At 47.3% G+C, this 52,943-nt stretch carries 48 protein-coding genes, 2 pseudogenes and 1 riboswitch; of the genes and pseudogenes, 28 read left to right on the forward strand and 22 right to left on the reverse strand.

Translation table 11 applies throughout. The annotated features are described in order from the left end of the window. Positions 1 to 3,139, forward strand: a 3,139-nt coding sequence (locus IID12_00230; protein MCH8287518.1) for a PD40 domain-containing protein, incomplete at its 5' end; no start/stop codon positions are given. Between the two features lie 288 nt (positions 3,140 to 3,427). Here IID12_00230 and IID12_00235 read toward each other — a convergent pair. The 6 genes from IID12_00235 to IID12_00260 form a co-directional block, all read right to left on the reverse strand. Continuing rightward, the gene (locus tag IID12_00235; GenBank protein ID MCH8287519.1) at positions 3,428 to 6,151 is read right to left on the reverse strand and encodes a pyruvate, phosphate dikinase; all 2,724 of its coding nucleotides are present in this window, start codon (positions 6,149 to 6,151) and stop codon (positions 3,428 to 3,430) included. A 92-nt stretch (positions 6,152 to 6,243) separates the two neighbouring features. After that, positions 6,244 to 7,656 carry a sodium:solute symporter family protein gene (locus tag IID12_00240; protein ID MCH8287520.1) on the reverse strand — a complete coding sequence of 471 codons (1,413 nt, stop codon included), beginning with the start codon at positions 7,654 to 7,656 and terminating at the stop codon, positions 6,244 to 6,246. Continuing rightward, complete coding sequence (locus IID12_00245) at positions 7,649 to 8,305, reverse strand: thiamine diphosphokinase (GenBank protein ID MCH8287521.1); 657 nt, start codon at positions 8,303 to 8,305, stop codon at positions 7,649 to 7,651. Before IID12_00245 ends, IID12_00240 begins: the two co-directional genes overlap by 8 nt. Then, complete coding sequence (locus IID12_00250) at positions 8,302 to 10,734, reverse strand: TonB-dependent receptor (protein MCH8287522.1); 2,433 nt, start codon at positions 10,732 to 10,734, stop codon at positions 8,302 to 8,304. Before IID12_00250 ends, IID12_00245 begins: the two co-directional genes overlap by 4 nt. Then, positions 10,724 to 10,823: riboswitch (TPP riboswitch) on the reverse strand. It overlaps the preceding gene by 11 nt. Before the next feature lie 356 nt (positions 10,824 to 11,179). Then, positions 11,180 to 11,533 carry a hypothetical protein gene (locus tag IID12_00255; protein MCH8287523.1) on the reverse strand — a complete coding sequence of 118 codons (354 nt, stop codon included), beginning with the start codon at positions 11,531 to 11,533 and terminating at the stop codon, positions 11,180 to 11,182. A gap of 322 nt (positions 11,534 to 11,855) precedes the next feature. Further along, complete coding sequence (locus tag IID12_00260) at positions 11,856 to 12,767, reverse strand: LD-carboxypeptidase (protein ID MCH8287524.1); 912 nt, start codon at positions 12,765 to 12,767, stop codon at positions 11,856 to 11,858. 148 nt (positions 12,768 to 12,915) lie between these two features. Here IID12_00260 and IID12_00265 point away from each other — a divergent pair. From IID12_00265 to IID12_00280, 4 genes and pseudogenes are all read left to right on the forward strand, one after another. Next, a pseudogene (locus IID12_00265) lies at positions 12,916 to 14,103 on the forward strand (spore maturation protein). Positions 14,104 to 14,124: 21 nt separating this feature from the next. Then, positions 14,125 to 14,274, forward strand: a pseudogene (locus IID12_00270) (zinc ribbon domain-containing protein). Positions 14,275 to 14,382: 108 nt separating this feature from the next. Continuing rightward, positions 14,383 to 14,679, forward strand: coding sequence for an NUDIX domain-containing protein (locus tag IID12_00275; GenBank protein MCH8287525.1), 297 nt, complete (start codon positions 14,383 to 14,385; stop codon positions 14,677 to 14,679). Between the two features lie 23 nt (positions 14,680 to 14,702). Continuing rightward, on the forward strand, positions 14,703 to 15,092 hold the full coding sequence (locus IID12_00280; protein ID MCH8287526.1) for a DUF302 domain-containing protein: 390 nt from the start codon (positions 14,703 to 14,705) through the stop codon (positions 15,090 to 15,092). Positions 15,093 to 15,098: 6 nt separating this feature from the next. Here the strand turns inward: IID12_00280 and IID12_00285 are convergent, their stop codons facing one another. The 8 genes from IID12_00285 to IID12_00320 form a co-directional block, all read right to left on the reverse strand. Then, on the reverse strand, positions 15,099 to 16,922 hold the full coding sequence (locus IID12_00285) for a S8 family peptidase (GenBank protein ID MCH8287527.1): 1,824 nt from the start codon (positions 16,920 to 16,922) through the stop codon (positions 15,099 to 15,101). A gap of 11 nt (positions 16,923 to 16,933) precedes the next feature. Then, on the reverse strand, positions 16,934 to 18,310 hold the full coding sequence (locus IID12_00290; protein MCH8287528.1) for a tryptophanase: 1,377 nt from the start codon (positions 18,308 to 18,310) through the stop codon (positions 16,934 to 16,936). Between the two features lie 102 nt (positions 18,311 to 18,412). After that, the gene (gene mdh / locus IID12_00295) at positions 18,413 to 19,336 is read right to left on the reverse strand and encodes a malate dehydrogenase (protein ID MCH8287529.1); all 924 of its coding nucleotides are present in this window, start codon (positions 19,334 to 19,336) and stop codon (positions 18,413 to 18,415) included. Between the two features lie 154 nt (positions 19,337 to 19,490). Further along, positions 19,491 to 19,745 carry a 50S ribosomal protein L27 gene (gene rpmA, locus IID12_00300; protein MCH8287530.1) on the reverse strand — a complete coding sequence of 85 codons (255 nt, stop codon included), beginning with the start codon at positions 19,743 to 19,745 and terminating at the stop codon, positions 19,491 to 19,493. Positions 19,746 to 19,762: 17 nt separating this feature from the next. Beyond that, positions 19,763 to 20,113 (reverse strand): 50S ribosomal protein L21, encoded by a 351-nt coding sequence (gene rplU, locus IID12_00305; protein ID MCH8287531.1) that lies wholly within the window; start codon positions 20,111 to 20,113, stop codon positions 19,763 to 19,765. A 75-nt stretch (positions 20,114 to 20,188) separates the two neighbouring features. Further along, positions 20,189 to 21,802 carry an Rne/Rng family ribonuclease gene (locus tag IID12_00310; GenBank protein MCH8287532.1) on the reverse strand — a complete coding sequence of 538 codons (1,614 nt, stop codon included), beginning with the start codon at positions 21,800 to 21,802 and terminating at the stop codon, positions 20,189 to 20,191. 797 nt (positions 21,803 to 22,599) lie between these two features. Next, a complete protein-coding gene (locus tag IID12_00315) occupies positions 22,600 to 23,328 on the reverse strand; it encodes a hypothetical protein (protein MCH8287533.1) in 729 nt (242 codons plus the stop codon). Further along, positions 23,325 to 24,143 (reverse strand): hypothetical protein, encoded by an 819-nt coding sequence (locus tag IID12_00320; protein ID MCH8287534.1) that lies wholly within the window; start codon positions 24,141 to 24,143, stop codon positions 23,325 to 23,327. Before IID12_00320 ends, IID12_00315 begins: the two co-directional genes overlap by 4 nt. Positions 24,144 to 24,397: 254 nt before the next feature. Between IID12_00320 and IID12_00325 the strand changes: the two genes are divergently transcribed. After that, a complete protein-coding gene (locus tag IID12_00325; protein ID MCH8287535.1) occupies positions 24,398 to 24,949 on the forward strand; it encodes a 3D domain-containing protein in 552 nt (183 codons plus the stop codon). A gap of 195 nt (positions 24,950 to 25,144) precedes the next feature. Next, the gene (locus tag IID12_00330; GenBank protein MCH8287536.1) at positions 25,145 to 26,653 is read left to right on the forward strand and encodes a T9SS type A sorting domain-containing protein; all 1,509 of its coding nucleotides are present in this window, start codon (positions 25,145 to 25,147) and stop codon (positions 26,651 to 26,653) included. Positions 26,654 to 26,843: 190 nt separating this feature from the next. On the opposite strand, the gene IID12_00335 is transcribed toward IID12_00330, so the two are convergent. Then, a complete protein-coding gene (locus IID12_00335; GenBank protein MCH8287537.1) occupies positions 26,844 to 27,209 on the reverse strand; it encodes a hypothetical protein in 366 nt (121 codons plus the stop codon). A gap of 377 nt (positions 27,210 to 27,586) precedes the next feature. Between IID12_00335 and IID12_00340 the strand changes: the two genes are divergently transcribed. The 15 genes from IID12_00340 to rseP all read left to right on the forward strand — a co-directional run bounded on the left by IID12_00340 (position 27,587) and on the right by rseP (position 41,238). After that, positions 27,587 to 28,048, forward strand: a complete 462-nt coding sequence (locus IID12_00340; GenBank protein MCH8287538.1) for an Rrf2 family transcriptional regulator — start codon at positions 27,587 to 27,589, stop codon at positions 28,046 to 28,048. A 32-nt stretch (positions 28,049 to 28,080) separates the two neighbouring features. Further along, positions 28,081 to 29,160, forward strand: coding sequence for an Mrp/NBP35 family ATP-binding protein (locus IID12_00345; GenBank protein ID MCH8287539.1), 1,080 nt, complete (start codon positions 28,081 to 28,083; stop codon positions 29,158 to 29,160). 21 nt (positions 29,161 to 29,181) lie between these two features. Beyond that, positions 29,182 to 29,478 carry a DUF59 domain-containing protein gene (locus IID12_00350; protein ID MCH8287540.1) on the forward strand — a complete coding sequence of 99 codons (297 nt, stop codon included), beginning with the start codon at positions 29,182 to 29,184 and terminating at the stop codon, positions 29,476 to 29,478. Positions 29,479 to 29,588: 110 nt separating this feature from the next. Beyond that, entirely contained in the window at positions 29,589 to 29,843 is a 255-nt protein-coding gene (locus IID12_00355) for a sulfurtransferase TusA family protein (protein ID MCH8287541.1), read from the forward strand. 104 nt (positions 29,844 to 29,947) lie between these two features. After that, entirely contained in the window at positions 29,948 to 30,742 is a 795-nt protein-coding gene (locus tag IID12_00360; protein ID MCH8287542.1) for an isoprenyl transferase, read from the forward strand. A gap of 52 nt (positions 30,743 to 30,794) precedes the next feature. After that, positions 30,795 to 33,161 (forward strand): outer membrane protein assembly factor BamA, encoded by a 2,367-nt coding sequence (bamA, locus tag IID12_00365; protein MCH8287543.1) that lies wholly within the window; start codon positions 30,795 to 30,797, stop codon positions 33,159 to 33,161. 27 nt (positions 33,162 to 33,188) lie between these two features. Then, positions 33,189 to 33,698 (forward strand): OmpH family outer membrane protein, encoded by a 510-nt coding sequence (locus IID12_00370; GenBank protein MCH8287544.1) that lies wholly within the window; start codon positions 33,189 to 33,191, stop codon positions 33,696 to 33,698. Positions 33,699 to 33,708: 10 nt separating this feature from the next. Further along, complete coding sequence (locus IID12_00375; protein ID MCH8287545.1) at positions 33,709 to 34,254, forward strand: OmpH family outer membrane protein; 546 nt, start codon at positions 33,709 to 33,711, stop codon at positions 34,252 to 34,254. A 2-nt stretch (positions 34,255 to 34,256) separates the two neighbouring features. After that, positions 34,257 to 35,279, forward strand: coding sequence for a UDP-3-O-(3-hydroxymyristoyl)glucosamine N-acyltransferase (lpxD, locus tag IID12_00380; protein ID MCH8287546.1), 1,023 nt, complete (start codon positions 34,257 to 34,259; stop codon positions 35,277 to 35,279). A gap of 7 nt (positions 35,280 to 35,286) precedes the next feature. Continuing rightward, positions 35,287 to 36,690, forward strand: coding sequence for a bifunctional UDP-3-O-[3-hydroxymyristoyl] N-acetylglucosamine deacetylase/3-hydroxyacyl-ACP dehydratase (locus IID12_00385; GenBank protein ID MCH8287547.1), 1,404 nt, complete (start codon positions 35,287 to 35,289; stop codon positions 36,688 to 36,690). Then, complete coding sequence (gene lpxA, locus IID12_00390) at positions 36,690 to 37,472, forward strand: acyl-ACP--UDP-N-acetylglucosamine O-acyltransferase (protein ID MCH8287548.1); 783 nt, start codon at positions 36,690 to 36,692, stop codon at positions 37,470 to 37,472. The genes IID12_00385 and lpxA overlap by 1 nt, the downstream gene beginning before the upstream one ends. Continuing rightward, entirely contained in the window at positions 37,435 to 38,271 is an 837-nt protein-coding gene (locus IID12_00395) for a lipoate--protein ligase family protein (GenBank protein MCH8287549.1), read from the forward strand. The genes lpxA and IID12_00395 overlap by 38 nt, the downstream gene beginning before the upstream one ends. Further along, entirely contained in the window at positions 38,268 to 39,011 is a 744-nt protein-coding gene (locus IID12_00400; GenBank protein ID MCH8287550.1) for a hypothetical protein, read from the forward strand. Before IID12_00395 ends, IID12_00400 begins: the two co-directional genes overlap by 4 nt. Position 39,012: 1 nt before the next feature. Continuing rightward, the gene (locus tag IID12_00405; protein MCH8287551.1) at positions 39,013 to 40,161 is read left to right on the forward strand and encodes a 1-deoxy-D-xylulose-5-phosphate reductoisomerase; all 1,149 of its coding nucleotides are present in this window, start codon (positions 39,013 to 39,015) and stop codon (positions 40,159 to 40,161) included. A gap of 18 nt (positions 40,162 to 40,179) precedes the next feature. Continuing rightward, positions 40,180 to 41,238, forward strand: a complete 1,059-nt coding sequence (gene rseP, locus IID12_00410) for an RIP metalloprotease RseP (GenBank protein MCH8287552.1) — start codon at positions 40,180 to 40,182, stop codon at positions 41,236 to 41,238. Between the two features lie 315 nt (positions 41,239 to 41,553). On the opposite strand, the gene IID12_00415 is transcribed toward rseP, so the two are convergent. Next, positions 41,554 to 41,976 (reverse strand): MarR family transcriptional regulator, encoded by a 423-nt coding sequence (locus tag IID12_00415; GenBank protein ID MCH8287553.1) that lies wholly within the window; start codon positions 41,974 to 41,976, stop codon positions 41,554 to 41,556. Between the two features lie 671 nt (positions 41,977 to 42,647). Between IID12_00415 and IID12_00420 the strand changes: the two genes are divergently transcribed. From IID12_00420 to IID12_00445, 6 genes are all read left to right on the forward strand, one after another. Then, on the forward strand, positions 42,648 to 43,067 hold the full coding sequence (locus IID12_00420; GenBank protein ID MCH8287554.1) for a YjbQ family protein: 420 nt from the start codon (positions 42,648 to 42,650) through the stop codon (positions 43,065 to 43,067). A gap of 6 nt (positions 43,068 to 43,073) precedes the next feature. After that, positions 43,074 to 43,544, forward strand: coding sequence for a phosphohistidine phosphatase SixA (sixA, locus tag IID12_00425; protein MCH8287555.1), 471 nt, complete (start codon positions 43,074 to 43,076; stop codon positions 43,542 to 43,544). A 165-nt stretch (positions 43,545 to 43,709) separates the two neighbouring features. After that, positions 43,710 to 45,269 carry an NAD(P)/FAD-dependent oxidoreductase gene (locus IID12_00430; protein ID MCH8287556.1) on the forward strand — a complete coding sequence of 520 codons (1,560 nt, stop codon included), beginning with the start codon at positions 43,710 to 43,712 and terminating at the stop codon, positions 45,267 to 45,269. Positions 45,270 to 45,296: 27 nt separating this feature from the next. Then, positions 45,297 to 46,220: a 1,4-dihydroxy-2-naphthoate octaprenyltransferase gene (gene menA / locus IID12_00435; GenBank protein ID MCH8287557.1), complete on the forward strand. Its 924-nt coding sequence runs from the start codon at positions 45,297 to 45,299 to the stop codon at positions 46,218 to 46,220. Between the two features lie 80 nt (positions 46,221 to 46,300). Further along, positions 46,301 to 46,885: a phosphatase PAP2 family protein gene (locus IID12_00440; GenBank protein ID MCH8287558.1), complete on the forward strand. Its 585-nt coding sequence runs from the start codon at positions 46,301 to 46,303 to the stop codon at positions 46,883 to 46,885. Positions 46,886 to 47,015: 130 nt separating this feature from the next. After that, positions 47,016 to 47,192, forward strand: coding sequence for a hypothetical protein (locus IID12_00445; protein ID MCH8287559.1), 177 nt, complete (start codon positions 47,016 to 47,018; stop codon positions 47,190 to 47,192). 82 nt (positions 47,193 to 47,274) lie between these two features. Here the strand turns inward: IID12_00445 and IID12_00450 are convergent, their stop codons facing one another. From IID12_00450 to IID12_00475, 6 genes are all read right to left on the reverse strand, one after another. Further along, complete coding sequence (locus tag IID12_00450; protein ID MCH8287560.1) at positions 47,275 to 48,279, reverse strand: aldehyde dehydrogenase; 1,005 nt, start codon at positions 48,277 to 48,279, stop codon at positions 47,275 to 47,277. A 61-nt stretch (positions 48,280 to 48,340) separates the two neighbouring features. Further along, positions 48,341 to 48,664, reverse strand: a complete 324-nt coding sequence (locus IID12_00455) for a DUF3467 domain-containing protein (protein MCH8287561.1) — start codon at positions 48,662 to 48,664, stop codon at positions 48,341 to 48,343. Between the two features lie 138 nt (positions 48,665 to 48,802). Further along, positions 48,803 to 49,654 carry a pantoate--beta-alanine ligase gene (locus tag IID12_00460; protein ID MCH8287562.1) on the reverse strand — a complete coding sequence of 284 codons (852 nt, stop codon included), beginning with the start codon at positions 49,652 to 49,654 and terminating at the stop codon, positions 48,803 to 48,805. Then, complete coding sequence (panB, locus tag IID12_00465) at positions 49,651 to 50,460, reverse strand: 3-methyl-2-oxobutanoate hydroxymethyltransferase (protein ID MCH8287563.1); 810 nt, start codon at positions 50,458 to 50,460, stop codon at positions 49,651 to 49,653. The genes IID12_00460 and panB overlap by 4 nt, the downstream gene beginning before the upstream one ends. Positions 50,461 to 50,463: 3 nt before the next feature. Further along, on the reverse strand, positions 50,464 to 51,561 hold the full coding sequence (gene mnmA / locus IID12_00470; GenBank protein MCH8287564.1) for a tRNA 2-thiouridine(34) synthase MnmA: 1,098 nt from the start codon (positions 51,559 to 51,561) through the stop codon (positions 50,464 to 50,466). Further along, positions 51,558 to 52,724 carry a cysteine desulfurase gene (locus IID12_00475; protein ID MCH8287565.1) on the reverse strand — a complete coding sequence of 389 codons (1,167 nt, stop codon included), beginning with the start codon at positions 52,722 to 52,724 and terminating at the stop codon, positions 51,558 to 51,560. Before IID12_00475 ends, mnmA begins: the two co-directional genes overlap by 4 nt. Between the last annotated feature and the right edge of the window lie 219 nt (positions 52,725 to 52,943).

The following is a 52,943-nucleotide window of genomic DNA, read 5'->3' on the forward strand; positions in this document are numbered from 1 at the left end:
CGACTGGCGGATACGCCTAATAAACGCCGACGGTACGGGCGGGCGGCTACTCATCGAAAAATATTTCAATACTAATGAGCGGATCGACCGTGACCCAGTCTGGTCCCCAGACGGCACGCGCATCGCTTTTGTCTCCCGTAGAGACGGGAACGACGACATTTACGTGGCGAATGCCGATGGCTCAGAACCGAGAGCTGTTACGAAGGAAAAGGATTACAACTTCGGTTCTCCCTCATGGTTACCGGCGGGGGATTATGTAATAGCTCGTAAATATGGTGAATATCCTTATAACAGCTATCTGAGAAAGAGTCTGCTCTGGATGTACCACAAAGACGGTGGAAAAGGAATAGTCGTGTCCAAAGATAAAACTGAAACCCACAACAGCGGCGCATCTTTTTCTCCTGACGGCAGATACGCTTATTTTTCTTCACACGCCGGCGGATTTAAGTACAATGCCACTACCGGAAGGTTTCAGGTGAGGAAAGTGGATTTAATAACCGGTGAACGGCAGACGATAACATCGGTATACGGCGGAGCGATTCGTCCGGAGATCTCTCCTGACGGAAAGTGGATGGCTTATGCCACGCGGTATGATTTTCACACCGGACTCATGCTTCAAAATCTCGAGACGCGGGAAGAACACTGGCTGGCTTATCCCACTCAGAGAGACGATCAGGAAGGATTCGCCGTCAACGACGTATTGCCGGGTTACAGTTTCACTCCGGACGGAAGATACATTGTGATCAGCTACGGCGGTAAGATACACAAAATATCGGTGGATGGAAGGAGCGACAGCGTAATTCCTTTTAATGCGCACGTAAATCAGGGACTTGGACCGCTTGTTTATTTTAAAGATAAGATCACCGAGGCTGACATCGAGGTGAGGCAGGTCAGATGGCCCTCGGTTTCTCCTGACGGAAGAAAGATAGTGTTCAGCGCTGTGGGGAAGCTTTACGTCATGGAGACGAAAAACGGCAGAATTAAAAGACTTACCAAAGACAAACGATTAGAATATATGCCGGTCTTCTCTCCCAACGGCAAAGACGTGATCTACGTATCCTGGTCGGATAAAGTTGGCGGTCATCTGATGAAGGTATCTGCAAAAGGGGGGAAACCCAAACAGCTCACAAAACGTGACGGCTTCTATTCTTATCCTTCTTTTTCGCGGGACGGAAAAAAAATATTATTCGTTGCCGGAAGTTCGAAAGCGTGGCTCGCCGAGGAATTCGGTGAAGTCAAAGACCTGGTGTGGATGTCCTCGAAGGGTGGAAAATTAAACAGAATAATGCGCTCCCCCGGCAGTCTATCAAGGACGTTTTTCAACAGGGACGCATCAAGAGTATATTTCACCGACAGTTTGCCCTCAGAATCACCGGAAGAACCGGGAAAGACTGCGTTCAAATCGATCAGAACCGACGGCATAGATGAACAAACGCACCTGATATTTACCGGACCTACCCAAATTGTACCCTCCCCGGACGAAAAATGGATATTTTTTACGAGTTATAACAACGCATTTTTATCCGCCTTTCCACGACTCGGCAAAGATGAGATAAAGATGTCGACGAGCGACTCTCCTGTACCCCTTAAGCAGATAACCAAAGAAGGAGCGTTTTATATCAATTGGACAAATTCGGGAAAAGATATAACGTGGGGATACGCAAAGAAGTTTTTCACCCTTTCTCTTGATTCGGTAAGAGCAAAATTTATCGAGAAACCGGAGGATGATGACGAAAAAGACTCGGAAAACGGCGATGACGAAGAAGAGGGGGAAGAATCCGATTCAACCGACAGTGAAGAGGAAGACGAGGAGGAAGAAGAGAAACCGGAATTCAATCCAACGACGTTTGAAATCAAGTTGACAGTTAAGCGGGATGTTCCTTCGGGTAAAGTAGCGCTGACTAACGCCCGGATAATCACGATGAACGGTTATGAAGTAATAGAGAATGGGGACATTATTGTCGAAGGAAACAGGATAACGGCAATAGGAAATTCCGGGAGTCTCACTATCCCGGCGGGGGCGGAAAAGATAGACCTGAGCGGCAAAACGGTTATTCCCGGCTTTGTGGATATCCACGCTCATCTTGGACCGCAGCCGGATATCTTCCCGGACAGGGTTGCATCGTATGCCGCTAATCTTGCTTACGGAGTAACGACAACTCGCGATCCCTCCAATTCCAACAAGCAGGTATTTGCCGCTGCGGAGATGGTCGAGCACGGAGATATACTCGGACCGAGGATCTACAGTACGGGTGACGTCATGTTTCCGGGTCTCGTTAAGATTCCCGATAAAAAGGCAGCCATGCACCACGTCCGAAGGTACAAGGAGATAGGCGCTGACTTTCTCAAGCAGTATATGCAGTCACGCCGAATACAACGGCAATGGGTCATTATGGAAGCAATGAAGAACGAGTTGAATACGACTGCGGAAGGAGGCGGTGACCTGAAGACCGATCTATCTATGGTACTTGACGGGTATACCGGTTTCGAGCACAGCCTTCCCATCGTACCCCTCTACAGAGACGTTACCGAGCTGATAGCGCGGGCAAAGACGTATTATACGCCCACGCTGATAGTATCCTACGGCGGTCAATTCGGACAGAATTACTGGCGCGGAAAATATGACATCCACGCCGATGAAAAATTGCGTAAATTTACTTCTCATGGAGAAATCGACCGAGAAGGCAGGCGCCGGACGCTTTTGCTCGATGACGATTACCATTTCAAAGAAATAGCAAAAGGAGCAAAAGATATCGTAGAGGCGGGGGGATATGTCGGACTCGGCTCGCATGGCGAACAGCAGGGACTCGGCGCTCACTGGGAGCTCTGGATGATGGCATCCGGCGGTATGTCCAACCACGACGTGTTGAAGAGCGCAACCATGACCGGGGCTTATTCGGGTGGATTACAGGACGACCTCGGTTCGCTGGAGAAGGGCAAGATCGCCGACCTGATAGTTCTTAATTCAAATCCGTTGGACAATATAATGAACACAGTTGATATCCTGTACGTAATGAAAAACGGCGAGCTCTTTGACGCCGATAATTTGAATAAACTTACGGGGGACAAAGAGAAGTTCGAGCCGTTTTTCTGGACTGAGGAAGATGCTAAAGTTCAGACGATGCTGAACGGAGATTAATCGGCTCGTCGATCTATTCGAGGGAGGGGATTTACTCCGAGAAGAAACACACCCCGTCTTTTTTCCGTATTCACGAAAAAAATCCACCCCTCTCAAGAGGGGAATTATTAGTGTTTCTCCGATTAACGATGTGGCGCAGTCACCCTGAGCGCCAGCCCGCCTGTCTGACCGCTTGCCGGGCAGGACTGATGTCTGGCGGGAAGTCGAAGAGGGGTGCCTGCGTTAATTTGCCACGCTGTGAAGTCAATTATACGGGGACAGAGAGTGACCTGCCCCTGCAAAAGTTATTTAATCAGCGTTTTCTTTAAGCACCGCCTGCGCGGCGGCGAGGCGGGCGATAGGCACGCGGTAGGGTGAGCAGGAAACGTAATCGAGACCCAAGTTGTGACAGAATTCCACCGAGAGCGGGTCACCGCCGTGTTCGCCGCATATACCGATCTTGAGGTCTGGTCGTGTTGAGCGGCCCTTTTCCACACCGATCCTTATGAGCTCGCCCACACCGTCAAAATCTATCGTCTGGAAGACATCGCGCTCGTAAATTTTTTTCTCTTCGTACTCGCCGAGGAATTTTCCTGCGTCATCGCGGCTGAATCCGAAAGTCGTCTGCGTCAGGTCGTTCGTTCCAAACGAGAAAAAATCAGCCTCTTTGGCTATCTGGTCAGCCGTTAGGGAAGCACGGGGGAGTTCTATCATCGTGCCTATCAGATATTCGATTTTTACGTCTGTTTTCGAGAGTATTTCGTCCGCGACTGCCGTCACTACAGCCTTTTGATCCCGTAGTTCCTTCCAGTGTCCGACGAGAGGGATCATAATCTCCGGCTTAACGTCTGTCCCTGATTTTTTGACTTCAACAGCGGCTTCGATGATGGCGCGAGCCTGCATCGCTGTGATCTCCGGATAGGTAAGTCCGAGTCTGCATCCCCTGTGGCCGAGCATCGGGTTGACCTCGTGAAGCGAGTTGACCTTAGCCTGAAGTTTCTCGAAGGTTACGCCCATCTTATCGGCGAGATTTCGGATATCATCCTCATCGTGCGGGAGGAACTCATGAAGGGGAGGGTCGAGAGTTCTGATCGTTACGGGAAGTCCGTTCATCGCTTTGTAAATTCCGATAAAATCTTCGCGCTGCATCGGCAGAAGTTTATCGAGCGCTTTTTGCCTGCCCTCTTTATCATCGGCAAGTATCATCTCCCGGACCGCGTCGATTCGATCACCTTCAAAGAACATATGTTCAGTGCGGCAGAGTCCGATACCTTCCGCGCCGAATGACAGAGCTACTTCAGAGTCGTGCGGAGTGTCGGCATTCGCCCGAACATTCAGTCTTCTCTTTTCATCAGCCCATGTCATCAGTTTCTCGAACTTCTGATACAATTCCGAATCTTCAGCTTTCATACTTTTAGTGGCAACAACCTGAACTATCTCCGACGGACTGGTGCCGACCACCCCCAATATCACGTCGCCCGTGTTGCCGTTGATGGATATTTCGTCCCCTTCTTTTACGACCTTACCGTCGACCGTGAATTGTTTCGAAGCGTAGTCGATTTCGAGCGCACCGCAGCCGGCGACACAGCATTTGCCCATACCGCGTGCGACTATAGCGGCGTGCGAGGTCATGCCGCCCCGTGCGGTCAGGATACCCTCTGCGGCATTCATCCCGGCGATATCCTCCGGCGATGTCTCAATCCTCGTCAATATGACTTTATCGCCCCGCTCTTTCAACCTGACGGCTTCGTCGGCGGTGAAAACTACTTTACCGGTAGCGGCTCCGGGTCCGGCGTTCAGTCCGCGCGCTAAAAAGCGACCGTCAGATTTTGCTTTATCGAGGTCGTTAAAATCGAATATCGGAAAAAGAAGCTGGTTCAGCTGCTCAGGATCAACTCTCAAAAGCGCCTCATCGGTTGAGATAAGCCCTTCTTCCACCATATCAACGGCTATATTCAGGGCGGCGTGAGCGGTACGCTTTCCGGCACGGGTTTGAAGCATCCAGAGCTTGCCTTCCTGGATCGTAAATTCTATATCCTGCGTGTCCCGGTAGTGATTTTCTAATTTGTTCCTGATGTCGTTAAGCTCGTTATAAAGTTCCGGCATGATGCTTTCAAGCGTGATCTGTGAATCTTCCGATTTAGTGGCATCGTTAAGCGGCTGCGGCGTCCTTATGCCCGCAACGACGTCCTCCCCCTGGGCATTCACAAGATATTCGCCGTAGAAAATATTTTTTCCGGTTGCCGGATCACGAGTAAAAGCCACTCCGGTTGCGGAAGCCTCGCCCATGTTGCCGAAGACCATCGACTGGACGTTGACAGCGGTTCCCCAGTGGTCGGGCAGGTGGTGTATTCGTCTATATTCAACTGCGCGCCCTATGTTCCAGGATTTGAATACTGCAAGAATCCCTCCCCAGAGCTGCTCAAGGGGATCATCGGGGAACGGATTCCCCGTTCCCGCCTCGACCAGATTCTTATACTTATCGGTAAGCGTTTTCAAGTCTTCTACGCTAAGATCAGAGTCAGAATCAACTCCGCGGTCTTTTTTCATTTCCTCGATAAGAGCTTCAAACTTCGAGGAATCAACTCCGAGTACAACGTTCCCATACATATAAATGAACCTGCGGAACGAGTCCCAGGCGGCGCGTTCGTTACCGCTCTTTTTAATAAAACCCTCTAATGTCTTATCGTTCAGACCGAGATTCAATACGGAATCCATCATTCCGGGCATCGATTGTCTCGCACCGGAACGCACAGAAAATAAGAGAGGATTTTCAGGGTCGCCATAGACGAGTCCGAGAGAATTTTCCACTTTATTCAGATGCTCTGCAACTTCGTCTTCGAGTCCGTCGGGTAAAGTCTGATCGTGTTCCATGAAATAGACGCATGCTTCGGTAGTCAGAGTAAATCCGGGCGGTACGGGGATACCGATATTGCTCATTTCCGCTAAGTTAGCGCCTTTACCGCCAAGAAGGTTTTTCATGTCGGCGGCGCCTTCAGCTTCTCCGCCGCCGAAAGAATAAACATATTTCATCTGATAATTCCTGATTTAATAGGTGTCAAATTTCATCCCGCATTTAGGGGTGCGAAATTTAGCGAAAGTTACTCCTAAATGCAATCCGAGTGTTAAGTGTTAAGCCGAGACCGAATTGTCATCCACCGGAAGATAAAAAAAAGCATGAACGACACAGCAAGCCCGGGGAATATCGGCTCTACCCCAAAAAGATAAAGCGGTTCAAGTTGGGAACCATTGTAGAAACCGATCATTAGCAAAACCGAAGATATGGTGAATGCGGAAAGCATTAACCAGAGTGTGTGATTCCCCAGTAAGCGATAGCGGGGGAAATATGTCGATACGACAGGAATCAGCAGTGCCGGTATAAGCACGCTCCCGAACGAGTACCATATCCCGATTACGGAGGGAATCAGGTATGAAATCACAATCGCTGTGATCAGCGTTATTATAATACCTATCTTTGTATTTGATACGCTGTCGTCCGCTCTATTTTTTCTGAGTCTCCAGATCAGATCTCTTCCGATGGTAGCTCCGGATATCAGCGTAAGACTGTCCACAGTCGACATAATTGTTGACAGCATTCCGATAAAAAACAGACCCTTGGCGACGGGCGGTAGTAATGCCTCAGCCAAAAGCGGGTATGCCTGAACGGGACTTATTCCGGGCAGCAATGCTCTGGCATAAAGTCCGGCGCTGATGGTCATAAAGTCAAATAATACCCAGAAACCAATGGCGATGAATATCCCTTTGCGGGCTACGGATGGATTTTTCGCGGCTGCGCAGCGCTGGTGGAATGATGGATCCACAAGCGTCCACAGGGCTATAAAGAACCAGACGATTATGTATTCTATACTAATACTACCTTGCCATGTGAGATGAAGATTGGGGACGGATGAAGAAATATAACCTATTCCGCCGAGCTCACTGACGGCAAAAAACAGCAGCATAACGAACCCGGAGTACATCAAAACGAATTGCAATTTATCCGTTTGAGCCACGGCGCTGAATCCGCCGGAATAAATATATACTACCGAAAGCAGAGCCCCTATCACTATTGAGAGACCGAAGCTCCACCCGAATATAAGCTGAAGCAGAACTCCGAGCATCAAGACATAAGGCGCCGGTGAAGAAATGAGGAATATCAACAGGCTGCCGAATATGCCTGTGGCTTTCCCGAAACTTTCATACAATCTGTCGGGCATTGTAAGAGATTCTCCCTCTCGAATTTTACCCGCAAGCAAGACAGCGAAGAGAGCTGAAAAAATATAAAAGGGAAAACCGAGAACAATCCAGGTGGAAACCCCGTGTTGATAAGAAAATTCGCCTATCCCCAATATGCCCCCGTAAAAAGTGACAACAAGCGTAGCCACGAATCCGGGTACCGTCAGGCGTCTTCCAGCCAAAAGAAAGTTCTCGGGATCGTTGTTTTTCTTCCTTCCTGCCCGAAATCCCATGAATACGACTGTCGAAAAATACAGGAATATCAGGATCATGTCGATTCCGCTGAAGGTGATTTTATCCAACTATCGGTGTACCATCGCTTTTTTCGAATAGTTTGAACAGAAATAATCCGTCTCCGAATACCTTGACAGTGACAGATGGTTCCGAGACTTGATTGCTGACTCCGAAGGGACCGAACGATTGCAGTTCCCCGTCAAGCTCCCACTTTAATCCTTTTGTGGTAACCCAGGATGAACCACCGAGAACCATGAGTGAAATTTTTCTTCCTATTTCCGCCTCAAAAGTCAGGTCCTTCAGCACGAATACAGTTTCCGCGAAGTCGTCAAGGATAGTGAGACGGGCAAGTTGATCGTACCGCTTCAGCAAGCTCAGATTCGCGAGCGAATGGTCGATCTTTTTTCCTGTCGCGCCGAGGAGAACTATCTCATCCATACCCTGAGATATTTCATACTCGATCGCCTTCATACTGTCGGTCGTGTTCTCATCGGTATCTTCGATAATTTCTGTTTTATTGAATTTCTTAACGGTCGCCGGAAGAATAGAATCCATATCTCCGATAATAAGAACGGGTGAGTAACCGGTGTCAGTCAGGTGATTAGCTCCCCCGTCCGCGCAGACTATTCTTTCGGAGGAATCGAGCAGAGCCTTAATTCTATCATTGAGAATGAAGTCTCCGTTTCCAATAACAACCGACTTTTGTATGTCGGTCAAAACTTGAGCGTGACAGTTATATATGCGTTTCTTAAGGCGGCGGGAATATATTCGGGAATAAATCCCTGATAGTAGTACACGTAGCCGCTGGTCTCATATTTCGTATCAAGAATATTATTGACGTTAAGCTGGATTCGGATAGGAATAGCGTTTCCGGCGTTGTTATAGTCATAACTCAGGAAGAAATTAACAATCCTATGTGCGTTTATCGATAAATCAGCTGTTCCGGAATTGTCAAGAAACTGCCCACCCACAAACCGTGTATAAAGGAACGATGAGATTGTACTTCCTCTGTACCCTACCTTAATTCCCGCGAGGTAATCGGGAAAGCCGGAAATTTTATTGCCGGAACGGTCTATCGGAAACAGCTTCCCTTCGATGTCATATCCCGGTTCATTGTAACTGACAAAGTAATTATCGTTGAGACTAAAATTTCCGGAGATATACGCCCCGTTCGTTAAAGACCAGGAAGCATCAGCCTCAATTCCCCGGTGAATAGACTTCACGGCGTTGTAGTACAGTCTTAATCCGATATCGTCCACCTGTCCGGTCGGAACTATCTCATCCCTGAAGTCCATATAGAATAAATTAAGTTTCAAAAATGCATTTGAGTTCCGCCATGCGCCTCCGAGTTCGTAATCATAGAGGGTTTCTTGTCCTATAAGCGGTTTGCTGAAGTTCGGTGTGCCGTCCGGGTTTAATTCAAAACGAGGTACGGCATAAGGGTCGTCGGCGTCATAAATGTCCGCGTCTCTCGGCTCGCGATTGGCAACGGAGAAATTGACAAATGCCGTTATGCTGCTGTTCAGCCTGCGATTAATACCCATTCGGGGTGTGAGAAAGTTATAGTTCACACTGTATTCATAATCGTTTTTGAAGGCGCCTATCGGGTTCTGATCGAAATCATAGCCGATATGCTGATATTGAACGTCGAACATCAGGTCTGTATTTTCGTCTATACCGTATACTACGTGAGTGTAAATAGTGGAGGATTGTTTACCGGTTTCGTACCCGTAATATTTGTTGTTAGGCGGCGTTTGATTGTTCTCTTTTACCCAAATAACTTCACCCCAGTGCTTTGCGTTATAGAAGCTGAACTCTGCTCCCAATGCCAGCGACCAGCCGGCTTTCGTGAAAGTAAATCTGGGGAGCCATCCCCATTGTGATTTATCAACGTTCTTCTTTCGCACGAGGTCAGTGGTTTCAACACCAACGAGGTTATACTCGACAGGATTTCTGTCAGATTTATAATCCTGAAAGAAACCGTCGCCCTTTACATGGAAGAAGGTGTTCTCGAATCTGATTTGTTCATTTATTCTCCAGTCGTTGATTAACTGATAGTGGCTTTGTAAAAAATCGTCCACCTGCTCGTCGAAGAATTCATTTTCTTCGCTTGGCGAATAAAAATTTGAGCGGCGCAGATCGTCATCATCTAAGAGATCCTTACCGATACCGAACCATGCGAATTTTGCCACCAATGGTCCACCGAATACGTTAAACGTGGTCGTCATATCACGGTCATAGCGGCTGCCGGATAAAAAATACGACCATGAATCGACGCCGGAGTCTGTCCGGTATCCGTCCGTTCGTAATTTGGAAAATCTTCCGTAGGCGGAATACTTGTTTTCAATGTAGCCGGTTCCAAAAGAAAAATTTAATCTTCGCGTATTGTAACTACCGGACGTTCCTGAAAGAGTAATTCCCGGTTCTGTGCCGGCGCCTTTCGTCAGTATATTAATCGAACCTCCGATAGCGGCAGTCCCATATAGTGAGTTACCGACGCCTCTTTGAACCTGAACGTCTTGTATATTGGCGGAGAGGTCTGCTATATCATAAAAATAAGTCACGTGGTCTTCCGGGTCGTTCAGCGGAACGCCATTCAGGGTTACGGCAACTCTTGTGGCGTCAAAACCCCTGATTTTTATCTCCGTGTAACCCATTCCGCTTCCGGTCATGGAATAGGAGTAGAGGCTCGGGATTTCGTCGAGGAGCATCGGGAGTTCCTGAGAGGAATATTTTTCGGTCAGCGTCCTTGAATCCACATTACTGAATGCTACCGGGGTTTTCCCGCTGATCGCCCGGGTTGCGCTCACCACAACGTTTTCTCCTTCGAGTATCCTCGGATAAAGAGAAAAGAGCACAGAAAGAGCGGTCTGTCCGACCGTTATCTTTTGTTTCCGGACATCGTACCCGATCACACCCGCGCTTATGGTGAATTCTCCGGCCGGCACGCCGCGAATAATGAATTGACCGCTTTCATTTGTGGCGGCGCCGAACGTAGTGCCTTCTATGAGTACGTTAGCTCCAAAAATAGGCTTGTTATCTATGGCGTTTCTTACGCTGCCTGATATTTCACTGCTGATTTGAGCGTTGGAGAATATTGGAACGAGTGTAATAATTACTCCGGTGATGATATTCAGATAATTCATTTTGCCTCCCTCCGCTGGTATTATCCAGATCAGGTTGTAAGGGTATGTTCTCAGGCGGTATGGAGGAACCGCCACCCCTGTTGTTTCTCTGATAACTTAAGTTTTTAAATGCAAAGAAGCAATACTCTGTTTTGTGCGGTCGGGACTTGCCCTCTTTTCAAAGGAGGGGATACGAAACCTCCTCCCTCGAGGGAGGTGTCCCGAAGCTTCGGGACGGACCTGCCCGACTAATGTCAGGCGGGGGGTGTGATTCTGATGTTTTCTTCAAAAATATCGTCACCGAACGATTACACCCCTCGTCCCGGCAGCTGCCGGGACACTCCCCTCAAGGGGAGAGAATCTGAGGTGCAGTCGGGGGTTAACGATATGACAAAAACCTCTTAAAAACCGTTTTAAGAGTTAACACGTGCTGCCTGTACTCAGATGAGTAGAGGGAAAAAGTTAATCAGCGATTATAGACAAACGTAACGACTTCAGGGAGGAGCTTAAAAGCGATTATCAATCCGTAAGAACTCCAGAGCACTGCCTTGCGCCAGTTACGTCGTTCAACGGATCTGCCCTCATCGGAAATTTTGACGGAGGAAGAGGCAGTTCCGTTTTTTCCATATTCCATGTAGTAGGCTGCACCGAGCAGTAGGATTGTAGCGGTTACATTATAAATTCTGTTCTCGGCAAACCACGGACCGACGTTGAGTCCCCCGAGCCCGATCAGGTTCAAAGTAGCGGGACCTACGCAGCAGAGCGTGGACATGAATCCCGTGACTATCGCCGCCGTCGATGCAAACAAACTCCAGATCATTTCAAATTTTCCATCTTACACTTTCTGTGCGAGTCAGGGCTTGCCCGACTTTACAAAGGAGGGGAAACGAAACCTCCTCCCTCGAGGGAGGTGTCCCGTCCCGAAGTTTCGGGATCGGGACGGACCTGCCCGACTAATGTCAGGCGGGGGGTGTGATTTTGATGTTTTCTTCAAAAATATCGTCACCGAACGATTACACCCCTCGTCCGGCTGAGCCGGACACTCCCCTCAAGGGGAGAGAATCTGAGGTGCGGGTCGGGACAAACCCTGACTGCCACATGAGGATCAACTTGTATTTTCCATTAATGAAGCTAACAAGCTACTATACCAGACTGAATTGAGGCGGGTCAGTAGTTAAATTCGCGCGGGCGCCTATCGGCAGCGTTACTCTTGTATCTATGTGACCATATGCGAAATTCATGACAACAGGGAAATTATACCCTTTAAGCGCCGAATCGAGGATAGGTTTGAACTCTTCAAACTGGTCGGCATCATCGGGGAAACAATCTTTGAACTCTCCGAGAACCAAGCCGGATATTTTATCAAAAACACCCTGATACCTGAGATGATGAAAGTGCCTGTCGAGCCTTCCCGGGTTCTCTCCTAAATCTTCCAACACTAATATCGCTCCTTCCAAGTTCGGCATATAAGGTGTGCCGAAATAGGGAAGTAATACTGTAAGCGTGCCTCCAATTATGTTTCCGGCTGCCTGCCCATTCTTGTAGACGAGCAGCGGCTGATTCTTAGGGTTTGATATTGATGGACGTTCCATCAGAGTTCTCCACAGCATCTCCTCGGAAAAATTATCGAAATTTCCACCCATATCGCTTGCTACCATCGGTCCGGAATATGTTACAACACCGGATTTTGCCAACAGTGCAGCTGATAGAGCGGAGATGTCGCTGTACCCGACAAGAATCTTGGGGTTGGAACTTATCAGGTCATAGTCTAAGTGATTGAGGAGTCTTTGTATTCCGTATCCGCCGCGCACGCAAAAGAGCGCGTTGATTTCCGGGTCTTTCCAGAAATTTATGAATGAACTCAATCGCTCTTCGTCGCTGCCGGCAAGATAGCCGTCTGCGTTTGAGAGATTATCCGCTATTTTAACCATAAAACCTCGGTCGGCGAGATAAGCCAATCCGTTTTCGACTTTGTCCGAATCGGCGGCTGAGCAGGGCGCGATTACCGCGATGCCGTCGCCTGCCTTCAATTTAGGGGGCAGCTGATATTTCATTTTAATTTATTCATTCAGTTCCAAATCGAACGGATAAACTAACCTTCGTGAAAAAAAATCTCAAGGGAATTCACCTTGCGGATTAGCGGGTGGTGGATTTACCTTTTGTGAGGTTTTTTTCAATTCATCATAGCGCGGAGAAGAGATGATAAACATAGTTTGGCTTTTATTGATCGTTATCGGTGTAGGCGTGGCGATTGTGAACTCCATCGTCCACGGTGACCTCGAACCGCTCAGAGCGGTCACGAGCGGCGCCTTCAACATGTCGAAAACTTCTATCGAGATAGCCATAGGTCTGATAGGGTTGATGATGCTCTGGTTGGGTTTGATGAAGTTAGCCGAGGAGTCCGGATTGATAAACATCATCGCAAAACTCGTCAAGCCTCTGATGATACGGCTTTTCCCGGGCGTTCCGGCGGATCATCCGGCGATGGGCGCGATGATAATGAACATCTCGGCGAATATGCTGGGGTTAGGGAACGCTGCGACTCCGCTCGGACTGAAGGCGATGATGGAACTGCAAAAGCTGAACGAGAACGATGAGGTCGCCACGGACGCAATGGCTACTTTTTTAGCCTTGAACGCCTCGAGCGTGACCATCATACCTTCGACTGTAATAGGTATACGCGTTGCGACAGGTTCCGCCGATCCGGCACGGGTGATCGGGACGATACTATTTGCGACCATCTGCTCGACTATAGTGGCGCTGACACTCGCAAAACTTTTAGGAAAGATGAAACGGTACAGAACAGCCGGCATGGAACCTAAACCGGAACAACAACAGACATAGGAGGCGGGTATGTTTCAGTCAATCATAGAAGGAATCTCGGCGATCGCGATACCGCTCGTACTTATCACTATCCCCTCATACGCCTATTTCAAAAAAGTGAAGGTCTATGAAGTGTTCGTAGAGGGCGCGAAGGAAGGATTCAACGTCGCCGTTAGGATAATGCCGTTTCTCGTGGCAATTTTGGTGTCCGTAGGTATTTTCAGGGCATCGGGCGCTTTGAATTATATAACGGTTCTGCTCGCTCCGATAACTAATTTTATCGGTATGCCGTCCGAGACGATACCGATGGCGTTCATGATGCCTTTGTCCGGCAGCGGAGCGATAGGAGTTATGACCGACTTGCTGAATACGTACGGTCCCGACTCGTTCATAGGTCTGTTAACGTCAAGCATGATGGGTTCGACTGAAACGACGTTCTACATCCTCGCGGTGTATTTCGGGTCAGTAGGAATTAAAAACGGAAGGCATACGCTGCCAGCGGCGCTTGCAGGAAACATAGCCGGAATATTGGGGGCGGTACTGATAAGCAATTTAGTGTTTGGTTAACTGAATAAGACTGTTTAAGAACTGAAGGGAAAAATTCTGGTTGATCTGAATCGAACGGGAATTTCTGAATTCAATTTCTGCCCGCAGTGCGGAAGTGATAAGATAGAGCTTCAACACGTAGATGAACGGGAAAGGGCGGTCTGTTCAAGCTGCGGCAAAGTACTCTACCAAAACCCGATTCCCTCCGTTGTAGGGATCTCTATAATAGATGGAAAGATCCTCCTTGTAAAACGCGGAGTGGAGCCGGATATCGGTTCATGGTGCTTGCCGGGCGGATTTATGGAACTCGGCGAAACGTCGGTTGAAGCGGTTATCAGAGAGCTCAAAGAGGAAACGGGAATCGGTGTGATCCCCCGGGAAGTTCTAATGGTGGATACGACGATCGGTGGTTTTTACGGCGACGTTGTGGTAATAGCTTACGAGATAACGTTAGAAAGCAGTGAGTTCACTCCCGGTGACGACGCATTAGAAGTAAAGTATTTTAATTATGACGAGCTGCCGCGTTTAACGTTTCAAAGTCACAAGCTGATAATCGACCATGCGTTTGAAGGATTGGAATCCCACTCAGATAAATAATAACAATAAAAGGGGAATAGATAATGGACTACGACATGACAAAAGTAGTTGATGGGAGCTATGAGGATACGATAGAGAAAGTCACGGAAGAACTCAAGAAAGTAGGATTTGGGATTCTTACAACCATAGACGTGAAAGAGACGCTGAAAAAGAAGATTGGTGCCGATTTCAGAAAATACATTATTTTGGGAGCGTGCAACCCGAATCTCGCCCATCGGGCGTTACAATCCGAGATTGAAGTAGGTCTTCTCCTTCCCTGCAATGTGATAGTTTACGAGGAAGAGGAGGGTAGAACTACGGTTTCGATTTTAAACCCCGAGATAATATCGGAGGTTGCTAAGGATTCTGCCGCTCTGAAGGAGGTTTCTTCCGAGGCTAAGAGCCTGTTGACCAAGGTGCTGAATAACGTCTGACGAACCTTAATGAAGGACGGCGAATTTCCTGCTGAAGGTTTTGCCCTTTACGATTAGCACGGCGAAGTAGATACCCGAGGCAGCAAACCCACCCTTATCATTCTTGTGATTCCATGGGAAAAGATAGGAGTTCGGAAATATAAAACCCCGGTCGACCGTCGCCACTCTCTCGCCCAAGATGTTGTAGATTATCAGAGAATAATCAACCCCACCGTTGTATTCTTCATCGTCAGGGATATTAACCGGTATATTAGACATGCCGGTATGAGATGGATTGGGGAATATATTGCCTATCGTAAGAGCTTCGAGTGAAGTTGTGTCGCATTCGACCTGCCCTGTATAGTTTATCGCCGCCATAACGTCTACTATCCCCCATCCGCTGTCGTTGTTAGGAAAGCACGAATTGCTTGCGCTGTTTTTCATCGCTTCCCGCAGCTCGAGAGCAGTCCAATCCGGGTGCGCTTCGAGCACGAGCGCCGCCGCACCCGCAACGAGCGGTGTCGAGAAGGAAGTGCCAGATGAAAGACCGAAAGCAGAATCGGTCGCTCCGCTCGCGCTTGCGGCAAACTCACCCCTTGCCATGAGGTCGGGTTTTATTCTGCCGTCGGCGGTGGGACCTCTTGAGCTGAAAGTAGCAACTGATCCGGAAGAGTTCACAGCTCCCACAGAGATCACATAATTGCCGTCTGCGGGAGCCCAGAGGGAAGTGGGGTTTGAACCTTCATTACCCATGGCGTTCACTACGGTGATTCCTTTCATTACAGCGAAGTCTGCCGCGATGGTGATAAGCGCTGTGTTGCCGTCAAGATCATCGACCGAGTAATCATCCATGTCTTCCACGAAATCAAGATATACAAGAGAAGAGCTTATGATGTCTGCACCCAGTTCTTCAACCCATTCAGCCGCGGCTATCCAATTATCCTCTTCTGATTTCAGGTCGGGAAAAACCCTGCCGTCTTCCGTTTTTGCGAGAATGAAACTCGCGCCGTATGCGGCGCCTATCAGAGCTCCTTCCTGAAATCCACCGACTACCGACCAGGTACTCGTGCCATGTCCATGAATGTCTTCGCCTGCCTCGTCTTGAACGTTATCGTCGTTAAATACAAAATCCTTCTGGGCGATGAGTCTGTTCTGGTCGATAATGTGCTTAAATGCATTGTGGGTTACTCTGACCCCGCCATCAAACATGGCGATGATTACACCTTTCCCCGAATATCCGGATTCGTGTGCGGCGACGACGTTTATCTGCGTAAGCTGCGCCAGGGAGGGTCCGTAATCAAACTGAGCCGAACCTGAACTCTTTTTCAACAGATTCTCAAACGCACCGTCCGGCGGCGGTGGTGAAACCTTAAATTTTTTGACCCGTTCTATTCGGGCGACAAACGGTAGTCGGGCAATTTTATCTAAGTCACTCAGTTCGATGTCGGCGCTCACGGCGTTGAACCATCGGCTGACTTGCCTGATGTCAACCGTGAGATCCTTTACAGCATCTATATACGACTGTTCGACCGGCAGGTCGCTGAAGTCGATGGGATTTCCGGATTTATAGCGGTTTACGAGACTTCGCTTGCTTCGTGATTTGGTATATTCACTGATTTTTTCATTCAGCGTGTTAATATCTTCGATTTTTTTATCACTGAAAAACAGCCAGACCGGTATGATCCGGTTGGATTCCTGAGGGATTTTATAGAGTCCTGTGAGCAAAGGAGATTCGGTCACAGGTCTGTTCAGATCCGTTTGTATGTACGGAAACGTAGGGTTGCCGCTCCCATTAGATGAGCCGGCAGAGCCGATTAAGAGTAAGCAGATCAGTAGAATTGCTCTGATCAAAAAATGGAGCACTAAGATACTTGCTCGAGCCGTACGGTGAAATGACGCAAAACGGGAGCTTCGTAAGTGATTTTCAATCCCTTGATCTTTTCGCGGTTCTTGTAAAGATTTATCAACGCCTCAGCGACATAGTTCATCTGCATATTCGTATAGACCCTTCTTGGAATCGCAAGCCTGACGAGCTCGAGGTCGGGATATACGGTTTCTCCCGTTTCCGGATCTTTATGAGCAAACATCAGACTGCCGATCTCAACCGCTCTTACACCTGCTTCAATATAAAGAGCCGCAGTGAGCGCCTGGGCGGGAAATTGGTCGCGGGGAATATTCGGCAGGAAACCGAGAGCGTCTATATAGATCGCATGACCTCCGGGAGGAAGGACTATCGGAATTCCGTTTTCGGTGAGCATCTCGCCGAGGTTTCCGACCTGGTTTATCCGAAACGAGAGATACTCTTCGTCCGTTACCTCACCGAGACCGACTGCGATTGCTTCGAGGTCTCTTCCCGCCAATCCGCCGTAGGTAGGGAACCCTTCCACGAGTATGAGCAGGTTAGTGATCTTTTCCGCTATTTCGTCAGAGTTGAGAGCAACGAAGCCGCCTATGTTGACAAGTCCGTCCTTTTTTGCGCTCATCGTACAGCCGTCGGCGTAAGAGAACATCTCTTTTGCTATATCCCTAATCAAATGATCCGAATAACCTTCTTCCCGCTGCTTTATGAAATAAGCGTTCTCGGCAAAACGGCAGGCATCAAGAATAAATGAAATTCCATTTGCGTGCAGCAGTTCGCTTGTTCCTTTGATGTTCTGCATGCTGACCGGCTGGCCGCCGCCCGTATTATTGGTTACGGTCAGCATTCCCAGCGGTATATTTTCTTTGCCGTGTTCGAGAATGGTCTTCTCCAATTTTTCCAGGTCGATATTTCCTTTGAACGGATGTAGATTGGAGGGGTCCTTAGCCTCATCGATAACTAAATCCAGCGCAATTCCATTGTTTTGTTCGACGTTCGCTCTCGTGGTGTCGAAATGACTGTTATTAGGTATGAAGTCTCCCTCTTTTACGACTGAAGAAAAGAGTAAATTTTCCGCCATTCGACCCTGATGTGTGGGAATTATATGCGAGTATCCCGTCAGGTCTCGAATCACCTTTTCGAAGTGAAAATAGTTCTTGCTGCCGGCGTAAGATTCATCTCCTATCATCATCGCGGCCCATTGTTTGTCCGACATGGCGCTCGTGCCGCTGTCGGTCAACAAATCGATATAGACGCTTTCGGCTGGCAGGTTGAAGACGTTAAATCCTGCTTCATGAAGAAGCTCTTTCCGTTCGGAGTTTGTCGTCCTTTTGAGAAGCTCTACTACCTTTATTCTGAAAGGTTCGGAAGGATATTTCATTAGTGTTGTCTCCTATGGGAACTCAAATTTCTTTTTAACTTATTTCCTCCACAGGAGAAAGTCCATAGCGGGAACGAAGTAGATCAGGATCGCACCAGAAGCTTAGAGTTCGAGCCCTTCCATCGTTTTTTTAACATGACCGGCGGATTCCTGAAGGGCTCTGAGTTCGGCTTCCTGCAGATCGAGTTCGATGATCTCTTCAATCCCTTCGGCTCCGAGCTTCACCGGCACACCCACATAAGCCCCGTCAATGCCGTATTGTCCTGTTAACCAAACTGCGCACGGGAGAATTCTCTTTCTGTCATTAACGATAGAATCAGCCATCTCCACAACGGCGGATGACGGAGCATAATAAGCCGATCCGGTCTTAAGGTATTTGACTATCTCACCGCCTCCGAACCGGGTTCGTTCTAATATAGGCTCTATCTTATCTTCCGATAAGAAGAAACTCAGCGGTATCCCGCTGATCGTCGTGTAGCGCGGGAGCGGAACCATCGTATCTCCGTGTCCTCCGAGAACCATCGCCTGAATGTCTCTGATCGAGACACCGAGTTCCAACGCTATAAATGAACGATACCGCGAAGTGTCGAGAATACCAGCCATACCTATTACGCGGGTAGGATCAAACCCTGAAATTTTCAGCGCTACGTACGCCATGACGTCAAGCGGATTACTGACAACAATAATTATGGAATCTGGCGATTTGCCGGAGACCTGTTCGATAACGGATTTCATGATGTTCGAGTTTGTTTTCAGCAGGTCATCCCTGCTCATTCCCGGTTTTCGCGGAATTCCGGCGGTAATAATTATGAGATCGGAGCCTTCGGTTTCTTCATACCCGTTGGTTCCGATTATCTCGCAGTCAAATCCCTCGACCGGTGAGGACTCGAACATATCGAGACCCTTGCCCTGCGGAATTCCCTCAACAATATCGACTAAAACTATTTGTCTGGCTAATCCCTTCTCAGCCAATCTGACAGCCGTCATCTCTCCGACGTGTCCTGCACCGACAACGGTTATTTTCATTTTATGAGCCCTCCCAAAAAATTACCCGCCTGTTGAGACGGGGAAAGAATTATTTTTTTCATCGATTTACTTCTGAATCCGTGACTGATCCTAAAGAGATATATGACTACTGTTCAAAATGGGGAGTTTGATAGAGAGCTTTCCCTGAAGTTCATCAGGGGGCGTGGACACTCACGAATTTCCTGTTGTTCTTTTTGGTGTCGAATTTTACTAAACCGTCTATAAGCGCGAACAGTGAATCATCGCTGGCTCTTTTTACATTGGTTCCGGGCTTAAATTTGGTGCCCCTCTGTTTAATGATAATACTTCCGGCGGTGACTTTTTGACCGCCAAAAGCTTTAACTCCGAGCATTTTCGGTTTACTGTCGCGCCCGTTCTTTGAACTTCCCACACCTTTTTTATGTGCCATTATTAACTCCGGATAATCTACTTTTTGTCGGGCTTCGGCTTGGATTTTGAAGCGGAGCCGTTCGAGATTCCGTCAATTCTAATCCATGTCAATTCCTGCCTGTGTCCCCTTTTGACCTTGTACCCTTTTCTCCGTTTCTTTTTCAGCATTACGATCTTATCGCCTTTACCCTGCTTCAGGATGGTAGCGTTGACTATTGCTTTGGGGACCGAAGGGGTGCCGATAACAGATTTTTTGCCCTCGCCGAGCATAAGAATTTCATCGAATGTGGTTTTGCTCCCCGCTTTTCCCTCTAATTTTTGGACTGTGATCTCGTCACCCACTCTGACACTGTGCTGAAATCCTTTTATAACAACTACTGCATACATTATTGATTTAAAACCCCTTTTTCCGAAACTTATTTCCTAAACAGCCGGATATATTAAACAGATGCGAATTCACTGTCAAGAGGTAAATTGTTCCGTAATGTCCAGACCGCTTTTCTTTGAAAATATCCGAAAATCGTTCATACTGAGTTCCGCATCTTCCCTTATGTCCAACTTAATCCAGTACTTCCACATAAGCCTTCGAATCGATTCTTTGCTGTCCTCGGAAAAGTGGAAGGCAACGTCCGGATGGAGGTTAATTATGAGGCGCCGTTCCGGATTTTCCACTTTCATTCGCTTTATCCAGCGTTCTATCTTGTTAATCAGGGTGTCTTTTGAGATAACCCTCCCAAGACCGTGACAGACAGGACACACGTCGCTTACCCGGTAGAGCAGTCCGGGCCCGATTCTCTGCCTTGTCATCTCTATAAGACCAAGTTCAGAGAGCTCGAATACCTTGCTCCTCGCACGATCCTTGGACATTTCCTTTCGCATCGCATGATAGACGGACTTTCGGTTTTTCAGGTCTTCCATATCAATAAAATCTATTACTATCAGCCCTCCTATGTCCCGGAGGCGAAGTTGTCTTGCAATTTCAGGCACCGATTCAAGATTGATCTTGAGAGAGTTGAGTTCGTGCTCCTTTTTACCCTGGAACCTGCCGGAATTTACGTCCACGGTGACAAGGGCTTCAGTATGGTCTATAAGAATGTATCCCCCGCTTTTCAGCCAGACCTTCCGGTGCTGAGTTTTTTCAAGCTCCGGCTCGATATTGAATTTATCAAATATCGGGATCTGTTCATTATAAAATTCTAATTTATCGAGCAGTTGCGGCGACACATTTTTAAGGTAAGCATTTATCTTCCGGTAAAGTTTTCTGGAATCCACAATTACTTTTTCTACTTCTTCCGTCAGGAGGTCTCTGATAACGCTGAATGCCATTTCAAGGTCCTTATAAACGAGGAACGGAGGCTCCTGTTTTTTTATCTCCTTCTCGACGTCCTTCCATTTGACCATAAGGATATTAAAATCGTTCTCCAGCATTTCAGCGGGTTTACCGCTCGCTGCGGTTCGGAGGATAAGCCCGAAATCATCGGGTCTTAAAGCCTTCGCTATTTTTTGAAGCCTCTTTTTTTCCTTATAATTTGAGACTTTCCGGGAGATACCGATCTGTCTGTCATTCGGTACCAATACTATAAATTGTCCTGCAAGGGAAATATGAGTCGTGACGCGGGGTCCCTTATCGTGAATCGGTTCCTTGGTTATCTGAACGATCAGTTCCTGTCCGGGCTTAGGCATCCATTCTCCACGGATCCTGCTGCCTCTTTTTTGGGGTGTTTTCTCTTCATCATAATCGGACTCGAACAAGTCCATAAAATCGTGAACAGATTCGTTTATGTCCGAGAAGTGTAAAAACCCGTCGTGCTCAAGACCGATATCTATAAATGCCGCGCGCATCCCCGGGTTAACACGGGCAACCCTGCCTTTATAAATGTCGCCGACCATGCGGATGTTTTCGGGGCGCTCGAGGAGTATCTCGGCGAGCTGTCCGTTTTCGGTGATCGCTATACGCGTTTCATTCCGCGTTTCATTAATAAAAATTTCTCTCGTTACCGGTTGTTTCGGCTTTTTATACTGCGGGCGCCGCCGATTATAGTTCGGATTTTTCTTTCTATCTTGTGTAAAAGCCATAGTTTATTTAATTCTCCCTAAACAAAGCTAAGGTAATTATCAGACTGATGTCATGCAATTCAATTTTTTATCGGTGAGAGGAGATGGAGTGCATCGGCGGCCGGGCAAAGGCCCGGCTCCTGACGGGCTGCCGGATTCCCGCATATCTGTTCTCCTCCCTTGAGGGAGGTGTCCCGAAGCTTCGGGACGGCCACTCCCCTCGAGGGGAGAGGATTATCCTCCCTCTTTTCAAGGAGGGGGAAGGGCGTGGTTGTCTTCATTAATGCGGTCAGGGCAAGCCCTGACTCGCACGGTGCTGTCATTATGGGGTGTGAATACCGTCGGAGGCTGGGGAACGTTAAAGCCCATCCGTCTGGACGGCCAGCCCAACATCGATTTGGCGGGCAAAGCCGGGCAGGACATTTTTGTCAGCTCTTCTGTCCGGATTTCTCAGAATGACAGCATTTGGTGTGGCGCGGTCACCCTGAACGCATGTCCGACTGCTTGCCAGGCGGGAAGTCGAAGGGTGACTGCGTTAATATGCTGAGGATAGATCGCAGACACTGATTCTCAATCATAAATGGCTGGGCTTTTATAAGGGAAATTACTCCTAAATCCCCTCTTTGATGGGATATGTAGGGGAGGGTTTGTAACCCTCCCGAAATATGCGGGCTGGTTATAAACCAGCCCCTACGGTGCAGTTACAAATAACTCGCAGAAAGCAGGAGTTGTCCATGTGTAATTCCCCACTTTTTCCCGGACAATTCCCCGCTTTCTTCGGGGTAAACGTGAATTGTCCCTACAGTTGGGGTTGAAGGTTATTCTTTGCTGAAGACCCAGCTGCCGTCGGCTCTTTCGATTCCCTTATTCGGATTCATGAACACGAGCTTGAGTTTCCCATTTTCAGGCACCCAGGGGGTGCCGTCAAATTTACTTTTCGGGAGAAGCAATCCGAACTGAACTTTTTTGGTTTGCGCCTTCCGCCAGTTTTGGCGGACGGGAGGTTCATTCTCGGGCGATAAAGTGACTATTAGCGGAACTTTTTTCGGTTCGTACTGATTTTCGTCTTCATCTTCCACAAATATGACCCACCGATCCGGGCTGAGATATTCCTTTGCAAAAGTCGTCCTCATGTAAATCCATATTAGATTATTGTTCTTCAGATCATAATCAGTGTTATATCTTATAAGCAACGAATCAGACTCTAACATGTCCATTCCAAGTGTGTTTTGATAAAATTCTCCGGCGCTTCGGAGTACCTCATCCGTCATCATTGTAGCGCTTATCAGCAATGGGAAACCCGGATATACGGAAGATGCCGCACCCGGTTTGCCAATCCCCGTGAAAAATGCGTCACTGTTTCCGGTCATCCGGACTCCGGTGCCGAACAGGATGGTATTTTTCGAAATTGCTTCGATATACTCTGTAGCTTCCGATTTGTAGATAAATCCGTTTTGTGACGAAGTTTCGACAGCGGTATAGCATCCGAGTGAAAAACCGGATAAAATTAAACAAACGATGCCCAAACGATAGCATTCTTTTGTCATTGTTCGCTTCCGCTCCCTTTTACTAACTTGAGATTGAGCCAGTATATTTCCGGCTTCAATTTCGGCTGAGAAAGAAAGGTCGGAGATCTTCCGGTAGAGCGCGAGGGGCTTCCGATTCCCGGTGAAGTGAGCGCCGGTCCGGAACGCACTCTCGGGCGGTTGATGTTATAGTCCGGAAGTATTTCGAATCCTATCGCAAGACTCTTTTCAACCGGTTCCGTTACTCCGAGAACCTTTTCACCGTCGGCGTTCAGCGGAATTATAAAATTAAAGGTCATAGTTTCGGAGACGAACTTTCGATTCATTTTGAAACCCATAGTTCCGTCGGCATCTATCAAGTCAATAGTTCGGGTCTTCTCATTGAAATATAATATCTTCTTCTCGTAATCCTTGATCCGGTCCGCGAGCCTGACGCTCTGAGTATCGGTGAGCAGGCTCTTGAACCCGCCCCAGTTGGCTAATGATGAAAATTGGTTTTTTATGAACGGATGCGCTCCCCGTTTCAAGGGGAATTGAAACCCTGAATTTTTTAAATGTAAGCCCTCGGAATTCAGCCATAAGTTGAGGATGGACTTCGAATATTTCTTGTTCAGAGAATCAGATTTGATGATAACGGAAAAGTATAGATAATTCTCATTATTCCCCGCTTTAAATTCCAGATTTTTAAATACTTCCACTGTTTGAAGCATCAAGGGATCGTACCCGTTTTCCGAGATATGAATGGAGGAGACAGGGAGCGTTGTACATGCAGAAATTGTGACGGCGATCAGAGCGGTGAGAACTTTTGGCGATAATATTGGTGCGAAACTTTTCATCGGGTCAAATTAACCGGTGGTGGAAGTAATTGTCAAGTTTGACGGCGGCAAAAACAGAATCGGTCGATTTTAATGCAAGAATAAATATGAATCGTGGAAAGAAAATATTTCTTGGAATTTGAACAAATCGGGTTAATATTACACAATATGTAGTGTATGAGGATATTTATATACTACAGATTGAAACTATCCAACTGAAAATTTAGTAGAATTATACGTTTATACGGTGAAAGCCAAGCTGACTGGATAAATTGATGAAGAGGGAGGCAATGAAAAACAGGACACTGGTTTTTGGAGGATTATGGATATTCCTTATGACAGGCACGGGGATCAAGTACGGAGTCGAATATGATGCTGCGGGTGAAATAACAGAGCTGCAAAATGAAAACCGTACACTTCTCAAGTCATTAAATCAGATTGAGGAATCACTGATCTGGCTCCAGAAAGAGTATAGCCGAAACCCGTATAGGGGGCTCGCGCGAATAGTGTCAACCGCGTACAGCTCTGACGTTAACCAGACGGATTCAACACCCTTCATTACAGCGAGTGGAGAGCCTGTCCGGGAGGGTACTCTTGCATTGAGCAGAGATATGATCAGAGCTGAAAACGAAATGATGGAGCGCATGGGATATAACCCTGCGGCGGCTATAAGTTACGGCGACACCGTAGATCTTATCTATGTTAGACGAATGGTCGTGCACGATACTATGAACAGACGGTATTCACGACGTGCGGATATCTGGATGGATTCGGAGCGTGATGCGCTTGCATGGGGTGTAAGGAATGTGTTCATAGTTCCCTTCTGAGTAAACAACTAAGCCTTCTAAGCGGAGTTTTTGTCGAAAGACCGGTTTTCAAACCGGTCTTTTTTATGTATGAAATAATCACGGCGAGAAAAGTTATAAATTTACTTGACAGGGGATGATAATCCGATTATAATGGAAGCAGTCAAACTCTTTTCGTGAGTGATTAATGAGTCTTTCGAGAAATTGCATAACAATATGAAGAAATTATTTTTACTCTTTCTTCTTGCCTCTTGTTTTCTTTATGGGGAAACATTACGGGCACAGCTACGCTCCGACTTCGTCCTTGCTGATTCTGCAATCGGCGGAAACATCAAGCTTGACGGAGAAGGAAATCTCCATGCCGTTTGGAGAAAAGCTGATACCTCGTATGGTGCAGAAAGACCGGCATATTATGCAGCTTTCGATTCCATGGGGCTTCCCATATTAGCCCCTGCAAGAGTTTCTATCAGTAATAATATCTGGTTTCCTCGCATCGCCTTATTAAAAGGTCACGCGGTAGTGGTCTGGGAGATACGAGGGAGCCTTGACGCCGATGAGATCGAAGCGAACGTTCTTGATCTTAGCGAAGAAATAGTGCAAAGAGCTACCGATTTTGCTGACGGGGACACATATTCGCCGGACGTTGCGTATCTGAACGACACAACGTTCATCGTTGTCTGGATAGGGGAGGGTTCATTTACTCAATCGGATTTCCAACTTTACGGTCAGATAGCCACCAACTCACTTATTTTCCAGGGAGGGCATATCCTTTTAGATGACCCAAAAGAACGCGGTGTAAGGCAATTTTCGCTGCGTGTTGTCGCCCGTCCCGAACGGGATGATTTTCTGATTGTCTGGCTTGATGACCGTTCGGGCAGTTTCAGAGCGTACGGAAGGCTGTTTAATTCGAACGGTTCACCCGTGGGTTCAAATTTCCTCATAAGCGAAGATCCGCAACTTACCTGGCTGGGAGAGGTTAGTGTCGCTATGAATGGGAGCGGAGAGTTCGGTGTTGTCTGGGCAGGTGAGACCGATTCGAACGAGTGGGTCGTTCAAATGCGGCGGCTCGGCGTTGATGGGACGCCTCTTGGTCCAAGCATACGAGTCGATTTATCAGCGCACAATTCTCTTTTCACGGACTATCCTGATATCTCGTTCGACCGTGATGGTACTTTTATCGTGGTCTGGGACATGTTTATAAACGGTATTTCGAAAATTTACGCTCAGCGCTTCGAGTCAGATTGGACACCGCTGGGGGTCAACTTCAGAGTCTCCTCGGTTATGGATAGTTCACGCCAATATTTCTCAAGTGTTTTGCTCCGAAATGGAAGAATTTACACCACATGGACTTCGGCAGGCGATTCGACGGCAGCTAAGCTTCTATCAAACATAATTGACTTTTATGATCCACCGAACCTTGAAACTCAATCAGAACCGATTTTACCTCTCGCCTTTTCTCTACACCAGAATTACCCCAATCCTTTTAATGCCATTACAACCATCGTATACGAAATCAAGCGCCCCTCGAGAGTACGGCTGGTTGTTTATAATATATTGGGTGAAGAGGTGACTACACTTGTGCGGGATATGAAAATACCGGGAGTCTATGAATCAGTGTGGGACGGAAAAGACCGGCAGGGGATGGAAGTGTCATCAGGGGTTTACCTGTATCAACTCATGTCAGATGGACAGGTACAGACAAAGAAGATGGTTTTGTTGAAGTAGAGTTCTTAAAAGAGTAGGTTCTGCAACGAATAAGAATATTTCGTTATCGTGGCAGTCAGGGCAAGCCCTGACTCGCACTTATAATTCTGCAGTTTAGAAGTCATGGGACGCAGATCTGCGTCCCCTACTTTCGTCCAGACGAAGAAGATGTTACTTTTGAGGTAGAAGTAGACGGAGATTAAGTCCTTTTTTACTCTGAGCTCTTCTTTTTCGGTTTCATGAGTTCGCCGAACTCATAACCGAGCGCGCCGGATGTCGCTATCACGGTTCTGCCCATATCGACGAGCGGATCGGGGAATTCATCCCAAACGGCATCCGAATCATAAAGGAAGAACATATCCCACGCTACGCTGCTGGTGACGTCGGGTGCGATGTTTTTCTTGAAGAACGTTCCGCTTAACCGCGTCGGGTCCCAATAATGCAGGACGCGCGAGTCGGGAAGAAGCGCTACAGCGTCGGGTACGGCGAGTTTCGAATCACCGCGGATAACAGGCATCCAGACGACGTAGAGCTGAAAGTCCGCATCGGGATATTTTGTCAGTATATTTTTCTGCACCCACCTGGCGCCGCGGATACAAACCGATCAGGTAGGAGACATTAACAGGAAGAGCCTTACCTTTCCCCCGTCCTTGTTGAAAAGCTCCTTGAGAGTGTCAATGCCTTGAAGTTCTTTGAAGCGGGCGTTACGGTATTGATTATTAGCGGGATCTGCCGCTATCTGACTGCCGGGGATTATGAAAAGGACAAGAAAAAGGAATATGCGTATTCTATTTAAGTAGTTTGTTCTCAACGGCCCTCCAATCAATTTAGATGTAAATCAGTGAACTATTTCGTGTGAACTTATCGGTGAGGAATATACAAATCAAGTGAAAATCTCGGGAATAACAGCTTGCAATAGTAGGATAGCCGTTATATATTTCAATCGGACAAAGATTGTCCGAATTAAAATGGCGGATAAAAAAGATGGAATTTACCTCAAAAAGCGAGCATGCGATACACGGTGTATATTACCTTTCCAACAAACCGGAGAACATGGTAGTCTACGTTAGTGAAATTGCAAGAGAGCAAAACGTCTCGGAGAGTTATCTCGCGAAAATATTTCAGGCTCTTTCAAAGGCCGGATTAGTAAGTTCTTACCGCGGATCGAAAGGCGGCTATACTCTTTCGAAACGACCGGAAGATATAAACCTGAAAGAGATTGTCGGAGCGGTGGAGAGTACCAACCCAATATTCAACTGTAGTGGAGTTAAGTCAAACTGTTCGATAAACATCCAATGTATGATTCTGGAGACTTTTCAGGCTGCGGAAGATAAGATGTTCGAGGTGTTGGAAAGCGTCACCATGAAAGGTATCGCCGATCAGCTTGCGGGTCAGCCGATTTATATCGAAAACTAATATTAAACCAACAATGATGAAGACAGGAGCAAATGAATAAAGAACAGGCAATGAAGATATTAAGGGGGATTAAGTATCCCGGTTTCAGTCGTGATATAGTATCCTTCGGGATTTTAAAAGACGTAGAGATAGACGGCAAGAAGGCTGTTGTATCAGTGAACATCAGCACAAGTGACGAAAAGAAGAAAGAGGATATCACAAGCTCGATAACGGAAGGTCTTAAATCGACCGGTGAAATCGAGGAAGTCCAATTTGAAGAAGCGGAACCGCTTAAACGTCAGAAAGATCCACAGCCGCAAAATCAATGGGCAAGTCAGGCACTGATAGAGGGCGTAAAACATACTGTCGCGGTGGCGAGCGGCAAGGGTGGAGTGGGTAAATCAACGGTGGCGGCTAATCTTGCGGTGTCTCTTTCAAAACTCGGACACAGCGTAGGTCTTCTTGACTGCGACATTTACGGACCGAGTGTGCCGACGATAATGGGCGTCAGCGAAAAACCCGGAATCGGCGAAGGGAGAAAAATCATCCCGTTAGAAAAACACGGAATCAAACTAATGTCTCTCGGGTTACTGCTTGACGATGAATCACCTGTCATCTGGCGTGGACCGATAGTAGCCAAGCTCATAACTCAGTTTATTGACGATATAACATGGGGAGAATTGGATTATCTGATCTTGGACCTTCCTCCCGGTACAGGCGACGTGCAGCTCACGCTCGCTCAGAAAGTAAAGTTGACGGGAGCGGTTATAGTCACAACGCCGCAGGACCTTGCCCTGTTAGATGCGGACAAGGGAGCCGCGATGTTCCGACAGGTCAACGCGCCCGTTCTCGGTATCGTCGAGAACATGAGCATGTTCCACTGTCCCCACTGTGATGGAGAGACGGATATCTTCGGCAGCGGAGGCGGCGAGAGGGAAGCGCTGAAACTTCAGGTGCCTTTCCTCGGGAAAATTCCAATCGAGTCGTCCATAAGAATAAGCGGAGATGAGGGAACTCCAGTATCATTAAGCGAGCCGGACTCAATCTCCTCGAAAGCATTTCTTGAGATAGCGGAAAGAGTCGAAGCGGCAGTAGGCGTGAGGGAAGAATCAAGGGTATTGGAAACAGCATAAAATTAATTTCTGGAGATAAATATGGTAAATGAAAGTGAAGTACTTGAGGCGCTGAAAGATTGTTTCGATCCGGAGATCCCGGTGAACATAGTCGATCTCGGACTGATTTATGACGTAGACATAGTAGATAAATCAGTGAAAATAACTATGACGCTTACAGCACAAGGCTGCACGATGAGCGGACAGATCTCAGCTGATGTTACCGGAAGACTGAGAGCCCTGGACGGAATTGAGCAGGCTGATGTGGACATCGTTTGGGACCCGGCGTGGAATCCCACAATGATGAGCGATGCCGCCAAGGAGAAAATGGGATTCTAAAAGCCTCTCGAGAATGAATTAATCAACCCCGACATCAGCCGGAGCTGATGTCGGGGTTTTTTAATCTTATTCGCTTTGAAATTTTACCCTGTTTTTGTTACATTCCGATTATGAATATTATTCCGGACAAAGAATTGGATACAATAGGTTATCTGTGTCCTTACCCTATCATTGAAACCAACAAATTTATCAAAACTATCGAAGTCGGAGAAATCCTGTCAATATCATCCGATGACGGGGCGATCATTCTGGATATGCCCGCATGGTGCAACAGCAACGGTCATGAGTATCTCGGCGAGGAGAAATTAGAAAATATAAGCGGTTACATCGTTTACGTGCAAAAAGGGGAGCGTAAGCGGGAATGATTATAAAGTAAATATCAAACTTGTTCCCTACTTAAGGTAGTTGACATTAGAATCTATGGTAAGTATCATATTAGGCTAAAGTTAAACCGGATAATCAGCCATAAATGAAGGAACCTGAAGCAGAAGACAAACTGGTGCAAGAGGAAATTCGGGCATCGGGAAAATTACCGAATCACATTGCAATAATTATGGATGGCAACGGCAGGTGGGCAAAATCGAGAGGATTGCCGAGGGTTGCCGGTCATGGCGAAGGTATCAAGTCGGTAAAGGATATAGTTGAAGCCTGCGGACAATTGGGAATCGAAAATCTTACTCTCTACACTTTTTCCGTTGAGAACTGGAGTCGTCCTAAAAGAGAGGTTTCCGCGCTGATGAAACTTCTTTTGAGAACTATTCGTCGTGAACTAAAAGAGTTAATGAAAAATAATGTTGTGATATCCACTATCGGAAACCTTGACGACCTTCCGGCCGATGCGGCAAAGGAAATGAGGCATGCCATGGAGAATACGGCAAAAAACACCGGTCTAAGGCTGCACCTCGCGCTCTCTTATGGTTCACGCAAAGAGATAATAAATGCTGTCAAGAATATCATTATCGCCGTTGAGTCGGGGGAATTGAAATTAGAAGATATAGACGAAGCAGTCTTTTCGGATTATCTGTACACAAAGGATATCCCGGACCCTGATTTGTTGATAAGGACGAGCGGAGAGGCGCGGATCAGCAACTTTCTATTGTGGCAGGTAGCCTATACGGAGATTTACATTACTGAAACTCTCTGGCCCAGATTCCGTAGAGAACAGTTGTACGAGGCAATAAGGGATTATCAAAGCCGTGAAAGAAGATTCGGGTTAGTAAGCGAACAGGTAGGAAAACAAAAAGAAGCTGCGACAACCTCTTGACGTTAAAAATATGAATTTTAATGAGAATTTAATTGCGTAGTCATCAATAGATATGAAAAGAGTCTTTTACAAATTGTCCGCTATCAAGATATTGTTGATCGTTTTATCGACCTATTCGGCGGGAATCGCACAGGAAAAGATTCAGATATTCAGTGTTGACGTCGAAGGAAATAAGAGCGCCTCATCGAATGTCATTATAAGAAATTCCGGGCTTTCACCGGGTAAGTCGATATCAGGTGATGACATCCGGGATGCCATCAGCAAGTTGTGGGCTATGAAGATATTTTCGGACGTTCAGATTCTGGCAGAAAAACAGGTTGAAGAAGGAATCTATCTGTTAATCAAGGTCGAAGAATATTTAAAAATTGATAAATACGAGCTTAAAGGCAACAAAGAGATAAAGGACGACAAATTAGAGGAGGTCGTTACGTTTTTCCGGGGTCAGCGAATCACCCCTCATATGGAAATGCGCACTATCCGGGCGATAAAAGATCTCTATAAGGAAAAAGGGTTCCTCCTTGCGGAAATCAGCACCGAACGTATTCCCTCGGAAAAGGAAGATTACATAATTCTGAGATTTAACATCAAGGAAGGGTCAAAGGTCAAAATACGGGGTGTCCGTGTAAGCGGAGTAGAAAATTTCTCGGAAGGCAAGATAAAGAAACAGATGAAGAAGACCAAAGAAAAAGGGAAATTAAGATTCTGGCGAAAGGGGAATTTTGATAAAGACGAATATGAAGAGGATAAAAAGAACATAGTTCAGTTCTACCAGGATAACGGATACCGGGATGCGGAGATCGTAAGGGACTCGCTTTATTATAACGATAGTTTAGAGAAGCTCTTCATAGACATAACTGTCAAAGAGGGAATGCACTATAAGTTAGGGAAACTGACGTTCGAGGGTAATCAGCTCTTCAACGACGAAGAGCTGTCCCGCGTTCTCGGGCTGACCGAAGGTGATGACTACAGCGAAAAAGAGCTCGATTTAGCCGTGTACGAAAACCTCACCGGCATATATATGGACAGGGGTTATATATATGTGAACATCCAGCCGGTACAAATCCCTTCGGCAGAGGATAGAGTGGATATTGAGTTCAGCATACAGGAAAACCAAAAAGTATTTGTTCGGAACGTCAACATTTACGGGAATACGAAGACAAAGGAAAAAGTCATCCGGAGAGAAATGAAGATATTCCCGGGCGAAGTATTCAGCAGGACTAAACTTATTCGAAGCCAGCGGGAAGTATGGATACTTAATTACTTCGCCAATGTAATTCCTAATATCCGGCCTGTGGACGATGATGAGATCGATATCGAAATCTCTGTTGAGGAGAAACAGACTGACAGGGCGAATGCCTCTGCGGGATTTTCTCAGCGTGACGGGGCGATAGGTTCAATCGGAGTCGATTTCAATAACTTCATCGGAAACGGTCAGGTGCTTTCTTTTAACTGGCAGTTCGGCAGAGTATACCGGGCGTTATCGATTGGATTTACCGAACCTTGGTTATTTGACACCCCGACGCTTGCGGGTTTTCGGGTTTTCTCGACAAAGAGGAGGGGAGTCTTTTTTCCCCTCGATCAAAAGGAAATTGGCGGCTCTATAAGTTTAGGCAGGCGGTTTAAATGGCCTGACGATTACTTCAGGGGAAACGCTTCACTGCGAATTGCCGAACGGCAATTTGATAACATAAGCGACCGCAGTATTCTTGAAAGGCTGATAACAAAGGTTGAAGCCGACAAAATTCCTGATAATGAGATCGGTGACAAGGTCATCAAAACACACCAGAGAAGCATTACGACGGCGATATCAAGGGACAGCAGGGACAGACCGGAATTTCCAACTCAGGGTTCGGTGTTCACCCTTGTCTCACAAATATCCGGCGGTCCTCTCGGCGGAAACGAAGATTTCTACAAGAACACCATAACAGTCGATTGGTACACACCGGTGTTCTGGAAGTTTGTCCTGTTCAGCAAATATAAATACGGAGCGATAGGGACGTTCAAGAAAAACGCATTTATTCCCTGGGACGAATATTTTTTCATGGGAGGAAGCGGGTTGACTATCGGCGAGCCTCTTCGCGGCTATGACGACAGGACGGTAGGTCCGCCGAGTCCGACACAGAGTAATTTTGCGCTGGGAGCCCGTGTTCTTGCAAAATTTTCAATCGAGCTAAGATTTCCGATTGCCCCGAACCCCACTATATTCGGACTGTTCTTCTATGAAGGAGGTAATACGTGGCTCGATATGAAATCGACTGACGTATTCGATCTCAGAAAATCCGCCGGATTTGGGCTAAGGATGTTTATGCCGCTCGTCGGTCTAATCGGTTTCGACATGGGATACGGATTCGACGATTTGACTACTCCCGGCGAAAGAGAGGGTTGGAAGGTTCACTTCCAGTTCGGAAGACAATTTTAATAAATTATAATTCAGGGAGAGATCATATTGAATAAATCAATTATTGCCGCGCTTTTGATGTTTCTTGCTGCCGACGTTTCATATGCTCAGAAAGTCAAGGTAGGTTACGTGGATAAAATTAAGGTGCTGACCGAACTGGAAAGCTGGCAGGAAGTCGATAGACAACTTCTGATAATGAAAGAGGATGCCGAGTTCGAACTGCAGATAATGCTTAGAGAAGCTGACAGTCTCGGCAGTGTCCTGCAAAATCAAATGATGCTCACAGAAACGATGCGGGGTCAGCTTCAAGGGAGAATCGAACAGTTATCACGGGATTATCAGAGAATCGGCATGGCACGGCAGCAAGAGCTTATGCAGAAAGAAAACGATCTTAAAGGTCCGATAATTAAGGGGTTTAACGATGCCGTCAGGAAGCTCGGCATCGATGAAGAATATACATTTATTTACGATCTGTCCATAAACAGCATTCTTTTTGCTTCAGGCGGAAGAGATCTCACCGAGCAGGTATTGTTCGAGATGAGAAAAATGTTTAAATAGGATACAGCCGATGAAGATAAAATATTATCCTGTACATTTATTAATTGGATTTCTTATTCTATCCAATTCCGCCGCCGCGCAGACCCAAATGGGTTATATCGACAGTGAACAGATCTTCGAACAATTCGAAGAATTCAAATTCGCCAAACAAAAATTCGAACAGGAAGCCGCCGAAGCGGAAAAATCGCTGCAAAATCTGTGGGCGCAACTGGATTCCCTGCAAAACGAACGGGAAAAAGGCAGGTTCATATGGAGCGCCTCCAGGCTGAAAGAAAAAGATCAGGAGATAGCCGATAAGCAGAGTGAAATAAGGGTTACGACTAAAAATACTTTTGGTCCGGGCGGGAAAATCTACCAGTCTCAGCGTCAGCTGACACAGAAGGCAATGGACGATATAATTATAGCGCTGACGGAGATCGCAGAGGAAGAAGGATACGAAATGGTATTCGACGCCGCCCGCGGGATAATTCCTTACAAGGAAAGTGAGCATGACCTTACCGATAGAGTGCTTGAGAGGCTGAGGACCGGAATTGAGAAGTCCGGCGGGAAGAGATAAACATGTCTGTTCTCCTGTCGGATATTTGTGAGCTGCTTGAAGGGGAGTTAATCGGCGACGGTTCTGTTAAGATCGACGGGATCGCTGAAGTAGAAAAAGCGGGCATCGGAGAGATAACCTTTGTTGCCAATAAGAGATACGCTGATTATCTGAACGATTCCAAAGCTTCTGCGGTTATAATCGCGAAGGATATGGACACTCCGACGATCCCGGCAATCCGCGTGAAAGATACTCAGATTGCTAAAGCAAAAACCCTGAGTTTTTTTCATCCTCGCAAGCAGTATCCGCCCGAAATCGACAAATCGGCGATTATAGGTGAAAAATCGGTAATCGGAGAAAAAAGCTACGTAGGAGCCGGGAGTGTTATCAAAGACGGAGCGGTTCTCGGAATAAAATGCAGCATCATGGAAAACGTTTTTATTGACGGAGAGGTGATAATCGGAGATGAATGCATTATAAACCCCGGAGCCATGATAATCTCTAAAACAACTATAGGAAACAGGGTGGAGATCGGCAGCTGTTCGGTCATCGGCGGAGAGGGATTCGGGTACCTGCCGGATAAAGAGGGAATACTTAAGGTTCCTCAGGTTGGTTCGGTGGTAATCGAAGACGACGTTTCAATAGGCAGTAATTGCTGCATCGACAGGGGAACTATGGGGGAAACGATAATTCGAAAAGGAGCGAAGCTCGATAACCTGATTCAGATTGCACATAATGTTGAAGTGGGAGAAAATACCATAATAGCCGCACAGACAGGTGTTTCCGGCAGTACCAAGATCGGCAGCGGCGTGCTTATGGGAGGACAGGCGGGATTAGCAGGGCATATTACCGTCGGCAACGGCGTGAAAATAGGAGGGCGGGCGGGAGTTACAAAATCCTTTCCCGACGGCGTGGTTATCTCCGGTTTTCCTGCCCGCGTTCACAAAGAAAGTCTTCTTAAAGATGCAAGCATAAGTAATATTCCCAAAATGGCGGATAAAATAAAGATATTGGAAAAAGAAGTTAAAGAACTTAAAAAGAGGTAGAGCGGGAATGACTGAGAATCAACGAACGATTTCAAAACCGGTACATTTCTCCGGCATAGGACTCCATACAGGATTAAAAAGCAGAGTGACCTTCAGGCCTGCTCCGGTAAATCATGGGATCCGGTTTGTCCGCACGGATCTTGAAAACAGTCCTGAGATAATTCCTCACATTAAGAATGTGGTAGACCTCAACCGCGGGACAAGCATAGAACAAAACGGCGTACGTATTCATACTGTGGAACATGTTTTAGGGGCGCTTGCCGGACTTCAGATAGACAACGTTTACGTTGAATTAACAAATAAGGAGCCGCCTGTAGGCGATGGCAGCGCCAAGCCTTTTGTAGATGTATTGCAGAAAGCCGGTTTCGTGGAGCAGGCAGAAGAGAGAAAATACCTCTCTATCAAGGAGACTATCACGGTGACCCAGCCCGAACGAGGCGCCGAAATTGTGGTGTTGCCTTCAGACGAGTTCAGGATAACATTCCTGGTCGATTACGACAATCCTGCCATTGGGAAGAAGTACACTTCGATGTACTCACTTGAAGATGAGTTTGTCAAAGAATTCGCGCCTGCACGGACATTTTGCTTCCTGCATGAAGTGGAAGAACTGCACGCCGCAGGATTGATAAGGGGCGGGAATTTAGATAATGCAATAGTCGTCGTTGACCGGAAACTTAATAAAAAAGATATCGAGTCTCTTAAGAAGCTGTTGCATATTAAAGGTGCTGTCAGAGTGCCGAATTCAGGCATCCTGAACGGCAAGAAATTGCGATTTGAAAATGAACCTGTCCGGCATAAGACTCTCGACCTGATTGGAGACCTTGCGCTGCTCGGTATTCCGATTAAAGCTCACGTTCTCGCTGCACGCAGCGGGCATTCGGCTAACGTGGAGATCGTAAAGAAACTATATAAGTACTACAAAAAAGAACAACTCACGAGCAAATTTCAGGTGAGCAAAACTGCCGGTCAAGTTTTCGACATTCAGACTATTGAGAAGATTCTGCCTCACAGGTATCCCTTCCTTCTTGTGGATAAGATTCTCGACCTGACGCCGGGTGAGAAAATTCTCGCTATCAAGAATGTCACGAGGAACGAACCGTTTTTTAACGGTCATTTCCCCGGACATCCGATAATGCCGGGAGTGTTGATAGTTGAGGCAATGGCTCAGGCCGGAGGTATCCTGATGCTCAGCGCCTTTGGGGATCCTAAGGGTAAACTCGTATATTTTACGGGAATTGATAAAGTAAAATTCAGAAAACCTGTCACACCGGGAGACCAGCTAAAACTTGAGCTCGAGGTGGTCAAGATATTCAAGTCCACGTGCAAGATGAAGGGGAAAGCTTACGTGGAGGATAAGGTTGTGGCTTCGGCGGAGATGACTGCTACGATAGTAGATGCAGAAGACAAATAATGCCGGCAGAAGTACATCCTACGGCGATCATACATAAAAACGCTCTCTTGAATGACGGCGTGACTGTTGGTCCCTATACAATCATAGAAGATGATACTGTGTTAGGAGAAGGAACCGAAGTCGGTTCTCACGCGCTTATAGCGGCGGGTACCACTATCGGTAAAGAGTGCAGAATTTTCAACGGGGCGGTTCTCGGCTCTATCCCGCAAGATTTAAAATATCACGGTGAGAAATCCACACTCGAGATCGGTGATCAAACAACAGTAAGAGAATTCGCCACTCTCAACAGGGGGACCGAGGCGTTAGGCAAAACCGTCATCGGAAGTAACTGCTTGATAATGGCTTATGTACACGTTGCACATGACTGCGTAATCGGAAACAAAGTAATCATCGCAAATTCGGTAAATATGGGCGGGCATGTTCTGATTGAGGACAATGTCACCGTAGGGGGGATGGTCCCTATACATCAATTCGTGAGGATCGGCACTTTTGCTTTTATAGGAGGGGGTTACAGAGTACCAAAGGACGTTCCTCCATACGTACTGGCAGCCGGTGATCCGTTGGTTTACCGTACACTCAACCTTATAGGGCTTAAGCGAAACGGGATATCCGGTGAAGCGATAAAGGCGATTTCTAAAGCCTACAAACAGATATACGATAAGGACTCGACTCTCAATGAAGGGCTCTCCCACTTAAAGAGCAACGGAGACCACATTCCTGAAGTACTGAAAACAATAGAATTTTTTGAGACTTCCTCGCGTGGCATCATCGGCGGCGAATAGCTGGAGTATACTGCTTACCGGAGTATCTTCAGGGGCGTACAACATGGCTCTTGATTATGCTCTGTCGGTATCGACAAACGGTCGATCTGTCCTCAGGTTGTATGAATGGAATCCCCGGTCTGTCTCGATAGGTCATCATCAATCTTCAGGGACAGTGAATAAAAGTCTTTGCAGGGAGCTCGGAGTCGATTTTGTAAGAAGACCCACCGGCGGAAGAGCGATCCTTCACTCGGAAGAAATTACGTACTCCGTTATAATACCGGGATCGGATTACGGTTTCGGAGAGCTATATCTGAAAGTTCATAGCGCAATTGGAAGAGCGGTGGCGCGGCTTGGAATAAACGTCGATCTTGTCAGGACAAGCCCGTTAAGGAACAGCATGAGTCCAAAATCCCGAAAGTCCGTCTGTTTTGTATCATCCGCAAAAACCGAATTGGAGTTCAACGGAAAAAAGATAGTGGGCAGCGCCGGAAGGAGATACGGTAATGCCATTCTCCTGCACGGATCAATATTGCTCGGAGACGGGCATAAAGCGCTCACGGATTTTCTCGATCTATCTGCTGCTCAAATGATCGAGATGAAAAAGGAGCTCTCTGACAAAACAACAAACCTTTCGGAAGCAGCCGGAAGAAAAGTTTCAGCATCAGAATTGATCAGCCCCATGCAGAAAGAATTTTCGGCTGAATTCGATACGGAATTAGAGGAAACAGCGTTGTCTGATGAACTGAATTCACAGGTTGAGAGTTTAGAAAATCGATTTAACATGATGGCGCAAAGAGAAGAAGCAGAGGCAATATGAGGTGGCTGTGGATTCAACTGACACTCCTTGCCCTGTCTATTAATCAGCCGTTTGCGCAAGACCTCGATTTGAATTCATTGACTGACGCAGAATTTCGGACCAAGGCTGACCCACTTGCGAGAGCGCTGCCTCTTGCTATGGGTGGATTCTTCGCCGGAGATGCGAATTTTTTATCTTCCGGAGATTTTCGACTCAGTGTGAATATGGAATTCAACCTGCCCTCGGATGAGCTCGCCGTTGGTCCTCTGAGCGGAGTAAATCAATTTAGTCTGCCGATTTTTCAAGCGGCGATCGGGATAGACAAAAGGGCGGAGCTCTCAGGAAAATTTTCTGCCGTAAATATCGGAAACAGGAGCGTAATAATCACCGGCTACGGTTTGAGATTCAAAGCCGTTTCAAACGAAGAGAATGACAGGGGTTTAACATTCGGCGCAATGGTAACCGCGCTGAGAGGTCCTGAGGATTTTCGAATATTGGACATGACGGTTCAGATCGAGTATAACCGAGTGTGGAGTGCAAGGGCCTTCAAGGCGGCGCTGGGAACGGATTTTTCTGAGATGCGGATAAACGTCAAAGCAGAGGATAACCTTCTTACCGACCAGAAAGAGGATATAGCCCGAACACAAATTTGGTTAGGGATCGGGATGAGTCAGGATTTAGGAGGAATAGTTTTTTTATTTATTCAGCTGCAGCAGAGCAAAACCCAACGGATAAATCTGGGTTTGGGAATCAGGTTGTAACATGTCGAAATCTATTTCCATCTTAGGATCGACGGGTTCAATAGGAGTTAACGCCTTGAAAGTCGCGGAGGGACTCGGAGAGGATATCAGTGTCCGCTATCTGGCGGCGGGAACGCAGTGGGAATTACTGGCGGAGCAGGCGGCACGATATCATGTTGATACCGTCGCTCTTGTCGACGAAACGGCGGCAGGAAAGTTAAAAGCTGCATTGGGAGATAAGGTCGAAGTGCTCTCCGGAAGAGATGGAGTGGCGGAATTGGCTTCCCGGGATGACGTCGACATAGTCCTGAATGCGATAGTCGGGAGCGCGGGACTGGTGCCTACCGTCAGGGCGGCGGAAGCGGGAAGAATAATCGCTCTCTCCAACAAGGAAAGCCTCGTAATGGGAGGCGCTCTGATCAGATCGATAATGAGGAATACGGGGGCGGAGATTTACCCTGTCGACAGCGAACATTCGGCGATCTGGCAGTGCCTGACGGGAGAAGACATCAAGAGCGTAAAAAAACTTATCCTCACGGCTTCCGGAGGTCCGTTCAGAATGAAGCCGGCGGAAGAATTTGCTGCGATTACGGTCGCTGAAGCTTTAGCTCACCCGAACTGGAAAATGGGCAAAAAGATAACAATAGATTCAGCGACGCTGATGAACAAGGGATTAGAAGTGATCGAGGCATTCTGGCTTTTCGACATACCGCACGAGAGAATTGATATTGTAATTCATCCTCAGTCGATTATACATTCAATGGTGGAATTCGAGGACGGATCGATAAAAGCGCAGCTCGGGCTGCCGGACATGAAATTGCCTATTCAGTACGCTTTGACTTATCCGGCAAGGGCAGGCGTATCATGGGAACAGACAGATTTTCGGAAAGTGAAATCGTTGACTTTCGAGGAACCCGATTTCGAACGGTTTCCATGCCTTAAGTTGGCTTTCGAGGCGTTAGAGAGAGGCGGCTCCGCCCCGGCGATACTTAACGTAGCGAACGAAACGGCGGTAAATTTATTCCTTGAAGGGAAAATCGGTTTTACCGATATTGCAGTGGCGATAAAAAAGGCTCTCGATTCGACGGAGATAATAAACGAACCCTCATTAGAGGCGGTTCTTGAAATCGAAGAGAATATTACGAAAAAGGTACGGGATGATTGGAGTTAAACTGAATATGAGAAAAGATTGATTACAACGATAATAGCAACAGCGACGGTATTGGGGATACTTATCATCGTACATGAGTTAGGACATTTCTTGGCGGCAAAGACATCGGGAGTTCGAGTAGAGCGTTTTTCGATCGGATTCTGGCCAAGGATGGCGGGTATCCAAATCGGAGAGACGGATTACTGTGTGTCATGGATACCGCTCGGCGGATACGTAAAACTCGCAGGGATGATAGACGAATCGATGGAGGGAGATTCTATCAAAGGCGAGCCGTGGGAATTTATGTCTAAAAACGTGCTTCAAAAGCTCTTCATCATTTCAGCAGGTGTAACAATGAACATAATTCTCGCCGTTCTGATCTTTGCGGTTCTCACCTTTACGTACGGAATCGGTGAAGTTGACGAATCGACTGTTGTAACTCATGTCGTTGAAAGCTATCCGGCAGAGGGCGCAGGGATGCTGGCCGGTGATAAAATTCTTTCGATTGATGGAAACATGATGAACAGCTGGCAGGAATTGACCGAGTATATTCACTCGCGTCCGAACTCCGAGCTTGAGGTAACATGGCAGAGAGGCGAGGAGATCTTCAGCGAAAGGATTATATCCCGTTTGGAAAAAATCCCGGTGGACGGCTCCATCAAGAAACTTGGTATAATAGGCATAAGGCCCACGGTAAACGTCAGGGAAGCTCATTTATCGGAATCGATAGGCAGCGGGTTTATGCGGACCTATTTATGGGGTAAACTTACTCTCACTTCTATTAAAATGCTCATAACCGGAGAGGAATCGTTCCGGTCGGTCGGCGGTCCGATATTTATTGCTAAATTAGCGGGCGATTCTGCCCGGACAGGTCTGGACAGCCTCTTCAACCTCATAGCTATATTGAGCGTTAACCTTGCGATTTTGAACATACTGCCTATACCCGCTTTTGACGGCGGGCATTTAGTGGTGATACTGATTGAATGGGCAAAACGGGGTCCGCTGTCGGTAAAAACAAAGATGGCGGTTCAGCAGGTAGGCTTTGCGATCTTCCTTGTTTTGGCTGCGTTTGTGATTTATAACGATCTGTCGCGGTAAAGGTTTCTCCGAATATAATTAAGCAAGTTAGATTTTGTTGTGCGAGTTAGGGCTTGCCCTGACCGCAATCCCTTACACACCCTCCCGAAATAGAATCGGGATAAACTTCCTCCGGAAGGAGTTCCTTCGGAACACCCCTCTTATTAGAGGAGAATAATCGGTATTTTTTATTGGAAAACCACCCCTTGTGTTCCCCTCCTTGGGAAGGAGGGGATATGTAGGGACAACTCAAGAGTTGTCCACAGGTATTTACCCGCTTTTTTCCGGGCGATTCCCCGCTTTCTTCGGGGTAAACGTGAATCGCCCCTACAATAACTAAATATTTTCGAACGTCTTGATAAGGATTTCCTTCAGCATTCTTCTTTCGCGGACTGAGAGTATCGATTCAAATTTATCTGTGACCTCCCGCTCTATTCGGGGGATCATCTTATCGGCGAGGTTCCTTCCCTTGTGAGTCAGATTTACCCTGTGGAAGCGTTTATCTTCCGGCGGGCTTTCGCGCGAAATGAATTCCTTTTCCAGCATTCTAAGGAGAACTCCGGACGTATTCCCTTTCGACCACTGGAGTTTTTCCGTTATCCCCTTTTGAGTCAGCCCGTCGGGATTTACCCAGAGGAGCGCAAGAACCTCAAATTGAGGCGACGTGAGATTATATCTCTTGTAGGTATTGGCGAGTTTAGACTGCATCGCTGATTCGACGCGTGAGAGGTTTACCCACGCGAGCAGAGAATCGCTCACTTTTCTTCTTACCTGATTCTTTAGTAATTCCATAGTAGGATGTAGTTTAAGTATAAACTAAAATCCCGTTTTGTCAAGTAAAATTTCTTTTAATATCCCTGTTACATATTATGAAAAATATAGTGCGAGTCGGGGCTTGCCCTGACCGGTGAACAGGTGAGTCAGCATCATCGAAATCCATGACTGTCGCAAAGAGCGTGAACGCCCTTCGAGTAATAATCGTTGATCATATAACCCAGCCATAAATGGCTGAGCTAAAGAAATGAGAACCACCCCTTGTGTTCCCCTCCTTGCGTAAGGAGGGGAAGATTTATCCCATCTTCGATGTGGGATACGTAGGGGAGGGTTTATTAACCCTCCCGCGTTAGAGGGCAGGCCCGCCTGGCCAGCTCGGCATCGGTCTGACGGGCAAGAAGTCGGGCAGGTCACAGACCTGCCCCTACCTTGACACACCCCGTTCGGCTGAGCCGGATGACCGGCACTCTTAGGTGGCGCAGTCACCGAAGGTGCCTGCGTTATACTATTGTGAAAAGATCGCAGGCATCACGTTGCGTCATGATGACTGCGCCACATTATAGCGTTTTCTCAAGTAAAATTTCTTTTAATATCCCTGTTGCGTGTTATAAGACACAACGATAGATTAATGGGTTGAGAAATGTTGGAGGAGTTCATTGAAATCTTTAACTGAAAAATTGGTGTTCAACGTACCAACGAGGCGGGACTATATTAATATCACTCCGCAGGTAGAAGAACTTGTGGAACGCTCAGACGTAATGGAAGGTTTAGTACTCTGCAACGCCATGCACATAACGGCTTCGGTCTATATCAACGATGACGAATCGGGCTTGATCGAAGATTATGACGAATGGCTCGAGCAGCTTGCCCCCCACGAGCCGGTAAGCAAATACAGGCACAACAGAACGGGCGAAGATAATGCGGACGCACACCTTAAAAGGCAGATAATGGGTAGGGAAGTTACCGTTGCCATCACGGACGGTAAACTCGACCTCGGACCCTGGGAACAGATATTCTATGCGGAGTTCGACGGCAGACGGCAGAAAAGAGTAATGATCAAAATCATAGGGGAATAAATTTAATTGACTATGAATTTATATCTGGTCAGACATGGAAAACCTGTTGCGGATTATGAATCCGGCGATCCCCCGTTAAGCCCCGAGGGAGAATCAGAGGTGGCGCTCGTAGCCTCAAAATTATCAGAAATGGATGTTAACGTTGACGAGATATATCACAGCGGAAAGCTTCGTGCGGAGCAGACAGCAGGGATAATTCAGAAGTCTGTCGCGCCGGATGTTGAGCCGTCTTTCAGGGAGGGATTAAAGCCCAACGATCCCGTTGCCGGGATTGCCGATGATATGAATGCGGCAGAACAAAACACGATGCTGGTCGGGCACCTGCCTTTTATGGACAAGATAGCCGCATTTCTTTTAGATCGATCCCATGATAAATCGGGGCTCGCCTTCCGTACCGCAACCGTGGTATGTTTTGAACGGAGGGAAAATGATAAATGGGAGCTTCTGTGGACAGTTTCTCCTGATGATGCCGTTTAATATTGATTTAACATAGCTTTCTGAAAATCAGCATCCGCTAAACTGTGAATTATTGAACCGCCCGCCATGATATATTCCTTGACTCCCTGAATTCTTGAGAATAAGTTTTACTTTATTAGAGGCTGATTTTTAATTCCCAATATTTTAAATCTTTAGAGGAAGAGCATGAAAGATAAGTACGACGTAGTAGTCATAGGAGCGGGTATCGGCGGACTCTCCGCGGCTGCCCTGACGGCAATGAACGGGAAGAGTGTCCTCGTTGTAGATCAGAGACCTTCTCCAGGAGGCGTATGCCACAGTTTTGAGCGTGAAGGGTACACATTCGACGTAGGACCTCACCTTCTATCGGGCTGCGGACCTAACGGCGTGGTCACAAAACACTTAAGCGATCTCGGCGTTATAGACAGCGTTGAATTTCTTGATATAAATCCGCTGGCAAATTTGAGACTGCCGGATTTCAATGTCGAGGTACCGCCCGACACGAACGGGTTCATCGAAAACCTATCCAAACTGTTTCCGGAAACTCGATCGGGCGTCGAGATGTTGTTCAGGGAGATGCAGCAGACATATGAAGAGATGGGCGATCTGCCGTCAACTTTCAGCTTGTGGGAATTCCTGAAAGTCCCGGTTACCCATCCGGTGTTTATGAAATATCCGAGCCAGACTTACGACACTATGGCGGAAGATTTCGTCAGAGATGAAAAGGTGAACGCCGCCATTAGCGGGTTATGGTCATACTTCGGAATTCCCCCTTCGAAGATGTCCGCACTCTTCTGGGCGGCGGTTATGATGGGATACTTAAATGACGGAGGACATATCGCAAAAGGCGGCAGCGGAAAGCTGGGAGAAGCCTACGTCAAGGGACTAAATAAACATGGCGGTGAATTTCTTCCAAACCATCAGGTAGAGGAAATAATAGTCGAGAACGGTGAGGCTGTCGGAGTAAGGCTGCGATCTGTTCAGGGTCGTTGGGATGAAGTGGGAAAACATATCGGGAACGAAAAAAACGGGGATACATTCTCGGTCAGGGCTGATGCTGTTGTATCCAACGCGGATGCTTTGACGACGTTCGAAGGCATGCTGCCCTCCGGATCCGTCAGCGAAAAATTTATCAATAAACTCGAGACTCAGGAAGAGACGCCTTCGCTATTTAAAATAAGTCTCGGGGTGAAGATGGAGCTGCCTGATGATATGAGGTATCATGACACCGTGATATATGACTCATACGATATGGATGAGGTCTTCAAAAAAATGAAAGAGACGGTTCCCGACGCGCCGGTGGATATCACGATTCCGAGCCTTACTGACAGCTCGCTTGCACCCGAAGGGGGGCATGTGATTCATTTGTGGAACTACGCTCCCTACATGGATGGAGATTCATGGGATTCAATGGCGAATGATGCAGCGGATAAGATGATAAAATCCACGGAAAAATATCTGCCCGGTTTGTCGGATTCCATCGAAGTTAAACTTATCATGACCCCCGCTTCTATACAGCGGTATGCGTTGACCAAAAACGGCGCACCGTACGGATGGACATTTTCTCCCGGGCAAATGGGGATCAACAGGTTGCAGCCGAGGACACCGATTAAGAATCTGCTTCTTGCGGGTCATTGGACGACGCCGGGCGCGGGGATCGCGGGAGTGGCGATGTCGGGTGAAAACACTGCAACAATATTGTTAAACGAAACCAACAAACGATATTTCTGGAGAAAGAGCGCGTAGATCGCTCCCAAATATAGAGAGGAACTGATGGAAACAAGCAAATTTAAATTATATCTCGGTGAAGTGAGGGCTCCGTTCTTTACCGCTACTATCATACCTGTGATATTAGGCTCGGTTATAGCATGGAGTTCGTTTGACACGTTCAGCTGGGGATATTTCTTTTTGACCCTCTTCGGGGCAATTCTTATTCAAGCCGGAGCGAACGTCGCAAATGATTATTGGGATCATCGTTCAGGGAATGACGAAGCGAATACAGAATTTCTCCGTCCCTACACCGGAGGTTCGAGAATGATCCAAAAAGGTCTGCTTGCTCCGAAAGAGGTACTGACAGAAGCTCTGCTTCTGTTGGCAGCCGGCAGCCTTATCGGTTTATTCCTGACTTACATGAAGGGGATGGAAATATTATACATGGGGTTATTCGGCGTGCTTTCCGGTTATTTCTATACGGCGCCTCCGTTTAAACTCGTCTTTCGAGGTATAGGGGAAATGTTCATCGGCATAGATTTCGGAATTTTACTGACTGTGGGTTCTTTCTATGTACAAACGGGGTATTTCGCCTTAGAACCGTTGGTCGCCTCACTTCCGATTGCTATGCTGGTTGCCGGTATTCTATATATCAACGAATTTCAGGATTATAAGGCGGACAAGGAAGTCGGCAAAAATCATCTCGTTGCCCGAATGGGAAGAAAACGCGCGGCGGTCGGTTACGGATACATAATGTGGCTCACGTACGTTTTTATAGTGATAGGCGTGATACTCGGTATGATCTCTCCGTGGACGCTGCTCGGCTTGATCACAATACCCATCGCCGTTAAGGCGGTCCGGACGGCTAAAGTACATTACGATGATTACCTAAAGCTGGCACCCGCAAACGTCGGCACTATAATGAGCCATCTCCTTACCGGGTTGATGATGACCATAGGCTATATGATCGATAGGTGGGTATCGTAATAAAACTTTGTTACGCCTGATTCAATGAATAGAATTCAAAGGCGTATGAGCGGTACACCCGGTTATCAGATCTGAATAAAATGGAAGTTCTCCACTCGATCGATCTCGCATTTTTCCGGTTCATAAACGGCGGCCTCTCCAATCCGGTATTTGATGTCGTAATGCCGATAATAACCGAACAGAATTATTGGGGAATACCATTGATGATTATCGGTTTAGCCGGATTGATCTTCGGAGACAAAAGAACAAAATTCATCATACTCGGAGGGGTGTTAGCGGTAGTAATCGGCGACGTGATTTCCACCAGATTTCTAAAACCTGTGGTCGGGCAGTTGAGACCATGCAAGGTATTAGAAGATATCAACTTACTTGTCGGCTGCGGGGGAAGATATTCCTTTCCCTCGGGACACGCCATGGGTACTATGGCGATGGCGATATGGTTCGGACACTTTTATAAAAAATGGAAGCTGTATTTTATCATATTTGCTGTGACCGTAAGTATTTCAAGAATTTATGTCGGTAAGCACTGGCCATCTGATGTTATCGGCGGAATGCTATTCGGGTTCGGCATAGCCTTTCTTTTTCTGAAGCTCTGGGAGAGATATGTCGCAAACAGGCTCCCGGCTGACAATCAGACCGACTCCAATTCGGAAGAAACCGCTTGAGTGTGAGGGGTTAATTCGTTAATAAACATAGCTATATTTTACTTGTCATTATTTAAATCGGTTATTATATTCCACTCGGTTGAAATGCCGTCCTTTAATATAATTGTAAAATGAGATAGGGGAGAGTGCAATGATAAGAAATAACCCTATGGCATTCGGGATACTGCTTGGGCTTGGAGGAGTATTTGTTCTCTATACATGGTGGGGCGACAGGTCCGGGTTCGGAATTTTCGGTTTTGTGATAGGATTGTTCTCGTTAGGGGTTGGATTGTGGAATATAGTAGAAGCCGGAAAAAAGAAGACTTAACGGAATAACGAGGGCAGGATAGCCGAAGCCGGCTATGAATTCTTATTTACCGCAGTGATTTATTCAGTGCGGTTTTTTCATATCAAGAAGAAATAAGTTTGATTAAATCAACCGCACGGTTGCAATAACCCGCTTCGTTATCGAACCACCCAACAATCTTGACAAAATCTGGTTTCAGGACTTTTGTGAGGTTCGCGTCGTAAATGGCGGAATGAGTATCTCCGACAATATCCGCCGAGACGAGTGGAGATTCTTCATATTTTAATACACCTTTCATATATCCATTTGCGGCTTCTTTCATCACGGTTTGTATTTCTTCGAGAGTGACGTCCGTCGCAAGATCGAGGGACAGATCGACTATGGAACCGGCGGGGACGGGAACGCGGTAGGCGATGCCGTCAAGTTTTCCCTTGAGGCGCGGGATGATCAGTTCAACCATCTGTACCGCCCATGTTGTGGTGGGGATTATCGATAGAGCGGCTGACCTGGCTCTGCGCATGTCCTCGTGCGGGTAATCGAGGAGGCTCTGGTCGAGAGTATATGCGTGAACTGTAGTGATAAATCCTTCTTTTATCGTGAAACTGTCCTCCATTACTTTACAGAGGACAGCTGCGGAGTTGGTAGTACCGGAGGCGTTGAGGATTATCTTTTCATCACCTGTCAAAATGTCGTGATTGACCCCGAAAACAACGGTAGCATCCACGGGTTCTTTACCGGGTGTTGTGAGAAGAACCTTTTTAGCTCCTGATTCTAAATGAAAGTTCAAAAAGTCTTTATCTCTCGCGATTCCTGTTGATTCCACCACAACGTCAACTCCGAGATCGCCCCATGGAAGATTCCCCTCCTCTTCCCTGAATGAATAGATAGGTATCTTAATTCCGTCAACGATAATGTTATCATTATCGTAAGAAATTTCACCCCCGTAAATCCCGTGTATCGAGTCGTATTTCAATACTGTGGAGAGGCTAAAAGAGTCAGCCCGGTCATTTATTGCCACAAAATCGAAGTCGGCATTTCTGAGTTTTGCCGCCCTGAAAAGGGTTCGCCCTATTCTCCCGAATCCGTTAATTGCTACTTTGATCGCCAATCATTACTCACTGATATGTTAACTTACTTTCTTATGCAGCCGCTCTGCTGCTCTCCAAGAGTTATGCTTCAGCCATAGGTTCGGAACTTGATGGCGGTGGGAATTCAGATTCTCCGCCTTCCGGCTTCCGTATTTCGATCTCCCCGTACTGTTTTTCATACCGCCTGATATTTTCCTGTAACGCGGATAGAAAGGCTTTTGCGTGCATGGGCACTATTATCACCCTTGATTTGACTTTGGCTTTCGGCGCTCCGGGCACCACTCTTAAAAAATCGAAGACAAACTCTGCCGGAGAATGGGTTATCAGTGCGAGATTTGAATACTCGCCGTCCGCTATATCCTGAGGAAGCTCAATAGCCAGCTGCCTCTTATTTTCCTTTTTCATATCTTCCTCAGTTTTTTATTACCTGTCGAGTACTCTTTCAAAGGGAGTGTAACTTATCATATTGCATGAAGATTATCAAGACAAAATGGAATCGTGCTGAATGACTACCGTACAGGTCCAGGTAGGAGTCCAAGGAGGTTAATCCATGGGTGGGAGGATCGTGTTATCTATAAGCCTGGTTGCACTGAAAGAGACGGCTATGGCGACCAATGCTCCGCTTGTAGTGGATTCAACCGGTTGTAATGTAACTTCATCTATAACAGCAACGTAATCTATCTTAGCGAGCGTGGCGGAGGAGATAATTTCTTCTATCAAAGATATTATCCCGGATGATTCATGCTTGCCGTCTGTGTGCAGAGACTCAGCCCTCGTGAGCGCTTTATAAATCAGGGGCGCCTGTTCTCGTTCTTCCCGGGTGAGGAAGGTATTACGTGAGCTAAGAGCGAGCCCGTCCGATTCCCGTATAGTGGGGCAGACGATAATCCCGACGTTCAGGTTCAGATCCGTCACCATCTTTTTGATTATAACAGCCTGCTGAGCGTCTTTCTGTCCAAAGAAAGCAATCTGCGGATTGATAATGTTAAAAAGTTTATTGACAATTGTCGTAACGCCTTTGAAATGGGAAGGTCTCGACGCTCCTTCCAATATATCACTCAAACCCTCAACTACACTGAAAGTGCTGTAGCCGTCCGGATAAATCTCTTCTTCCGATGGATAGAAAATCACGTCAACCCCGTTATCACGGGCTGACTCTTCGTCCGTCCGGAAATCTCTCGGATATTCGTTAAAGTCTTCGGAAGGTGTAAATTGAACGGGGTTCACGAAGATGCTTAATATGGTTTGATCGGTCGTTTCAGTGGATTTTTTCACCAGGCTCAGGTGACCGTCATGGAGAGCGCCCATCGTCGGAACGAAACCAATCTTGATGTTTTTACTCCTTAGCGAATCGGAGTACGCCTGCATCTCAGCGACGGATTTTATGATCCTCATTCGTAGGATTCATCGGGGCTTGGATAGCTTCCGTTTTTTACGTCTCCGGAGAATTTTTTAACGGCATCGAAGATAGCTTCCCCGACTTCCGCGTATCGGCGCACAAACGTGGGTTCAAATCCGTTGAACGCTCCGATGAGGTCATGGATGACGAGTATCTGTCCGTCGCATTCGGAGCCCGCGCCAATTCCGATAGTGGGAATGTCTAAGGAAGCGGTGACGTCCGCGGCAGTTTTTGACTTGACCGCCTCGAGAACGATACCGAAAACTCCCGCATCCTGAAGTGCGACAGCGTCTTCGAGGAGATCGTCATGCGATTTCTCGGTTTTACCCTTGACCCTGTACCCCCCGAATTCATTAACGGATTGGGGTGTCATGCCTATATGACCGAGGACGGGTATCCCGACTTCGACGAGAGCGCGTGCGGTTTCGGCAGACCTGACGCCTCCTTCAATTTTTACTCCCTCGGCTCTGCCTTCCTGCATGAAGCGGGTGGCGTTTTTTATAGCGGTGGAGATGTCCGGTTGATAGGAACCGAACGGCATATCGGCAATCAGCATCGCTTTCAGCTTTGCGCGTGATACCCATTTCGTCATAAAAACCATCTCGTCCATCGAAATAGGGAGCGTTGTGTCGAGTCCCGCGATCACCATCCCCGCAGAGTCTCCAACTAAAATCAGGTCAACTCCCGCATCATCGAGGAGCCGGGCAGTCGAGAAATCGTAAGCGGTAAGGCAAACTATCTTCTCACCCTTTTTCTTCATACGCGCGAGCGTACTTACGGTAATTTTTTTTCTTTCAGGCATTAATCAGAATACTTCCTCTATTATTCCTCCGCCCAACAGCCTGTCGGAATCGTAGAATACCGCCGATTGTCCCGGTGCGACCGCTTCAGCAGGATGCGTAAAAGTTACATTCCAGCTACGGGCGGAATTTCTCTGTAACAACGCCTCTTCACCAATATGATGGTGCCTTATTTTTACCGTAGCTCGAAATGATTTTTCACTCTCGTAGCCGGGCATCATGTTAACGTCTTTTAAACTGAATTCGGTCGACATCAAATCTTCCTTTTTGCCAATTGTCAACGTGTTGCTTACCGGGTCTATCCCGATTACATAAGCGGGCTCGCCGAGTGTCACACCGAGACCTTTTCTTTGCCCGATAGTATAGTTTACATAGCCGCTGTGAATCCCCAACACCTCGCCATCTGAGTCGAGAATCTCACCTTCGGGGACCATTTCCTCCAAACCGTCCACGTTTTCCCTTATATATCTACGGTAATCGTTATCGGGAATAAAGCAAATCTCGAACGACTCGGGAGTTTTTGAAGTACGGAGTCCCGCTTCTTCGGCTTTCTGCCGGACGGCGTCTTTTCTGAGTTCACCAAGCGGAAAGAGCGTTCTCTTGAGATCTTCCTGTTTTAACCCCCAAAGAACATAGGACTGGTCTTTATCCGGATCGATCCCCGTTAACAGCTCCACACTCCCGTTCCGGGAGTTTCTGTTAATCCGGGCGTAGTGTCCGGTAGCCACATATCGGGCATCAAAGACGTCGGCTTTTTCGAGTAGAGTGTCCCACCGGATAAGGTAATTGCAGCGAACGCAAGGGTTAGGAGTATTTCCGGCAAGATATTCCGACTTGAAATTTTCGATCACCTTTTCTTTGAATGAATCCGAAACATCGAAAACGTAATGAGGAATTCCCAGCTGGGTTGAGACCATGCGCGCGTTCTCGATGGAACCGAGCGAGCAGCAGGAGCTCTCCGCGTTCAGGTTTCCTCCGGCGCTTTCAAACTCCCAGTTCTTCATTGTAATGCCTATAACGTCATAACCCTGTTCGAGAAGAAGAAGCGCAGCGACGGAGCTGTCGACGCCCCCGCTCATAGCCATGATTACCTTTTCATTCATAGCGCTGCCGTTTGCAATTCTTTTTTTCTGAGTCTTTCGACCTGTTTTATGACGGCATTAACCGCTGTTCCGATCTCATCTTCGTTGTTGTCTCTTCCAAAAGAGAGTCTCAACGTACCGAGCGCTTCTGATTCGCTGAGCCCGATTGCCTTTAGAACAGGGGACATTTTTATCGCTCCTGAGGAGCAGGCAGCGCCGGCGGAAGCCGAAATGCCGTTGGTGTCGAGATTCATAAGCAGCGCTTCTCCGTCTACACCTTCAAACCTGAGCGAAAGATGTCCGGGTATTCGTCTTGTGGGATGCCCGTTCAGATCGACATCTCCCACTGCCTCTTTCAGCTCTTCGTAAAATATTTTTGCAAGCCGCTTAAGCTTTATGCTGTCTTCCTCTAATCTTGATGCCCTGAGTTCCGCAGCTCTTCCGAATCCCACGATACCGGGAACGTTTTCTGTTCCGCCCCTTCTGTTCCGCTCCTGATGTCCCCCGAACATTATCTGCTCGATTTCCACGCCCGCCCGAATATAAAGCGCACCGACGCCTTTAGGTCCGTAAATTTTGTGTGAGGAAACGCTTGCAAGGTCGACGTCTAACTGTGTTACGTCCATAGGCACCTTGCCGTATGACTGAACGATGTCGGTATGAATCAGCACGCCGGCTTCGTGAGCGACCTCAGCGTATTTGTGAACGAGATTTATTGTACCGATCTCGTTATTCGAATGCATCAAAGAGACGAGGATAGTTTCCGGTCTGATTTCAGCTTCCAAGTCATGCGGGTGAATGCTGCCCTGCCTGTCAACGGGGACGTAAGTGATTTCGAATCCTTCTTTTTCGAGTTCCTTACACGAGTCAATAACCGCCGGATGCTCAGTCTCAGCGGTGACGATGTGATTCCCCTTCTTCTTCAGAGCGTGAGCTACACCCCGCAGAGCCCAATTGTCCGCTTCCGTCCCGCCGCTGGTAAAATGGATTTCATCGGTTGAAGCGTTCATGAGTCCCGCAACTTTCTCGCGGGCTTCTTCTATCATGAACTTAGCGCCTCTGCCGTTTGCGTGAATACTCGACGGATTGCCCCAGTTCTCACCCATAGCGCTGTTCATCGCTTCGATGACCTCGGGGTCAACCGGTGTCGTCGCGCTGTGGTCGAGATATATTCGTTTATTCAGTTTCAACGTTATGTCCTACAAATTAAATCTTTTCTTAGCGTAGTAATTTATCACTTCAGCGGTTTATATGCAAGAAGGGCGAATTTAATGCGGCAAGCTCAGGCAGATATTCACCACCCGCCGCCTGCACTATTGTTGAAATATGAGATTCTTCGTCCGGCTCAGCCGGACTCAGAATGACAGCGAGTGCGGGTCATCCGTCAGCGGGTCAAAGGCCCT

Source organism: Candidatus Neomarinimicrobiota bacterium, from assembly GCA_022567655.1.
GTDB lineage: Bacteria > Fidelibacterota > SORT01 > SORT01 > SORT01 > JADFGO01.

Bases quoted from the DNA above. Each gene is read 5' to 3' on its own strand.
- rpmA (MCH8287530.1), bottom strand. From the start codon at position 19,745: ATGGCACATAAAAAAGGTGTGGGAAGTTCAAAGAACGGGCGCGACAGT.
- rplU (MCH8287531.1), bottom strand. From the start codon at position 20,113: ATGTATGCAGTAGTTGTTATAAAAGGATTTCAGCACAGTGTCAGAGTG.
- IID12_00355 (MCH8287541.1), top strand. From the start codon at position 29,589: ATGAATATTATTCCGGACAAAGAATTGGATACAATAGGTTATCTGTGT.
- IID12_00325 (MCH8287535.1), top strand. From the start codon at position 24,398: ATGAAGAGGGAGGCAATGAAAAACAGGACACTGGTTTTTGGAGGATTA.
- IID12_00400 (MCH8287550.1), top strand. From the start codon at position 38,268: ATGAGGTGGCTGTGGATTCAACTGACACTCCTTGCCCTGTCTATTAAT.
- IID12_00290 (MCH8287528.1), bottom strand. From the start codon at position 18,310: ATGAAATATCCTTCCGAACCTTTCAGAATAAAGGTAGTAGAGCTTCTC.
- panB (MCH8287563.1), bottom strand. From the start codon at position 50,460: ATGCCTGAAAGAAAAAAAATTACCGTAAGTACGCTCGCGCGTATGAAG.
- IID12_00445 (MCH8287559.1), top strand. From the start codon at position 47,016: ATGATAAGAAATAACCCTATGGCATTCGGGATACTGCTTGGGCTTGGA.
- IID12_00315 (MCH8287533.1), bottom strand. From the start codon at position 23,328: ATGACAAAAGAATGCTATCGTTTGGGCATCGTTTGTTTAATTTTATCC.
- IID12_00320 (MCH8287534.1), bottom strand. From the start codon at position 24,143: ATGAAAAGTTTCGCACCAATATTATCGCCAAAAGTTCTCACCGCTCTG.
- IID12_00360 (MCH8287542.1), top strand. From the start codon at position 29,948: ATGAAGGAACCTGAAGCAGAAGACAAACTGGTGCAAGAGGAAATTCGG.
- IID12_00350 (MCH8287540.1), top strand. From the start codon at position 29,182: ATGGTAAATGAAAGTGAAGTACTTGAGGCGCTGAAAGATTGTTTCGAT.
- IID12_00460 (MCH8287562.1), bottom strand. From the start codon at position 49,654: ATGAGGATCATAAAATCCGTCGCTGAGATGCAGGCGTACTCCGATTCG.
- IID12_00455 (MCH8287561.1), bottom strand. From the start codon at position 48,664: ATGAAAAAGGAAAATAAGAGGCAGCTGGCTATTGAGCTTCCTCAGGAT.
- IID12_00275 (MCH8287525.1), top strand. From the start codon at position 14,383: ATGGAACTCGGCGAAACGTCGGTTGAAGCGGTTATCAGAGAGCTCAAA.
- menA (MCH8287557.1), top strand. From the start codon at position 45,297: ATGGAAACAAGCAAATTTAAATTATATCTCGGTGAAGTGAGGGCTCCG.
- IID12_00280 (MCH8287526.1), top strand. From the start codon at position 14,703: ATGGACTACGACATGACAAAAGTAGTTGATGGGAGCTATGAGGATACG.
- bamA (MCH8287543.1), top strand. From the start codon at position 30,795: ATGAAAAGAGTCTTTTACAAATTGTCCGCTATCAAGATATTGTTGATC.
- mdh (MCH8287529.1), bottom strand. From the start codon at position 19,336: ATGAAAATAACCGTTGTCGGTGCAGGACACGTCGGAGAGATGACGGCT.
- lpxA (MCH8287548.1), top strand. From the start codon at position 36,690: ATGCCGGCAGAAGTACATCCTACGGCGATCATACATAAAAACGCTCTC.
- IID12_00440 (MCH8287558.1), top strand. From the start codon at position 46,301: ATGGAAGTTCTCCACTCGATCGATCTCGCATTTTTCCGGTTCATAAAC.
- IID12_00235 (MCH8287519.1), bottom strand. From the start codon at position 6,151: ATGAAATATGTTTATTCTTTCGGCGGCGGAGAAGCTGAAGGCGCCGCC.
- IID12_00255 (MCH8287523.1), bottom strand. From the start codon at position 11,533: ATGATCTGGAGTTTGTTTGCATCGACGGCGGCGATAGTCACGGGATTC.
- mnmA (MCH8287564.1), bottom strand. From the start codon at position 51,561: ATGAATGAAAAGGTAATCATGGCTATGAGCGGGGGCGTCGACAGCTCC.
- IID12_00345 (MCH8287539.1), top strand. From the start codon at position 28,081: ATGAATAAAGAACAGGCAATGAAGATATTAAGGGGGATTAAGTATCCC.
- IID12_00385 (MCH8287547.1), top strand. From the start codon at position 35,287: ATGACTGAGAATCAACGAACGATTTCAAAACCGGTACATTTCTCCGGC.
- IID12_00250 (MCH8287522.1), bottom strand. From the start codon at position 10,734: ATGAATTATCTGAATATCATCACCGGAGTAATTATTACACTCGTTCCA.
- IID12_00260 (MCH8287524.1), bottom strand. From the start codon at position 12,767: ATGAAATATCAGCTGCCCCCTAAATTGAAGGCAGGCGACGGCATCGCG.
- IID12_00330 (MCH8287536.1), top strand. From the start codon at position 25,145: ATGAAGAAATTATTTTTACTCTTTCTTCTTGCCTCTTGTTTTCTTTAT.
- IID12_00310 (MCH8287532.1), bottom strand. From the start codon at position 21,802: ATGGCTTTTACACAAGATAGAAAGAAAAATCCGAACTATAATCGGCGG.
- IID12_00405 (MCH8287551.1), top strand. From the start codon at position 39,013: ATGTCGAAATCTATTTCCATCTTAGGATCGACGGGTTCAATAGGAGTT.
- lpxD (MCH8287546.1), top strand. From the start codon at position 34,257: ATGTCTGTTCTCCTGTCGGATATTTGTGAGCTGCTTGAAGGGGAGTTA.
- IID12_00430 (MCH8287556.1), top strand. From the start codon at position 43,710: ATGAAAGATAAGTACGACGTAGTAGTCATAGGAGCGGGTATCGGCGGA.
- IID12_00375 (MCH8287545.1), top strand. From the start codon at position 33,709: ATGAAGATAAAATATTATCCTGTACATTTATTAATTGGATTTCTTATT.